The following is a 57,671-nucleotide window of genomic DNA, read 5'->3' as shown; positions in this document are numbered from 1 at the left end:
GCTCGGAATGACCATGAATGCACATCCTATTTCATATAGGGTGTGCATGTTTGTTATACGCGAACGCTGATCAGGGGGGCTTATTGATGCGTTTTCAAGCGAAAGGAAGTAAACGATTCCATTTAATGTGTTATACTAATTAATTAGTTGTGACACACGAATGAGTGTGCTAAAATATGACGGGTAGAAACTTTGTAACAACAGAGAGGATGAAATTAGTGGAAACAACTACTAAAGAACTATTAGCGATTAACTCGATTCGGACGCTCTCAATCGATGCGGTCCAAAAAGCGAACTCTGGTCACCCGGGGATGCCGATGGGTGCGGCTCCGATGGCGTTCACACTTTGGACGGATAAGATGCGTCACAACCCGAAAAATCCGAACTGGTTCAACCGTGACCGGTTCGTGCTTTCAGCGGGACACGGTTCGATGCTCTTGTACTCGCTTCTTCACTTATCTGGTTACGACCTTTCAATGGACGATCTCAAATCGTTCCGTCAAATGGATTCGAAGACGCCTGGGCATCCAGAGTATCGTCACACAGCTGGTGTCGACGCGACGACTGGACCGCTCGGACAAGGGATTGCCATGGCTGTCGGGATGGCAATGGCTGAAAAGCATTTGGAAGCGACATACAACCGCGATGAGTTTAAAGTGGTTGACCACTTCACATACGGGATTTGTGGAGACGGTGACTTGATGGAAGGCGTGTCGGCAGAAGCTGCCTCACTCGCTGGTCACTTGAAACTCGGAAAGCTCGTCGTCCTTTATGATTCAAACGACATCTCACTTGATGGTGATCTTCACAAGTCGTTCTCGGAAAGTGTCGAAGATCGTTTCAACGCCTATGGCTGGCAAGTCATTCGTGTCGAGGACGGTACGGATATCGATACAATCGCGAAAGCAATCGACGAAGCGAAAGCGGAAACGTCGAAACCAACACTTATCGAAGTTAAAACGGTGATTGGTTTCGGTTCACCGAACAAATCAGGAAAATCGGCATCGCACGGTGCACCACTCGGTGAAGCGGAAATCGAACTCACGAAGCAGTTCTACAAATGGGAAGGCGAGAACTTCTACGTACCGACCGAAGTGTACGACTTGTTCAATGATAAAGTCGTTGAGCCGGGTGCGAAACATGAAGCGGACTGGAATGAACTCGTCGAAGCATACAAGTCAGCACATCCTGAACTTGGTGCCCAATTCGAACGTGCGATGAACAATGAGCTCCCAGAAGGTTGGGACAGCGAGTTGCCAACGTTCGAAATCGGTTCGAAAAAAGCGACTCGTCAAACGAGCGGTGAAGTATTGAACGCGATTGCCAAAACGGTCCCGACGCTCTTCGGTGGATCGGCTGACCTCGCTGGTTCGAACAACACAATGATTAAAGGTGCTGCGGACTTCGATGAAGATCCAGCCGGCCGCAACATCTGGTTCGGGGTCCGTGAATTCGCGATGGCAGCAGCCGTCAACGGGATGGCGCTCCACGGTGGGGTCCTCCCATATGGCGCGACGTTCTTCGTATTCTCGGATTACCTTCGCCCAGCGGTTCGACTTGCTGCGCTCATGGGTATCCCGTCAACGTTCGTCTTGACGCACGATTCAATCGCGGTCGGCGAAGACGGCCCGACACACGAACCGGTCGAGCACTTGATGAGCTTCCGTGCAATGCCAAACTTGTCTGTTCTCCGTCCAGCTGACGGAAAAGAGACGATCGCGGCTTGGAAGCAAGCCATCACGACGAAATCGTCACCATCACTTCTCGTCTTGACTCGTCAAGCGTTGCCAGAACTCGTTGGTACGTCGATTGAAGACGCAGCTAAAGGTGGCTATGTCGTCGCGGGTAACTCGAGCGAGGCAGACGTCCTTCTTCTCGGTACAGGTTCTGAAGTCCACGTCCTCGTCGAAGCTCGCGAAGCACTCGCGGCTGAAGGCGTGAACGCGGCTGTCGTCTCGATGCCTTCGTGGGAATTGTTCGAAGCGCAATCGGCAGAGTATAAAGAATCAGTCCTTCCGTCGTCGATCACGAAACGTGTGTCGCTCGAAGCGGGCGCGACGCTCGGCTGGTACAAGTACGTCGGTTTCGGCGGAAAAGTACTCGGCATCGATAAGTTCGGCGCCTCTGCTCCTGGGGATCTCCTCATGAAAGAATACGGCATGTCGGTCGACAACGTCGTCGCAGCTGTCAAATCACTTTAATCGCATGTTGTCAGTGGTGGCCCGGAGGTTTTGGGTCACCACTTTTTTTTCAGACGACTAGCGAATTAGCGTAATATAGTGTATAGTAAAAAACGATGTTTCATATGGTAGAGGAGGTTAAGCCTTGAGTACATTATTCTGGATTCTTCTTATCGTGGCAGCACTAATCGGGGGTATCGCGATCGGTTTCTTTATCGCTCGTAAATACATGATGAACTACCTCGAAGAGAACCCACCGATCAACGAAGACATGATTCGTACATTGATGATGCAAATGGGTCAAAAGCCGTCACAGAAGAAAGTCAACCAAGTGATGCGTGCCATGAACGTTCAAATGAAGAACGAAAAGAAATAAACATGATCGACCGAAGCACTTTGCGCCCGCAAAGTGCTTTTTGTATCCAATTTTTGTTAGACAATCGAACAAACTTTCGCTACTCTAATAGAATAGTCTGAATTCAAGACAACATAGGGGGTGTTTCCAATTCGTGTATTCAAACAACTGGCTTGGTTCTTCAAGCTCGAGTGGAGGACGTATGCGCTCGGCATCGTCTTGCTCATGTTCGTTGCGGCGCTCGAACTCATACCGCCGCGCATCATCGGCCGAATCGTCGATGAGATCAACCGGGGAACGCTTGGAACCGATTTATTATGGATGTTGCTCGGCGGGCTCGCGGCCGTGGGGATCGGGAACTACGTGGCCCGTTTCTTCTGGCGATACTTCATCTTCGGGGCTTCGATTCGGCTCGGTCGGATGTTACGGAGTCAGCTTTATCGACATTTCACCGACTTAGACCAACGTTTTTATAAGAGGTCGCGCGTTGGAGATTTGATGGCACACGCGACGAATGATGTCCAGGCCGTCTCGACGACGGCAGGGGCTGGGATTTTGACACTCGTCGACAGCATCACCATGGGGACGTTCGTTATCATCACGATGGTGACGACAATCAGTTGGAAGTTGACGGTCGTCGCATTATTGCCCCTCCCGATCATGGTCGCGTTGACAACGCGATACGGAAAACTGTTACATAGTCGGTTCGGAGTCGCTCAGGCGGCGTTCTCCGAACTGAACGACAAAGTTCAAGAGAGCGTCAGCGGTGTTCGGGTATTGAAGTCGACCGGGGAAGTCGGCCGCGACGTCGACTCGTTCGAAAAGCTATCCGACGAAGTCATGGCGAAAAACGTCCGTGTCGCAAAAATCGACGCTTTGTACGACCCGACCATCTTCGGGATTGTCGGCCTCTCGTATATCTTGTCGATTGGCTACGGTGCGTATTTGATTGAACAAGGGGAGCTGACCATCGGACAAATCGTCAGTTTCACTGCCTATCTCGGTCTGCTCACATGGCCGATGCTCGCTTTCGGCTGGTTGTTCAATATCGTCGAACGGGGCCGGGCGTCTTATGACCGCATCGAGCGGATGCTCGCCGTCAAGCCCGAGATTCAAGATGACCCGATGGCAGCGACGAAGCTCGCACATTCAGAAATCGAAGCGGATATCCGTGCGTTCCGCTATGACGAGATGCCTGTCCTACAAGACGTCTCGTTCCGCCTTGAACGCGGCCGTACACTCGGTCTCGTCGGCCGTACCGGTTCCGGTAAAACGACGATTGTACGCTTGTTGACACGAGAGTATGACGTCCATGATGGCACAATCAAAATCGGCGGCGTCAACATTCGCCAAGTGAAAAAATCACTCTTGCTCGATAAGGTTGCCGTCGTCCCTCAAGATCACTTTTTGTTTAGCGATTCGATCGCGAACAATATCGCGTTCGGCAAACCAGAAGCTAAACTTGATGAGGTGATGGAAGCGGCGAAAATCGCCGAGGTTCATGATGACATCATGAGGCTACCGGAAGGGTATGCCACACTCGTCGGGGAACGAGGTGTGACGCTGTCAGGTGGTCAGAAGCAACGGATCTCGATTGCGCGTGCCCTCATGATTGAAGCGGATGTATTGATTCTAGACGACGCCCTCTCGGCCGTCGATGCGAAGACGGAGGAGGCGATCATCGAGCATTTCCGGACCGGTAATCCTGACCAGTCTCGCTTGATCGTGGCGCACCGGCTGTCCGCCGTCGAGCATGCCGATGAGATTCTCGTCCTTGAGGACGGTCGAATTATCCAACGCGGACGTCATCAGGACTTGATTCGCAAGCCCGGTTGGTACAAAGACACGTATGATCGCCAGCAGCTTGAGGCGATTGTAGAAGGAGGTGGCCACCATGAAGCATGATGTTCAGGAATGGGCGGTCATCAAACGCTTGTTGGCATACACGAATCGCTATGCACGTCCGCTCGGTGTCGCGTTCGTGTTCTTGTTGCTCGCCACCGGCGCAAAGCTCGCCGGACCATTTTTAATTAAAGTGTTCATCGATGAGTTCGTGACGCCTGGCGTCTATCCGACGAACTGGGTTGTCACGCTGCTCGTCGTTTATCTCGTTCTCCATGTCTCGGCGATCATCTTCGACTACTTGCAGTCGATCTCATTTCAAAAGATTGCCTTGAAAATCGTGCAAAACATCCGGATGGATATTTTCCGCCACGTCATGGGGATGCGGCTCGCCTACTTCGACCGGACTCCGGCGGGCGTGCTCGTCTCTCGGATCACGAACGATACCGAGGCCGTTAAGGAACTGTACGTCGGGGTGATGAGTACGTTCGTCCAGTCTGCCGTCCAACTGCTTGGCACGTATGTTTTCCTCTACATTCTCGAACCGACGCTCGCGACGATGGGACTCGTCCTCGTCCCACTGTTCTGGCTCATCATTTGGGCGTATCGCCGCTATTCGACGAAATATTTCGCTCAAGTGCGTGATCTGTTGTCACAATTGAACGGCCAATTGAACGAGTCGATTAACGGGATGGGAATCGTTCAACAGTTTCGACAAGAAGAACGGCTCGTTCGCCAGTTCGAGAAGATGAATGAGGCCCACCAAGAGGCCCGATATCGGAACTTGAAGCTTGACAGTATGTTGCTTCGGCCCATCATCGAGCTGTTACTCGCCTTCTCCATCATCGGGCTGCTCGGCTATTACGGTGTCCTGTCGACGACCGAGCAAGTGCAGGTCGGGGTCGTCTATGCCTTCATCAGCTACATCGAGCGCATCTTCCGTCCGGTACTCGACATCATGCAACGCTTGAGCGAGTTTCAACAGGCGGTCGTTTCTGCGGACCGTGTCTTCAAAATTTTGGACACGGACGAACCGGCCCCAGGGAAAAGTCTCGATGGAACGGCTAAGATTGGCTCCGGGGAAGTCCGGTTCGAGAACGTCACGTTCAGCTACGATGGGGAAGTCGATGTATTGAAACGGATCTCATTCGTCGCCAAACCAGGTGAGACGGTTGCCCTCGTCGGTCACACGGGTAGCGGAAAGAGTTCGATCATCAACCTGTTGACCCGGTTCTATCCGTATCAATCAGGCCAAATCACGATTGACGGGTATCCGATCGAACAGTTTGAAGAAGCCGAACTCCGAGCTAAAGTCGGGCTTGTGCTCCAAGATCCATTTTTGTTCACAGGGACGATCGAGGACAACCTGAAACTGTTCAACCCGACGATTGACTCGGACAAAGTCCGGGAAGCGGCTGAGTTCGTGCAGGCCCATACGTTCGTCGAGAAGCTTGAGGCAGGTTACGGACATACGGTCGGTGAGCGCGGCGCGACATTCTCGAGTGGAGAACGGCAACTTCTCGCCTTCGCCCGGACGGTCGCCCGTGATCCAAAGATTTTGATTTTGGATGAGGCGACGAGTTCGATTGATACCGAGACCGAGGAGCGCGTCCAGCTCGCCCTTGATCGGATGAGACGGGGACGGACGACGATTGCCATCGCGCACCGTCTGTCGACGATTCAAGATGCCGACTTGATTCTCGTCCTCCATCGGGGTGAAATCGTCGAACGAGGTAACCATCAGACGCTTTTAAAACAGGATGGGCTGTACAAAAAGATGTACGAACTTCAATCTGGTCAACGTCTGATGTCATAAATTACAAAAAAGACACCGTCAAGGTGTCTTTTTTCCATGGAAAAAGCCCGCCACTTCAAAGAAGGGCGAGCTGTTCGATGTCATTAATTTAAGTGGTCTGAAGCGTGGATAGCCAGGACGTGACATGTGATCAGCTTATCTAACTCTTGGCTGACATGAATCACTTCGGGAGACGTCCAACTGTGCTGTGAGGCGATTTCATACAGTTCATCGCGTTTTTGTTCAATGGCATAATGTAAGTTTTCAGCTGTGATGACCGCCACGGTGTTTCCCCCATCATTGTAAGATCAATACTGACTAATAAGAATATCCAAATCTTAGCATCTAGCACTACTGTTTACAAGTTTCATTTCCATTTCAAAGATTACAAATTCGATTACGGGAGAGACGAAGAAAAAGATGCGAGCATTTTGAAAAGGTTTTCGCTATAATGGGGCTGAAAGGTGGAAGATCGCATGGAAGTCACACTCTGGCTCGCATTTGGGGCGGGCGTCTTATCATTTTTATCCCCGTGCACGCTACCGTTATATCCTGTCTTTTTATCGTATATTACTGGAGTCTCAGTCTCTGATTTGAAGAGTGAGGGACTGCGGCAGCGCACGGCATGGTTTCACACGTTCTCATTCCTTTTTGGTTTCTCAATCGTCTTTCTTGTGCTTGGTCTGTCGACCTCGCTAATCGCCGATGTGTTCATTCAATACAAGGATAGTTTGCGCATGTTCGGCGCGATTCTCATCTTCGTGTTTGGTGTCTTTTTAGCGGGACTTTGGCAACCAAGTTTCATGATGCGTGAGAAGAAGCTCGCTTTAGGGGAGCGTAAAAGCGGCTACTTTGGAACGGTATTGATCGGAATTGGATTCGCGGCGGGTTGGACCCCGTGTACCGGACCGATTCTTGCCGGTGTCATCGCGCTCGCGGCATCAAACCCGAGTCAGGGAATGGGCTATATGTTGGCGTACGTCATCGGCTTCGCCATCCCGTTCCTCATCATGGCGAGCTTTGTCGGGAAGATTAAGTATTTGGCGCGCAACAGTGCCAAGGTGGCAAAATTCGGAGGTTATTTGATGATGGCCTTCGGCGTCGTATTATATTTTGATGGCATGAATCGTTTCGCTGCTTGGATGAGCGAATTAGTAGGATTCACCGGATTTTAAAAGGGGTTGACCACATGTCGATATTTTGGGGATCGACCCTCGTCGCACTGATGATGGGGCTGATTGCGAGCTTCGTTCGCGTCAAAGCGTCAGCACGACCGACGAATGCGAAAAAGATTTTGATTCCGCCTTTAGCGATGTCGACCGGAATGTTGCAATTTCTCGTCCCGGCGTTTCGACTGACTTGGCTCGAGGTCGGAGAGGCGCTCATCGTCGGATTGATTTTCAGCGTCTTTCTTATTAAGACATCGAATTTCGAGAAACGTGATGGTGAGGTATACTTATCCCGTTCGAAAGCGTTCTTTATCGTCGTCTTCGTCTTGTTGGCGATCCGGACGGTCATGAAGGCGTTTATCGGGGACGAGGTCAATATCTTTGCGACAGGCGGGTTGTTCTATTTGATTGCTTGGGGAATGATCGTCCCTTGGCGGATCGCCATGTACCAAAAGTATAAACAGATTGCTTCAACATGAACGGCGTCCCTCACGAGGGACGCCGTTTTATCGATTACGAAGTTTTTTTCGTCATCGCAGCTTCAGTCTTCGCATCGATTCCAGTGTTCGCTTTGACGAGGATCCGTTCGAAGTTTCCAGCGACCTCGTCCGACTTTGTCATATATGTCCCGACGATGGCAGCCAGGAAACCGAGCGGGATTGAGACGATACCCGGGTTCGTGAGCGGGAATAGCGCCTCGCCGATGAAGATGGCCGAACCGTCTGGTGCCCACACGTTCGGACTGATGGCGACGAGGAAGAGTGACGAGAACAAGCCGACAATCATGCCGAACACGGCTCCTCCGGTGTTGAACCGTCTCCAATAAATCGTGAACAAGATGACCGGCAAGTTGGCACTGGCGGCCACGGCGAAAGCGAGCGAGACGAGGAAAGCGACGTTCATCGATTGAGCGAAGAAGGCGAGTCCCATCGAAACGAGGGCGACAGCGATCGAAGCGATCCGGGCCGCCGTGACCTGTTCTGTCTCTGTCGCTTCTCCTTTACGGACGATGTGGCCATAAAAATCATGGGCGAACGCAGAGGCAGCCGATAGGACGAGCCCGGCGACGACGGCAAGGATCGTGGCGAACGCGATGGCCGCGACAAAGGCGAACAACAAGTCACCGCCGAGCACTTGGGCCAAGAGTGGTGCGGCCATGTTTCCGGCCGGGTTAGCCGCGATGATGGCGTCCGAGCCGACGAATGCGGCCGCTCCGAAACCAAGGAAAATCGTCAAGATGTAGAACGCACCGATGACCCATGTCGCATAGACGACGGATTGACGTGCCGTCGGCGCATCTTTGACGGTGAAGAAACGGATGAGGATGTGAGGCAGACCGGCTGTCCCGAGGACGAGCGCCAAATTGAGCGAGATCGTATCGAGCGGCAGCTTGAACTTGTTGCCCGGGTTCAAGAAGCTTTCCCCGAGCGGAGTCGCCTTGCTGACCTCGGAAAACATGGTGAAGACGGAGAAGTCAAAGCGGGCGAACACGAGGAATGAGATGATGGCAGTCCCGATCATCAATAAGACAGCTTTTGTGATTTGGACCCATGACGTCGCGGTCATCCCACCGAAAACGACGTACACGGTCATCAAGATGCCAACGACGATGACACTCGTCGTGTATGGGATACCTAGCAATAGCTCGATGAGCGCACCCGCACCGACGAGCTGGGCGATCATATAAAAGATTGAGATAACGATTGCGTTCATAGCCGCGACACCGCGGACACGTGGTTTATTAAAACGTGCCGCGATCATATCGGCCATCGTATACTTGCCGAGGTTTCGGAGCGGTTCAGCGACAAGGTAAAGCACGACGAGATAAGCTACGAGGAAACCGATCGAGTAGAAAAAACCATCGAATCCGGCGAGGGCGATCATTCCGGCGATTCCGAGAAATGAAGCGGCCGACATGTAATCTCCGGCGATGGCAAGACCATTTTGGAATCCGGTCAAGCCCCCATCAGCCGTATAAAAATCGCTTGCGGTTTTTGTCTTGCGGGCGGCGAAAAATGTGATGACGAGCGTCAGTCCGACAATTGCGAGAAATAGAAGGATGGCGGTCCAGTTCATCGTCCGTCCTCCTCTTGTTTGATTGCTGTGACAAGTTCATCGAACCGGCGTGCCCGGCGACTATACATGACACAAAACGTCCAAGTCATGAAGAATTGGGCGAAGGCGAGTACCCAAGCCCATGTGATATCCCCGGCGACTGGAATGTTCAAGAACGTGAAATAGCTCGTAGAAATCGGTAACGTAAAATAGAAAATGAGGGAGAAAATGATGGATGGAACAATGAACCGATTCTTTTCTTGCATCAACTTGTGGAACGATGGGCTCTCAACGATTGTTTCGGCGGAGCGAGTGCTGTCAGTGCGCGTGACGTGCGTGACATCATGCATCGGAAAACCTCCTTGGGAATCAAGATAGGTATATTATAGAAATGTAAATTAAGGAAAAGCTATCCATTTTTATTACGGAAATACAAAAGCATTATACTAATATTGGTCATACCAATTTATTGTAAGCGTTTTCAATATTGTCTATATTGTGAACTGTATTTCAAGATAGTAAAAGAGTGAAAAAAAGGTTCTTTAGACCTATTAGTCATATGTCACAATTTCCGATTCGTATGACTTAATTGGTTTGTTTGAAATCGAAAAAAGATGCCTAGCCCTAGGCCGACATCTCGCTTCATCATTGTTGAAAATAATGTTGATACACTTTCCAGTCAATCTGTTCTTCTTCAAGCGCCTTTTTTAAAAACTTATGGTCTCGCTTCGGTGTCGCGGCGATATAGCCTTTGACGACGAGCTCGGTCGTCATTTCACGGGCCCGCGTTTCGAGGGCGAACTGTCCGATTTTGCCCGCAATCTTTCGAATGGCGACGTCGCGGAACAGCTCCGGTACCGGTGTGACGAGACGATCGAGCAACGTACGCGTCTCCGGTGTCCATAAGTGGCGTGTCTTGTCGATGTAATCATCCTCGATATCAAGGAGTGAGCGCCCGTCTTCTTTCGGCATTCGTTTTAGAAATTTGCGGAACATGAAGTAGCCGCCGATCGACATCAACCCGATCATTACGAATCCCCAGAAGACAATGAAATACATCACCAAGTTTTCTGGCATCGTCTTTCCCCCGTTCTGTCATTTCACGATCATTCAAGCTAAGTATACAAAAAAGATGAGCGATACAAAAGCTACAGCTATTCATCCCTTACTATAAAGATGGACGAAACGGGCTGGCTTCGTTAGAATAGATAGCGTTGCAATGAGCAAGAGCCAGTGTAAATCGTAATGTTCAGAAAGGAAAGAGCCATACATGAATCAATTAAAACAAGAAGTTGAGAAGCGTCGGATATTCGGCATCATCTCGCACCCGGATGCCGGTAAGACGACGCTGACGGAGAAGTTGCTCCTTCACGGGGGCGCCATCCGTGAGGCGGGGACGGTCAAAGCCCGCAAAAATTCCAAGCATGCCAAGTCAGACTGGATGGAGATCGAGAAACAGCGTGGAATCTCGGTCACCTCGTCGGTCATGCAATTCGTCTATCAAGACAAAGTCGTCTCAATCATGGATACACCAGGACACAACGATTTCGGGGAAGACACGTACCGCGTCTTGACGTCGGTCGATAGTGCCGTCATGGTCATCGATGCGGCCAAAGGGATTGAGACGCAGACGAAGAAATTGTTCCAAGTCTGTCGGATGCGGGGGATTCCAATCTTCACGTTCATGAACAAACTGGACCGCCAAGCGAGAGACCCGCTCGAACTCATGGAAGAGCTCGAAGAAGTGCTCGGTATGCCTTCGGTCGCCGTCACATGGCCGATCGGGAGCGGGATGCAGTTCGAAGGGGTGTACGACCGCCTGAAGAACGAAGTTCACTTGTTCCGCGGCGAGAAATCGACGCTCACGTTGAACGAGGACGGCGTCAATGACCCGATTCTCGCCGACTATTTGACGGAAGAGAACTTGACGAACCTTCGAGATGAAATCGATTTGCTCGATGGTGCCGGCAATGAAATCGAAGTCGATGCGATTCAGCACGGGAAATTGACACCGGTCTTTTTCGGGACAGCCCTCGTCGACTTCGGTGTGACATCGTTCTTGAATCACTATCTCGCCATGTCACCGGCCCCTGAGGCCCGTAAGTCGAACGTCGGTCCGATCGACCCGACGTCAGAAGAGTTCAGCGGTTTCGTCTTCAAGATTCAAGCGAACATGAACCCGGCCCACCGTGACCGTATCGCCTTCGTCCGCATCTGTTCGGGCGTGTTCGAGCGCGGTATGGATGTCACGCTCACGCGGACAGGGAAAAAAATCAAGTTGAGTCAATCGACGCAACTCATGGCCAACGACCGGGAGACGGTCGATCAGGCGTTCGCTGGGGACGTGATCGGAATTTACGATTCGGGGACGTACCAAATCGGCGACACGATCACAACTTCGAAACAGAAAATCGCGTTCGAGGCGTTGCCGACGTTCCCGCCGGAGCTGTTCATGCGCGTCTCGCCGATCAACTCGCTCAAGTCGAAGCATTTCCACAAAGGTGTGGAGCAGCTCGCCCAAGAGGGAGCGATTCAAGTATATCGCAACGAATACAACGAGATTTATCTCGGTGCGGTCGGTCAACTCCAATTCGAAGTGTTCGAGTATCGCTTGAACAACGAATACGGCGTTGACATCCGCATGGAGCCGGTCTCGTACAGCGTCGCACGCTGGGTGAAGGACAAAGAACTGAAGGCGCTCAAACCGTTCCAGGACTCACGCAACATGCTCGTGACGGATCGTTGGGAGCGCCCCGTGTTCTTGTTCGCCAACGAGTTCACGTTCGACCGCTTCAAAGAACGGTATGAAGATGAGCTCACACTCGTCGACGCCCTCGACGTCAACGTCGAGATTGGCGCAGAATAATAAATGGACGGCTCTTTCATAGAGTCGTCTTTTTTAATTTCGGTGACTTGGTTGTATTTGATAAGTTTTACTTATGACTAATTTGTGACGGAATGTATTTTACGTCACGCTATAGTTGTATTATGATAAACATGTGATAAGTAAGCGATTACGGCACGTGCTGAAGTCGCCGCTTTCAAAAAGGGGGATATCGTATGGAACAGACGAACGTATTAGACGCTTTCAAATCTCGGACGCAGTTCGAGGTCAATGGACAAGCGTACGATTATTACCGGCTTAAAAAGCTTGAAGAAGAAGGGGTGACGGAACTTAGTCGACTTCCGTACTCGATTCGCGTATTGCTCGAATCGGTGCTTCGCCAACAGGATGGCCGCGCCATCACGAAAGAACACGTCGAGAACTTGGCTAAATGGGGTACTGCCGAAGTCTCGAAAGACATCGATGTTCCGTTCAAACCGGCTCGTGTCGTCCTTCAGGACTTTACGGGTGTGCCGACGGTCGTTGACCTCGCCTCACTTCGCAAGGCGATGGCTGACCTTGGTGGAGACCCGAACAAGATCAACCCGGAAATCCCGGTTGACCTCGTCGTCGACCACTCGGTCCAAGTCGATGCATACGGTTTTGCCGGCGCACTCATGAAAAACATGGACATCGAGTTCGAGCGCAACGAAGAGCGTTACAAGTTCTTACGCTGGGCGCAGACGGCGTTCGATAACTATCGTGCCGTACCGCCAGCGACAGGGATCGTCCACCAAGTCAACTTGGAGTACTTGGCGTCAGTCGTACTCGAAAAAAATGATGGAACGGGCAACATTGTGTATCCGGATTCACTCGTCGGAACGGACTCGCACACGACGATGATCAACGGTCTCGGCGTCCTCGGATGGGGTGTCGGTGGAATCGAAGCCGAGGCGAGCATGCTCGGACAACCGTCTTACTTCCCGGTACCAGACGTCGTCGGCGTCAAAATCATCGGTGAAGTCAATCCGGGTGTCACGGCGACAGACGTCGCGCTCGTCGTCACAGAGATGCTTCGTAACGAGAAAGTCGTCGGCAAGTTCGTCGAGTTCTTCGGTCCATCGCTTCACACGATGCCGCTCTCGGACCGGGCAACGATTGCCAACATGGCGCCGGAATATGGCGCGACGTGCGGTTTCTTCCCAGTCGATACGGAAACGCTCAACTACATGCGCACGACAGGTCGCCCAGAAGAATTGATCGACCTCGTCGAAGCGTATTCGAAAGCGAACGACTTGTTCTATACACCGGATCAAGCGGACCCGTCGTTCACGAAGACGCTCACGCTCGACTTGTCGAAAGTACAACCGTCGCTTGCTGGACCGAAACGTCCACAAGACCGAATCAACTTATCAGATCTTCAGTCAGCTTTCGTCGATAGCGTGACGGCACCAGCCGGACACAGCGGCTTCGGTCTCGATCGTGCCGAGTTTGAGAAGAAGGCAGCTATCAACTACACAGACGGCGCTGTCGACATGCGCACGGGTGACGTGGCGATTGCAGCCATCACAAGCTGTACGAACACATCGAACCCGTACGTCATGGTCGGAGCAGGTCTCGTAGCGAAGAAAGCCGTCGAGCGCGGTCTCACGGTTCCAAAATTCGTGAAGACGTCGCTCGCACCGGGCTCGAAAGTCGTAACCGACTACCTCGACAAAGCCGGTCTCACGCCGTACCTCGACCAACTCGGTTTCAACACCGTCGGTTACGGATGTACGACATGTATCGGAAACTCGGGTCCACTCGACCGCGAAGTCGAAGAAGCGATCACATCGAACGATTTGCTCGTCTCATCGGTCCTCTCGGGGAACCGTAACTTCGAAGGTCGCGTTCACCCGCTCGTCAAAGCGAACTTCTTGGCTTCACCGCCACTCGTCGTCGCGTACGCGCTCGCCGGATCGGTCAACTTCGACATCATGAACGAGTCGTTCGGAACTGACAAAGATGGCAACGAAGTCTTCTTCAAAGACATCTGGCCATCAAACGATGAGATCAAGATGGTCGTTCAAGACGTCGTCTCACCGGAAGCATTCCGCAAAGAGTACGATACGGTGTTCACGGGCAATGAACGTTGGAACGCGCTTGACGTCCCAGAAGGCAACTTGTATGACTTCTCGGACGACTCGACGTATATCCAAAACCCGCCGTTCTTCGAAAACCTCGAGCCGGAAGCAGGAGAAGTGCATGCGTTGAACGGACTCCGCGTCATCGGGAAATTTGCTGATTCGGTCACGACCGATCACATCTCACCAGCCGGAGCGTTCTCGAAAACGACACCAGCCGGCCAATATCTTCAATCGAAAGGTGTCGCACCGCTCGACTTCAACTCGTATGGCTCACGCCGTGGGAACCACGAAGTCATGATGCGTGGTACGTTCGCGAACATCCGGATCCGTAACCAAGTCGCGCCAGGTACTGAAGGCGGCTTCACGACGTACTGGCCGACGGGCGAGATCATGCCGATGTACGATGCGGCCATGAAGTACAAAGAGCAAGGCACAGGCCTCGTCGTCTTCGCTGGAAACGACTACGGCATGGGCTCGTCACGTGACTGGGCAGCCAAAGGAACGAACTTGCTCGGCATCCGTGCCGTCATCGCACAGAGCTTCGAACGGATTCACCGCTCGAACCTCGTCATGATGGGCGTCTTGCCACTCCAGTTCATGGACGGGGAGTCAGCCGACTCACTCGGGCTCACAGGCGAAGAAGCAATCGATATCCAAGTCGACGAGTCAGTCCGCCCACGTGATATCCTGAACGTCAAAGCGACTCATGAGAACGGTACGGTGACCGAGTTCAAGGTCGTCGCTCGCTTCGATTCAGAAGTCGAGATCGATTACTACCGTCATGGTGGAATCTTGCAGATGGTCCTCCGTAACAAATTGAAGTAAACCGACTGACCTTCCTTTGAAAAAAGGAAGGTTTTTTTGTGAATGTGCGAATATAAGGTGAGACGGTGCATAATATCGGGAAGAGAATGGGGAGAGGGGGGAGTGTATGGAGCGACAAACGAAATCAGGCAAGAATTGGTGGCAACGGTTGACGCAAAAAGAGGAAGTGCCGGAAGAAGACATCGATCTCACGCTTCCTCAGTTACGGGAAGCGATTCATGAGTATGAACAGACGTTACCGAAAGGGGTCAATCGGACGGTACTCCTCGATGAGGCCCAGGAAATCGACCTTGTTCGATTGAAGAAGCATTTACCCGGTAAGCCGAGGCAACGATTTTATATGTCGAAAGAGACGTTTCATATCGTCCCTGAGGCTGAACGGGAAGTCGTCTATGAGATGGATCAAGTCCAACGGGCGCTCGATTTATATTTTGAGCAAGAAAAAAAATTACCGCTCCGTAAATTCCAACAGACGCTACAGCTTGATTTGACACGATTACGCGAGGGCGGCTATTTAAAAGTATTGCCGAAACGGCCGTATTACGTCGTGGACGAGACGTTGATCGTCTCGTTAGAACCGAAGCCGCAAGAGTGACGAAACCGGACCGTCACTCTTTTTGTCATCGCCTAGTTTGCACGCCAAGGGGTTGAGTCGGGTTTATAAACTATGTTACGGTGGAAAACGTATATGAAAATAGAAAATTAAATAGGAGTGAGATTATGGAAAGAAAAAGCCAAGTGACGACCGTTTTCCTCGTTTCAGCCATTATCACGGTCTTGTTCACAATTTGGGGTGTCTTCCCTGAGAGCCTCCTTGGCAATGCGAGCCTCTTGAACGTGACGACGAAGTTACAAGGGTGGCTCTCGAACGGGATGGGTTGGTTCTATTTGCTCAGTGCGACCGGAATATTACTCGTCGCCGTCTTTTTAATTTTTTCAAGATTCGGCTCGATTCGACTCGGGAAAGATACGGACCGACCAGAATTCAGCTATTTGACATGGTTCGCCATGTTGTTCAGTGCCGGAATGGGCATCGGCCTCATCTTCTGGGGGGCAGCAGAACCATTGTCGCACTTCCATGCGCCGCCATTCGAATCGCCGACGGCAGAAGGCGATGCGCGCACCGCGATGCGTTACTCATTCTTCCATTGGGGCTTCCACCCGTGGGCGATTTATGCGATGATCGCGCTCGCCATTGCCTATTCGACGTTCCGAAAAGGTCGTCCGGCGACAATCGGTGAGACGATCGGGTCGATTGTCAATGACCGCTACGAACGCCCTGTCAAACAGACGGTCGATATTTTAGCAGTCATCGCGACCGCTTTCGGTGTTGCGACCTCGCTCGGCTTCGGGGCCCAACAAATCGCGGGCGGATTGCATTATTTAATTCCAGGCGTTCCGAACGCGTTCTCGACGCAATTTATCATTATCGCCGTCGTGACGGTGCTCTATATGATTAGCGCCTCGACGGGTCTCGAGAAAGGGATTCGGATCTTGAGCAACACGAACATCTTCCTCGCTATCGTGCTGCTCGTGGCGACGCTCATTGCTGGGCCGAGCGCGTTCATTCTCGATTTGTTCACACAGACGATCGGAACATACTTGCAACAGTTGCCTTCGATGAGTTTCCGTACCGCTGCCCTTGAGCCGGTCGAACGGGAATGGATCAACGGTTGGACGATCTTCTATTGGGCATGGTGGATCTCATGGTCACCATTCGTCGGGACGTTCATCGCCCGCGTCTCAAAAGGACGTACGATTCGTGAGTTCATCATCGGGATCCTGCTCGTACCGACGTCATTCGGTCTGCTTTGGTTCTCTGTCTTCGGCGGATCGGCCATCTGGGCTGACTTGTTCGGAGGTGCATCATTGATTGACCAGGTCAACGAGATTGGGACAGAAGTCGGATTGTTCGCCTTGTTCGAGACGTTCGGTGGATTCGGGACGGTGCTCAGTATCGTCGCCATCTTCTTGATCTCGACGTTCTTCATCACGTCGGCAGATTCGGCCACTTACGTGCTCGGCATGCTGACGACGAACGGGAAGCTAATCCCGCCAATGCGCATCAAGTTGATTTGGGGCTTCATCCAATCTTCAATCGCAGCCGTCTTGTTGTATGCAGGAGGACTTGGGGCACTGCAAGCGGTCGCCATCCTCGTTGCCTTCCCATTCATCTTTGTCTTGATTCTGATGATCGTCGCCTTGTTCAAGGATTTGGCCGACGAACCGGACGAGCGGGACAAATGGATTGAAGCATATAAAGACGAAGAAGATAAACTCGGATAAGTCGAAGGGGTCTCCATACGGAGGCCTCTTTTTAGTGGTTAATGTTTTGCAGGACCCTCTCGCTAGTGTAGGATAGTAAGTGAAGAAGATTGGGAGGGCATTCTATGAAACAACAAGTGAAAAAGCGATTGAGTTGGGTGATTTTTGCCGGGATCCTCATTGTCGGCGCCCTGCTCGCCTATAACTTTTATTTGGTCACCAATTTGAATGACGACGAGGGCCGCACCAATCGGGCCGAGCCGTTCTATACGTCTGTGGTCATCGGCTATGAAGAGAAAAAGTTGCCGGAAGATGGAGAGACGTTAGAAGTTCGTGAATATAAAGTGACATATGACGAAGACGGACATTTCGTGTCCGAGGTCGTGGCCGGGCCGAACGTCGGCGCCCGGGCCGAGTGGGACGGGACCGTCTATCGCGAGTTCAATCCCGAAGGTGAGGAGACGAACAGTCAAGAGACGAGCTCAGGCGCGGTCGCCCCGCACCCGTTCTTGTCGCGTGCGACGAACGAACAGATCCGCAAATGGCTAGACGACGGAACGCTCGGCTCGAGCGAAGGTGATGTCGATGTCATCGGGCGGACAGCACAAGCGTTCGTCAAGAAAGAATCACCGGAAGCCGTCCCAGCGGAGTGGGTCGAGAAGTATCCAACGATTTTCAGCGAAGACGAAAATGAAGAAGCGGTGACGTACTACGTCGATGCGAACGAGCGCATTTTGCTCGCCGCCGAGTCGCGTAACAACGGCAAGTTGTTCCATTCGATTCGCATGACTTCTTTTGAATCACGATAATCCGGCGAGGAGCAGACTGAGACGTCGGCTCCTTTGTCGTCTAAAAAGGAGAATTTTATGAAACAGATCACCTTGGAGCAAGTTCAAACCGACTTGACGGCTTGGGAAGAAGGCGGACGCGTCGACGAAGCGGCTCTTTTGTCTTACGCCCACTGGTCACGTGCGACCGGGCATCGTCAAGAATTAATACGCACATTGACGCTGTTAGCGACGAGACGGTTACAACACCGTCAGTCGATCGATCCGCTGTTAAATCGTTGGGTGAAAGAATTAGAGTCGCTAGGTGCTTTACCGCCAGCCCTCCGTGTCAGCCAATTATATGATCTTTTGCGGCGCCACAAGCAACAGCTACATGTCGAATGGCCGAAGTTGCGTGAGACGGATTACGCATCGATGAAAGTTCAAATTTTGACCGAATATGAGGCGAAGACATCCGAATTGCTCGAACATCTCGAACAACTCCATGATGAAATCGACCGCGCTAAATCCGATTTACGTGACTCGGAGTTCAAAGGCCAACTCGAACGCCTGTTCATCGTCGTCATCGAGGCGATGCAAGAAGTGGCCGCGCTCGAAGACGACACCGCCTCGCTCTTGGCATCGATGCAAGGAAACTATTTTAGCCGCGAGGCGTTTCATCGCTTCGGCGAACGGGTCGGTCTCGTCAAGGAACGACTCGACGGAATCATCGAGTTGTTGCCGGAACAAACCGAAACGACGCGGTCGAGTGCGATCGAATCGCTGGAGTCGATGATTGGTTTGTCTGACGTGAAACAACGTGTCAAAGCGTGGTATCGGTTCCTGCTGTTCCAGAAAGAGCGTGAGAAGGCTGGGTTCTCTTCCAAACACCAACCATCACTCCATCTCGTGTTCACCGGCAATCCCGGAACCGGCAAGACGACGCTCGCCCGTCTCATGGCCGAGATTTATTTCGAGCTCGGTCTGCTCGCCCGTCCCGACGTCGTCGAGGCGGATCGGTCGAGTCTCGTCGGTGCGTTCGTCGGTCAAACGGAAGAACAGGTCATGAACAAGGTGAAGGAAGCCGAGGGCGGTGTCTTATTCATCGATGAGGCGTATGCCTTGAAACGACAAGATGCGAGTGGGAGTGACTATGGACAAGCGGCCATCGACACGCTCGTCGCCGCGATGACGAGCGGCGAATATGCCGGCAAGTTCGTCGTGATTCTCGCTGGTTATCCGGAAGAGATGCGACATTTTCTGCTCGCGAACCCGGGACTTCGTTCCCGCTTCCCGGAATCGAACCATTACGAACTCCCGAACTATAGTGACGACGAACTCGTCGCAATCGGTGAAAAAGTGGCCGCGGAGAACAACTATGTCCTGACGGTAGAAGCGAAGCGCGCCTTAATTGCGCGCATCGACCGGGAACGGGTCGACGCGACGTTCGGAAACGCGCGGACGGTTCATAACATTTTGCTCGACGCCATGTTCAAGAAAGGGTCGCGATTTGGTGCCGACGCCCCGCTTGACGAGATGGCGCTCCTGACAGAAGTCGATTTTGATATGGATGCCACCGAGGATGCGTCCGGTCCGACACTCGACGATTTGGTCGGGATGGAGGAGGCGAAACGTCAACTGCGCGAAATCGAGGCGCTCGTCACGATTCAAAAGCGGCGACGTGAGCTCGGGTTGAAGACGGCCCCGGTCCAACTCCATGCCGCTCTCGTTGGCAACAGTGGGACCGGCAAGACGACGTTCGCACACCTATACGCCCAGCTCTTGAAGAAAACGGGATATTTGAAACGGGGGCACTTGAAAGTCGTCAGTCGGGCCGATCTCGTCAGCGGATATGTCGGTCAGACGGCACAAAAGACGAAGGCGGCGATCCGCGATGCACTCGGCGGCGTGCTGTTGATTGACGAGGCATACAGCCTGAACGGAGGTCCGAACGATTACGGACGAGAGGCAATCGATACACTCGTCGACGAGATGCCGAAGCACGGGGACAACCTCGTCGTCGTCATGGCGGGCTATGAGGCACCGATGCGTCGCTTGATCGACTCAAACCCGGGGCTCAATAGCCGAATCAAACGGACAATCCACTTTGAGGACTACTCGAATGAGCAGCTTGTCGATATCGCCAAGAAGTACGCCGCAAAATTCGGCTATACGTGTGATGAAGCTGTCGGTCAAGCGCTCCTCGATCGCCTGAAGGAAATCGACCGTCCGAATGCACGGACGGCCCTATCATTGATCGATGAAGCAATCGCGAGACAATCATATCGCTTAATCGAAGCGTCGTCACAAGACGATGATTTGAATCATATTTTAGTAGTAGATATTAAGACTAAGTTATAATATAATCGGGTTGAAAGTGAGGACGATTCAATGCATACAATTCAGATTCCGGTCCGCTATCAGGAGACCGACATGATGGGCATCGTCTATCATGCAAACTATTTAGTATATCTTGAGATGGCGCGTACCGAGTTGTTGCGACAGCTCGGGGTTGAATATAAGGACATGGAGGAAGCAGGATTCGTCTCTCCGGTGACGAACGTCTCGGTCGACTATAAGAGGAGCGTCACGTTCGGCGACACGGTTCACGTTCGGGTTTGGGTCGACAGTTATTCAAAGATCCGGACCGTCTATGGCTATGAGTTGACCGACCAACATGGTCACCTCGTCGGTTCGGCGAAAACGACACACGTCGTCGTCAAGCGAGGCGACTTTAAACCGGTCCGACTCGACCGCGAGTTTCCTGAGTGGCATGACATGTACATGCGCGTCATGAGTCCCGTCTTATAACAGTGGTTCTTTTGTACCGTCAGTATGGTATCATATCTTGACGGTATTTTTTGTACAAAGAAAGGGGAAGATCGCATGCGAAAACCATCTCTGTTGATGGTATGCTGCGCCTTGACGCTCACGTTGGTGGGCTGTACCACAAGCAACCAAAACGAAACGGAAGAAGCTGAGAATAAACCGGCTGAGACCGAACAACGAACAGAAGCTCCGGCCGAAACGCCGAAGGATACAGAAGACGAAGTGGTTGAAGACGCTCCGACGTCTGAAGCCGAGCCACCGAAAGAAGATGAGCCTGCAGAAGAACCGGCAGCAGACGAACCTGAGACCGAAGAAGCACCTGTTGCTGAAGCGCCACCTGTAGAAGAACCGGCCCAAACGCCGAGCGAGCCGCTTGAACAAAACGGGACCGCGAACGTGAAACTCGATACACTCATCCTCGTCAACAAACAAATCGCTTTGCCTGCCGGTTATAAACCGAAAGATCTCGTGACGGCGAACATCGACTTTGTCGACACCGCGACGGGGGAACGAAAGATGCTCCGCCAAGAAGCGGCACGGGCCATCGAGAAACTCATGACGGGAGCGAAAGCGGCCAATATCGAGTTGAAAGGGACGAGTGCGTTCCGTTCTTACGATTATCAAGTGCAACTGTTCAATAATTATGTCGCCCGGGATGGAAAAGCACAAGCGATGAAATATTCAGCACCGCCCGGTCATTCGGAACATCAGACCGGTCTCGCCATCGATGTCTCAAGCGCTTCCGTCGGCTATCAGTTGACACAAAGCCTCGAGCAGACGAAAGAAGGCAAGTGGTTGGCCGACAATGCCCATACGTACGGTTTCATCGTCCGCTATCAACGCGCCTATGAGGCCGAAACCGGGTATATGTTTGAACCGTGGCATTTACGTTATATCGGGGTAGAGCACGCGACGAACGTTCACAAGACGAACGTCCCGCTTGAGCGTTATCTCGAGCAATTAATGGATTAAGGGGAATTGCGATGCCTTACATGACAGAAATCTTCATCATTTTAATCAGCTATTTACTCGGTTCGATTCCATTCGCACTCCTTGTCGGAAAGCTCGGCTACAAGGTCGATGTCCGCGAGCATGGGAGTGGGAACTTGGGTACGACGAACACGTTTCGTGTGCTCGGGAAGAAGGCAGGTACAATCGTCCTGCTAGGCGATATGGGGAAAGGCTTGGTCGCGGCGTTATTGCCGCTCCTATTCGGGAGTGAGATGAGCCTGCTCCTCGCCGGGATCCCGGCTATTATCGGTCATTCGTATCCGGTGTTCGCCAAGTTCAAAGGCGGGAAATCGGTAGCGACAAGCGCGGGCGTGTTGCTCGCGGCATTTCCATGGTTTTTCGCTGTCGTCGTCGGAACGTTCATCGTGACGCTGCTCGTCTCGAGGATGGTATCACTCTCATCGATGGCTGCCGCAGCCGTAGGGCTCGTGACCGTCGTCGCCTATGGCGTCATCGCGAAGGACTGGTTACCGCTCATCGTCATCGTCCCGCTCGCCTTGTTCATCATCATCAAGCACCGTACGAACTGGCAACGAATCCGTGCGGGCACAGAACCGAAAGTACCGCTGTTTCAAAAGCGGAAATAAAAAAATGATGACCGACAGGCGCTCTGTTTACACAGAATGCAGGAAGGTCATTTTTTGATGAGGTAAATTGCATACAGAAAAAAATCTAGGATCTGCTGACTGTCTTTTTGTGGATTTCCGTTGATTTTTGCCGAAAAGTTCGAAAAAACTGTTGGATTTGCCCGTTCTTTACTTTCTGTTTACGTTAAATTTACATCCGTTCGCTACACTGAGAAAGGAAGCGATATTTGCGGAGGAGGCAGGGAAGTGTCTTTAATTGGAGAAGAACGTAAACAGAAGATTGTGGAGTGGATTGAACGGGAAGGCAAAGTGAAGACGAGCGAATTGATTGAACGGTTGAACGTCTCGGGGGAGTCGATTCGCCGCTACTTAGAAGAACTTGAAAAAGAACATCGTATTAAACGGGTGTATGGAGGGGCGGTGCTCCATCAGAGCGTCTCGTTTCAACCGATGATGATCTCGAACATGGATGGGATTCGTCGTATCGCCTATACGGCGTTTCAGCTCGTCGAAGATGACATGTTGCTCTATATCGGACACGGCGTCGCCTCGGAACAAGTTGCAGCAAGGCTCCGTGGCCGTAACTTGACGGTCGTCACGCCGTCGCTCATGGTTGCCAAGGCACTATTCGAGCAACGGGCCAAAGGCGTGTTCACAGGAGACATTCAACTGCTCGGCGGGACGATCGACCCGAAGCATCTTGTCACTGTCGGTGAGCATGTTTTGCAACAACTAAAGGCGTACGTGTTCGATATGGCGATTCTTTCCGTTGAAGGTGTCGACGCCTCGCTCGGTTTGACGTGTGAGGCTCACGGTCTCTCGACCGTGACACAGGCGGTTCTCGATCAAACACGTCAATGTTACTTATTGGCCGACCACACCCAGTTCAATCAACAGAAGCGATATCGCGTCTCTGATTTTTCTAAAGTAACGACCATCATTTCGGATTTTCCGGAACCGACCGATTGGAAACGGGCCTTAGCAGAGCACGAGGTCGAATGGCGTTTCGCACCATGATGAGGAGGAAAAAACATGATTGAAGTAATTGTGACGACATTGACCGAAGCAAAAACAGCCGAACGGTTCGGAGCTAATCGCCTCGAGTTGATTGCCGATTTGCCGGCAGGCGGGACGACACCGAGTTTCGGGACGATTCGTAACGTCCTCGAACAGGCGACCATTCCCGTCCACGTCATGATTCGGCCCCATGCGAACTCGTTTGTCTATAACGAGGAAGATGTGGAGACGATATTGGCAGACGTCGGTCTTTGCCGTGAGCTCGGGGCCGAGGGCATCGTCTTCGGGGCTTTGACGAATGACGGTCGTATCGACGAGGCGCTACTCGGGGAAGTGATCAAACATAAAGGTGAAATGGCATTGACGTTTCACCGGGCAATCGATGATGCGGTCGATTTGATGGATGCAATCACGATCTTGAACGATTTCCCTGAAGTCGACAATGTGCTGACGTCCGGCGGAAAAGCAACGGCGCTAGACGGAATTGAACGTTTGAGCGCGATGCAAGAAGTGGCAGAGATGAATGTTCTACCGGGTGCCGGCATCACGGCCGACAATGTGGCACAGCTCATCGAACGACTAGGTGTTGATTTCGTTCATGTCGGTAGCGGGGTGCGGACCGACGGACAGCTCGACGAGCAAAAGTTCAACGCGATCAAGCGACAGATGACACGCTAAAAACAGTCGGATGACTGTTTTTTTGCTATAATGAAGAAAATGATACTGTAGGTGAAGTCATGCAAACATCAGTCTATAAACAATTTGCACTCCGGATGCTGTCAGGAAACTGGGGCATCTCACTCCTCGCGGTCGTCGCGACGATGCTCGTCCAAGCGGTTATCACGACCCAGCTTGATTTGGAGTCGACCGACCCGAGCATCCTCTTCGTCTCGATTGGATTGTTGTACGGTGCGACCGTCTTGCTTGCTCCGCTCGAACTCGGTCGCAACTGGGTGTTCCTCGATATCGCAAAAGCTGAGAAACCGTCGTTCGGTCTCTTGTTCGATGCGTTCGGATCACTCAAAGATTACATGCGCGCTGTCACGTACTACGCCGTGTTCTATCTCGGCTTGAACGTGCTCATGCTGTTCTTGATTGTGCCGGGCGTCTGGTTTTACTTGACGTATCGAATCGTCCCGTTCGTCCTTCGGGACCGTCCAGAATTGTCAGCGTTTCAGGCGATGCGCGAAAGCCGCCGTCTCATGTTTGGACACAAGCGCACGATGCTTCGTCTATATGCGAGTTTCATCGGTTGGTATGTCCTCGTCTTGTTCACCGGAGGATTGGCCTATATCTTTGTGCAGCCGTATATCAATACGGCGCTCGCAGGACTGTATGTGGAAATCAAGGCAGAAACAGAAGCAAACGAACAACCGGTCAGCTGATTAGCCGACCGGTTGTTTTTTTATGTCCCGTGCCGATCCGACTTTTTTGGGTCGGGTGCGTCACGGAACTCCGTTTTCTCTTCTTGTGAGGCATGTTCATGCCACTTTTTTGCCTGCTCCGTCGCGATTGGGATTGCCTTTTGATCGGAGTAGCCTTGAGCGAGCAAGGCGTTGGCGATATCGATGGCTTTCTTTTTAACGAGCGGGTCGAAGTTTTTCAGTGATTCCGGATAATCTTTCATATTCCATGGCATCTCACATCGCTCCCTTCTGTACTACTAATTCCACAAGCGAGCCGATTCAAACGTCTTGGTGCATATAGTACTCGATGAGCGCTTGGGTCCCGTTCTCCCCATATCCGTTCTCTTCGAGGATGGTGTACAGTTTATGGGCCAACTCGAGGCTCGGCAGTTTAATGTTTAACTGTTCAGCGCTCTCGAGGGCGAGGTTCATGTCTTTCAAGAAGTGCTTGATGAAGAAACCAGGCGAATAGTCTTCGATGATCATCCGTGGGACTAGGTTCTCGAGCGTCCAGCTGCCGGCAGCCCCACCGCGGATTGTCTGGCGGAGTTGGTCCGGGTTTAGCCCGGCCCGCTTGGCGAACGCGAGCATCTCGGCGTTGCCCATCATGATGCCGGCGATGGCGATTTGATTGGCGAGCTTCCCGTATTGACCGCTGCCGGCATAGCCCATTCGTTCAATCGATTGGCCCATCGCCTCGAATAGCGGTAGAGCCTTCGTGAAGGCATATTCGCCGCCACCGACGAGAATCGACAACGTCCCGTTCTTCGCGCCGACATCTCCGCCCGTGACCGGTGCATCAAGCGGCAGCAAACTCTGGTCGATTGCGGCCTCTGCGATCCGTTCGGCAAGGAAAGGTGAAGACGTCGTCATATCGATGACGAGCGTTCCCGGCTCGGCCGATTGCAAAATCATCCCGTCCCCGAAATAAAGGCTCTCGACGTCTGACGGGTAGCCGACGATGGTGATGACCGCATCGGCGTTTTGACAGACGGCTTCGACCGAATCGCACCAACGGACACCTTCGGCCAATAAATCAGTCGCTTTCTCTTTCGTCCGCGTATACGCTTGGACTTCGAATCCCGCCTTCATTAAGTTTCTGACCATCGATTGACCCATCACACCGAGTCCGATAAATCCGACTGTCTTCATAGTTGATTGCCTCCTAAAAGTTGTTGTTTCACGAGTCGTTCATAGAGCACGTTATCACGAAGCAATTCTCGATGCGTCCCGAGCCCGCTGATTCCACCGTCCTCGAGTACGACGATTTGGTCAGCATGTTGGACGGTCGAGAGCCGGTGGGCGATGACGAGCGTCGTCCGTCCTCTCATGAGCCGGTCGAGTGCTTCCTGAACGACGCGTTCGGATTCCGAGTCAAGACTTGACGTCGCCTCGTCGAGTAATAAAATTTGCGGGTCACGTAACAGCGCCCGGGCGATGGCAAGCCGTTGCCGCTGTCCGCCTGATAAGCGGACGCCGCGCTCGCCGATTTCCGTGTCGAGTCCGTCCGGCATCGCTTCGATGAACGACCAGGCGTTAGCCATGTCACAAGCGTGACGAATCTCGTCCTCGGTCGCGGTCCGAATCAAGCCATACAAGATATTTTGCCTCACCGTCCCGGATAAGACTGGCGAATCTTGGGCGACATAGCCGATGACTTGACGCCACTCATTTCGTCCATATGTCGTGATATCGCGGTCCCCATAACGGATGTGACCACTCGACGGGAGGTAGAACTGCTCGACGAGGGCGAACAGTGTTGTCTTGCCGGCACCGCTGCGTCCTACGATGGCGGTCGTGGCACCGAACGGGATGGTGAGGGACACGTCGTCGATCACGGGTTGGTCGCCATACCGGAACGTCAGACCCTCGAATGAGAGCGATGACTGTTGGATCGTCGATGCCTCACCCGTGTACGGTTCTGGCTCGATGGCGAGCAGTTCTGAAATCCGCTCGGTCGCCCCGCGTGCTTTTTGGAGCCGGGTGATAAATTCCGTCATCGTGATGAGTGGCGTGATGATTTGGAACAAATACAGCATGAACGCGAGCAACGACCCGGTCGACAAAGCACCGGTCGAGACGCGATAAGCCCCGAATCCGAGAATGGCAATCAACATCGCCGTCAACGTGACGTTCAGAAGCGGAATCAAAATCGCTTGAATCCGACCCTCTCGGACGCCAAGACCGAACAAACGCTCGATGCGTCGTTTTCCTTCTTCAACCTCGACGGATTCGGTCGCCTGTGATTTGACGAGCCGAATTTCACCAAGTAGTTCGGCGAAAAAACCTGACAAATCGCCGAGTTCATGTTGGGTCGCCTTGGCGATTTTCCGAAGTTTGCGGCCGAGCGGGATTACGATGAGAAGCGTCGTCGGCACGGAGAACAAGATGACGAGTGTCATCTGCCAATCGAGCGTGAACAAGATGCCGACGGCGCCGATGACCGAGACGAACGACGTCAATAGACGGACGCTCTGTTCGGACAAAAGTTGTTGCAACGTCGTCGTGTCGTTATTTAATCGCGAGACGAGATCCCCTGATTTGACGCCGTCATAGAACGGGATCGGTAGTGCGACAAGATGTTCCCATAGCGTTGTCCGCAAATTGGCGACGACCCGTTGTCCGACGATATGTAGCCAATAAATCGAAATCGCGCTCGAGACGACTTGAATGAGAAACGCGATGACGAAGATGGTGACGAGACGGGCGTCGAGCGCGGCTTCGCTCCAATTGTCGACGACGCGCTGCAAGATGAGCGGGATGGCGAGTGATGCCATCGCTTGAATTAAAGAAATCAATACGGCACCGACAAACAGACCTTTCGGTGGTCGAGCGACACGAAACAAACGTAAAAACGCTTGCCATGTGGATGTGGACTCCATCGTACGTCCCCCTTTCCTTATAACTTTCGCTGTTTCGAAAACAAGTGTCAAGACGTCGAATCGTAGCATGGAATAATGATAGAATGGAATCAGAGGTGAAGTCGCATGAAATGGATACATACGGCCGACTGGCATTTAGGAAAAATCGTCCACGGCCGCCACATGACAGAAGAACAACAACATATATTATTTGAGTCATTCTTACACATCGTCGACGAGGAGAAGCCTGATGCCATCGTCGTCGCCGGTGATTTATATGACCGGGCCGTGCCACCCGTCGAGGCCGTCGATCTGCTCGATGAGATGTGGCGCGCGCTCGTGCTCGAGCGGGGCATCCCCGTGCTCGCCATCGCTGGCAATCATGATTCGGCCGAACGTCTCCAATATAGCTCCAAACTGTTGACGAAAGTCGGTCTCCATATCGTCGGGAAGGTTGACCCGGGCACAGGGCCGATTATCGTAAACGACACCCCATTTTATTTGATGCCGTTCCTTGAGCCGGCGCGTATCCGTTATGCGTTCGGCGACGAGTCGATTCGTACTCATCATGACGCGCTCGCCGCGGTCGTCGAGTCGTACGGGGCGATTGACCCAAAATCCGTTGCCGTCGGGCACAGCTTCGTCGCCGGCGGACTCGAGACCGACTCCGAACGGCAACTGTCCGTCGGGACGGCCGGGCAAGTCGCCAAAGGATTGTATGACCCGTTCGGCTATACGGCGCTCGGACACCTACATAACCGCGACGCCATCCGCGACGACCGCATCGCGTACAGCGGGTCGCTCATGAAATATTCGTTCTCCGAGGCGACCCATGTGAAATCGGTCGACGTCATCGAATGGGACGGGATATGGATACGCCGTCGGCGCCCGCTAAAAGCGCGACGAGACTTGCGCATCTTGACGGGGACGCTGAACGAGCTACTCGACCCATTGTTTTATCAAGATGAGGCCGTAGACGACTATTTGAAAATCATCTTGACCGATGAACGTGCGTTGTTCGATCCGATGGCGAAATTACGGACTGTCTACCCGAATATCTTGCATCTCGAACTTGAGTTGTTGCGTCGTCAAGACGAGACGTCCCGGTTCGAACGGGAGAAACTCGAGCGGCAATCGGTCGAAGATGTATATATGGACTTTTTTAAAGCCGTCCACGGGCGTGAAGCCGATGCGACGGTTCAACGTTTCTTAGAAGGGGAGGAGTCGATTTGAGACCGGAACAATTGACCATTACCGCCTTCGGTCCTTACGCCGAGACGGAACAAATCGATTTTACGCAGCTCGAGGGACGTTCGATGTTCGTGATCAGCGGCCGGACCGGCGCCGGCAAGACGACGATTTTTGACGCGATGACGTTCGCGCTCTATGGTCGGGCGAGCGGGACACTCCGGAACGCCAGCGATTTCAGAAGTCAGTACGCAGACCCGAATCGAAAGACCGAGATCGATTTCTCGTTCACGATTCGCGACGAACGATATCGAGTCGTCCGCCAGCCGCAACAACCGCACCCGAAAAACAAGACGCCGATTCCGCATGAGGCGGTGCTCTATGAATGGAAAGACGCATGGAAACCGATGGCGACGAAAGTGAACGACGTCGAGCAGACGATTGAATCGTTGCTCCAGCTGAGCTATGAACAGTTCAGTCAAATCTTGTTGCTGCCGCAAAACCAGTTCCGCCAGCTTCTCGATTCCGATTCGACGAAGAAGCAGCAGATTTTGCAATCGATTTTCAAGACGGAGGCGTACCGCACCTTTCAAGAAGACTGGATCGAACGCTACGGCAAATATCGCAAACAAGTCGAATGGGCGGTCGAGACGACGCGCTTAAAACTGTTGGAACTTGAAGATGATGCCGTTGAGGACATATCCACCCGTAACTTGCCTGAAATCGTGACGTGGCTCGATGCCCGCGAGGAGAGGCTCTTAGCGTCAAGGGACTCGCTACAAGAACAGCGTCGGGCTGGAGAGGAACGACTCGAGACGTTGCGCCGAGACGTGAATCAGGCGACCACGCTCGCCGAGTTGATTGAGGAGCGGGACATGCGCGCCAGAGCACTCGAGACGTTCCGAGAAGCGGCAACAGCCCGCAAAGAACGACAGGCACTCATCCAACGACTCGAACAAGTGTCGAGCGTCAATCCGCTCTTTCAACGTACCGAAACGGTGCGTCATGACATCGAACGGTTGACCCGTGAACGCGATGCCTCACAGCAACGGGACGAAGGTTACTTGAAACAGTTGGAGGGGTTAAAGGCCGAGGCCGAGACGATCACGGCCATGCGCCAAGAGGCAGATCAAGCCACAAGTCGTGTCAACGCGATTGACGAAATGTTGCCATACGTCGATGAATGGCACCGTGCCACGAGACGTCGGGACGACTTGAAGCGACAGGTAGAACCGCTCAGCCAGTTTTTAGAAGAAGCGCGTCTGAAGCAACTCCAAGCGACCGAGATTGAACTCGCGGCTAAGCTCGAGCAAGCACCGGCACCAGAACAACTCGTTGAAGCCGAACGACTCTATAGTCAGCTCCAGCATCAGGCTCGCCTCGAGGCGAAAGTGGAAGAGGTCACGGAACGGCTCGGTGATTGTGAACGCAACGGGAAGGAAGTCCAACGACAATTCACCGCCCAGACGGAACGGGTCGAACAATTCGTCGAGGCTGAGCATGCGCGCATGGCCGACACGCTACGCGAGCAGCTTGAGACAGGGGAGCCTTGTCCGGTTTGCGGTTCGTTGACCCATGGACACGTCGAGCGAACGGAGACGTCCGTCGACCAAGCCGGTCACCGCTCGGCCGTCGAGACGTTGAAACGGATTGAGGCTGAACTACATGAAGCACGGGCGGATTATCGGTCGCTCAAACGTCAACTCGATGAGTTGACCCGCGAACGCGATCTCGCGCGGCTCGAGTTAAAGCTCGACGGTCAGGCCATCACTGCGCTGCAACACCAAGACGCCCGTGTCCGACAGTTGCGTCAAGAGGCCGATGCGCGACAACGGAACGAGCGTCTCCTACGCGCGACCACGAGCGAATTGAAAAAACTTGAGACGGCGAAGCGTACGCAAGCAGATGAGCGGCAGAAACTGTTTGAACAACTCCAACACGTTCAAGAGCAGCTTCAGTCGATGCGTCAACCGGATGGGACGACGCTAGAGACGTTGCAGACCGAACGGAGCCAACTTACGACGCGACTCGCCCACATCGAACAGAAGGTGGCCGTGTATGAACGCCGGCTCGAAGAATTGAACCGATTGAAGTGGGGGGAAGCGGAACGGCTCCGTCTCCTCGGTGAACAACTCGAGTTCGAGCAGACTCGTCTATCCGAAGCGACGACCGAACTGGATGCGGCTCTCGAGAAGCTTGAATTGACTGAAACTGTGTTCAAGGAGTATCGTGCGCGCGTCGAGCAACTTCCCGAACTGCGTGAGCGCCAAGCGTCAGAGCTTGAGGAAGGTGTCCGTCTCGAACACGCCGTCAAGGCGTTGAACGAGAAAATCGGGGATCGTCCGCGACCAGACCTCGAACGGCTCCAGGAGCGGTTGCACGAGGAGGGCCGTTCGTTCGAAGCGCTGTCCGAACAACTCATGACGGCGGATGGGCAGTTGAAGCGTCATCGTCACATCGTCGCCGAATGGAACGCGCTCCGGGAGAGAACGGATAAGGATCAACGGAATTTAGAGACGGTCAAATTGATTGCCGACACCGGACGGGGGATCAACCCACAAAAATTGACGTTCGAGACGTACGTGCAGACGGCGTTTTTCGATCAAATTTTACATGCGGCCAATATACACCTCGATCAAATGACGAGCGGGCAGTTCCAGTTGGAACGAAAAATAGAGACAGCGAAAGGAAATGCCAAGTCTGGTCTCGAATTGTTAGTCTTTGACGCCTATACGGGTCAATCGCGTCGGGTCCAAAACTTGTCGGGTGGAGAAGGATTCAAGGCCTCCCTGTCACTCGCCCTCGGACTCGCAGAAGTCGTTCAACAACTAAGTGGCGGTGTCAGCCTCGAGACGATGCTGATCGACGAAGGGTTCGGGACGTTAGACGCCGAATCGCTCGATCAAGCGATCGAATTGCTCATGTCGCTCCAATCGAGCGGACGGCTCGTCGGGGTCATCAGTCACGTCCAAGAATTGAAAGACCGGGTCGATGCCCGGATTGAAGTCAAGAAATCAAGGAGCGGGTCAACGATCCAGCTCATCGTGGAGTGAGACCGATGAAACATATGGAAACGAAAACAACGTTAATGGCCCACCTGAAAGAGGCGGGCATTCGACGAGGGGACGGACTGTTCGTCCACACGTCACTTTCAAAACTTGGTTGGGTGTGCGGTGGTGCCCAGACGGTCATTGAAGCACTCCAAGAAGCGGTCGGAGCGGACGGGCTCATCATGATGGCGACCCAGAGCGGAGATAATTCAAATCCCGCTGAATGGGAAGCTCCGCCGGTCCCGAGTGAATGGTGGCAGACGATCCGTGACGAGATGCCAGCGTATGACAAGACGAAGACAGCGACTCGAGGAATGGGACGGGTGCCAGAACTGTTCCGCACGTATCCGGACGTGTTCCGGAGCGATCACCCGATGTGGTCGGTCGCCGCTTGGGGTCGGAACGCCGAGCAGATCGTGGCCGGGCACACAATCGACACCGGTTTCGGGCCAGGGTCACCGATTGAGCGCATGATCGAGCGCGATGCAAAAATTGTACACCTCGGTTCCCCGCTCGATGCGACGACGTTATGGCATTATGCGGAATACGGGATCGACGGACCGATGAAGCCGTTCGAATGTGCGTTGGTGGAGAATGGTCGACGAGTGTGGAAGACGTTCGAGCATATCGACGTCAACAGTGACCCGTTCGGTCCAATCGGTGAGAATATCGTCAGGCGTGCTGATGTGACGACGTTCCACATTGCGGATGCGACGTGTTATGTCATTCCGTCTAAGACGTGGGAACCTGTGCAACACGCGTTGATTGCATTACGGAGTTGGCTCCGATGAATCAACCGAAAGCAAGTGAACAATGGAGAGGGGCAGTTCGATGAATCGTTGGGTCAAATATGTAGGGATGGCGGTCGGAGTAGTGCTGCTCGTCGCGTTTCTCGCCGTCGTGGGCATCTCAGCCCACATCGGTGATCAATTGACGTCGCCCGAACGCGAGACGTTGACGTATACACCGAAGTCGTTAGGCGTCAAATATGAGAATGTCACAATCGAAGCCGAAGATGGACAGGATTTATACGGTTGGTGGATTCCGCATCCGACACCGCGCGCGACGGTCGTGTTCGCACATGGGTACGGGAAGAACAGAGAGCAGTCTGATTTGCCGCTGAAAGAATTGATCCCGGAGTTCCATGAGCAAGGGTATCAGTTTCTGACGTTCGATTTTCGTGGATCGGGTATCTCGGAAGGGGACCGTGTGACGGTCGGGGCGAAAGAACAAACTGACCTCGCTGCCGCGATTGCGTACGCGAAAGAGCGTACGGACGGTCCGATTGTCTTGTATGGTGTGTCGATGGGGGCGGCAACGGCATTGTCCGCGGCGGATGAGACCGACGTGGCCGCTGTGATCGCCGATAGTCCGTTCAGTGACCTCCGGGGCTACCTCGAGACAAACTTGCCTGTATGGAGCGATTTACCGAACTTTCCGTTCACACCGGTCATCCTAACGGTGACGCCGTGGTTCACGGGTCTCGATGCCGATGTGGTCAAGCCGATTGACGATATCGCTCAAATCGAGGCTCCAATGTTGTTGATTCATAGTGAAGGCGATGATGCTATCCCGGTGAGCGAGAGTGAACAATTGGCCGAGGCCGGGGAGGAAGTCGAACTGTGGGTGACGGAGAATGATGGGCACGTGCAGTCGCATCGCTCGTTCCAAACCGAGTATCGTCAAAAAGTATTCGAGTTTTTAGAGCGTGTGTTGTAAGTGAGGAGTCTGGGGAAACCTGGACTCTTGTCGTGAGAAGGGTCATCGGCTCGGCGACGATCAGTAAAGTGCAACCGATTGGAGTAGGCATATGGCGCAGATTAAACATGAGGACGTAACGATTGAACTGTTCCCAAGAAAGTATTCAGAAACAGGGGAAGACGTGTTTATCGCTTTCTTGTTCACGATCGAGGTAGAACAGCTATTCATCTTCAAATTTTATGGTTCGTTGCTCCTCAAATCGGAGTTCGAAGATCTTTTGTTTCATATGAGAAAATTGTTAGATGGTACCACGGACAAGTATTTACTCGATCCGATTGAACCTTATTTCGTCTTGAGGATTGAACGGAAGGCGGACGAATTGTATAAATGGACATTTTGGGCGAGAACTGGACCGAAGCGGGTGGACGCATTCTTCTTCTTGAAAGAGGAGATGGAACAGTTCTATAGACAGTTGGAGCAAGAGATGACTGAAATATTGCCGCCGCCGTTTTTGCCATAATTGAACGGATGGCGAGATGATTGAGGAATTGGGTTTTACTGTACAAGCTCATGGAGAATGGAATCGATAAAGCGCACTTGTTTGAAGAACCAACTTAATCATCCATATTCAATATTAATGAGACAGTTCAGTTGATTGATTCCAAGGTGTTGAATTTCCAGCTATGTGAACAGGAGTAATCGATATGGAGACCATTAGTTCAAAGTTCGTTTTTGAGACTGATATTGCTGAAAGACATTATGCGACAGACTCTTTAGATTGTTTGAAACGGTTTGATGTTTCGGTTTCGAAACTCAGTTTTTTAACCAATCAATCAACTTTTCTCAGAAGATTTGTTTTGTAAGATGTGGCTTGAAAGATTGGGCGATGATTACAGCTTCATGGACAGATTGACAAAGAAAAAAAGTCAATCTATAAGGCGGTATTTTGCCAGGCAGCGCACGGTTCGATATTGTCTTGAGTAAACGGCAGTTTCTTAAAGAGCGAGAGAAATGGATACAGCTCTTTCGGTTTGTCTGTGAGACATGGAATCCTCATGGTACATTGATGGAGCTTGATTTGAATCTTGAATTTTTTTTGATAAAACTGATTCCGACAAGATTCACTGTACATACGAGAGTTAGGAAGTGATCAGAATGACAAGAATAAAAATCGGTGATGTGTTCAAGATTAACACACCTAACGGAGAGGCTTATCTTCAATATGTTCATGAAGATAAAACGATAGGCGAGTTGGTAAGAATATTACCCGGCGTATATGGAAAACCTCCAGAAAACCTTAAAGAAATAGTCGCGGGGAAAGAAGCGTATTTATTACATTGCCCACTCAAACCGGCTATAAGACACAAAATCATTGAAGCCATTTCGAACTATGACATACCTCCAGATTTTAAAATCCCTCAAAAATTTAGAACAGAGATAACAGATGACGAGGGGAATCTTATTGGTTGGCACCTCGTAGATTATGTCACTTGGTATAACGATGTAGTCTATGAGTTAACAGAAGAACAAATTCAGTTATCTCCTTGGGGTATATGGAGTTATCCGCTATTAGTCGAGCGAGTCTCAGAAGGCTGGACGTTAGAGAACTGGAAGTGAATAAGTTTAGAAGGATACTAAACTTGCGGTGAAATAATCTCGATACATTGGAAACCTAACTGCTTTTTAAGGTTGTTTTAGGATATTAAACTCTTTAAAGAATTTGTTCAACTCACGTTCGATTTGTGGCGACGTTTCTGGGATGTCGAGTAACAGCAGTGTCTGTTCGAAATTGACGGTAAGCAGGACGAAGGGGTTTTGTTAAAAAAGTGATTACTGAAGCATGATGGACTTGTGAAAGGACTACGTGCCTCGATATTCAAGATGGAACAAAGGGGATTTTATAGATGAGTGAAAAGGCGGATCAATTCGTGAAGGCTGTGTACGAGACTGTCGTACAGGAAGGTCTTCACATGTATAAGGAAATGTACGAAGAAGAAATCTCATCTTCAGAGGTTGACTTGTACAGTCAAGCGATTCACATGTATCAACAGATGAATGCAGAGCAACAAAAGTTGATGATGCATATCATTGAAGTCGTGATGGTAGATACGGTCTCTCACGTCTTCGGGGTGATTGACGGTAGTTCGTCGCTGATTGATTCGGACATTGAAGCGACATTACTGCTCGATGATGTGGACTCAGAAGGGGAATTGCAAGATTCCTTCATTGGTTACTTGCAGGAGGAAGACTTGTACCCGTGACGGATACAAAATTGATTTTAAGGGGCGCAACATGCGCTCCTTTTTTGTTATGATAAGTGATGAAAAGGAAAGAAAGAAGGTTTGTCCATGGACGTCACAGCATTACTATCGTTTCTGTTGCTTGGAACGCTGATCGGGATTTTGAGCGGGTTCTTCGGCATTGGGGGCGGGATTTTACTCACGCCGCTCCTGCTCGTCTTCGGGTACGAGGCAAGTGCGGCCATCGCGCTCAGTCTGATGCTCACACTCGGGTCGACGACGGCCGGTACGATCTCCCATCTTAAATTAAAGAACGTCAATCCGAAACATGCCCTCTTGATCGGCGCCTTCGGGGTCGTCGGGACGTGGGTGGCGACGCCGCTCGTGTTCTACCTTGAGACGCTCGACGGTGCGAAGCCGGTTATCTCGCTCGCCTACATCGGGCTACTGACGTACTTTGCCGTCTCGTTCTTCCGGTCGAAGCAACATGAAGAAGGAAGTGTCGGCTCGGAGTCGGTCCCACGCCTCGGTTTTATCGGGTTGTTCGGCGGGTTCATCTCGTCACTCATGGGTGTCAGCGGCGGATTCGTGTTGACACCGCTTCAAGTCAAACTGCTCAACACCGAGATGAAACGAGCCGTCGGGACGAGTATCGCCGCGGCGTTCCTTATCGTCGTCTCAGGCGTGATCAACTATGCCGTCGCCGGGGCCGATGCGAACTATTGGCATGGTCTCGCGCTCATCGCAGGGGCGATGATTGGCTCGCCGATCGGGGCGAAGCAGTTGCAACGGTTCAGTTCGCAACTCGTCAAAAAGGCGCTCGGTGGCTTCTATGTTGCGGTCGCCATCAGCGTAGGACTTAACTTGCTCGGCTTCAACGATATCTCGCTCGGACTGCTCGTCGTCCTCGCGCTTTCGTTTATCGTCGCGCTATTTATCCGACCGCGTTCGAAGTGATCATCGACCCTCGTCTACAGACGGGGGTCTTTCTTATAGGGGGAGTATATCCTTCATATAAACATCACCATTGGTATAACGCATGCTGAAACGCGCAAAAAAAACCTGTCCGAGGACAGGGTCTTAACGTCTGGCGATATGGTCAATGTTCTCTTGAATCTCTCCGACTTTGCTCTTCGCTTCACGAAGCCGTTGTTCAAACGCCTCAGTGTCACGTTTTTCACGTTGCGGCTCGTCTTTCCCGCGACGCTGTCCTTTCGGGGAGCGATGGATATGGGTCGCTTTCATCAAGCGCTTTTTAAACGTTGAATCGCTCATCAGGACACCCCCTTCCATACTATACACGTTCCACCTCTCCATTCCGATGAAACGTTTGAACGTTCATGAGGCGAGGGTTCTGCGCATTTGCGGGTTCGTCGAGACTTTATAGGCGATGGCCGCGGCTAGGACCGCTTTAATCAGGTCGCCGAGGATGAATGGGATATTCACTTTTAATGCATCAATGAACGACATAGCGAACACGGCTTGGAGGCCGAGACTGCCGACCACATAGACGAAGCCGAGGCCGATCAGGATGTTATAAGCGACGAGAGCGGGGAACGAACGATGGCGTTCCGACAACCAACCGATCAAAAAGGCAGCGATCGGGAAGGCGATCAAGTAACCAACCGTCGGACCGACGAACGGGGCGAGCCCGCCCGAACCACTTAAGACGGGTAGACCGATCAAACCGAGCAGTAAGTAAACGACGACGGCGAGCCCACCTTTTTTGGCTCCGAGGACGGAAGCGACCGTCATGATGCCGAGCATTTGCAGGGTGATCGGAACGGGACCGATCGGGATGGCGATGGAGCCGATGCTTGCGAGTAGGGCGGCACCGATGGCGATTTGTGTTAAATCGTGAATTTTCATTATGTAAACCCCTTTTCTGTTAACGTTAACTGATAATAGGTTAACATCATTAATTCTATATGACAAGCAAAAATGAGGACCTGGTCGTAAAAAGACCGGGTCCTCATCGTTTATGCATGCGTCGGCAGGTTCTTTTTTGCTTCCTTCAGTTGGGTACGGACCGCATCAAAGCCTGTCCCACCATAACTGTTGCGACGTTTGACCGCCGTCATCGGCGAGAGTGCTTCGTACACATCCGCTTCAATCAACTCAGAGTGGGTTTGGTACATCTCGATCGGTAATTCTAATAAATACAGACGTTGGTCGATACAATACCGGACGAGCGTCCCTGTCACTTCATGTGCCTCACGGAACGGCATCCCTTTCGCTGTCAAATAGTCGGCGAGTTCGGTGGCGTTCGAGAAATCACGCTCGGTTGCTTGCTTCATCGTATCCGTATGGAACGTTATGTCTTGAATCATACCGGCCATGATGCTGAGGCTACCCTGTACCGTTTTGACGGTATCGAACATCCCTTCCTTGTCTTCTTGCAAATCTTTGTTATAAGCGAGTGGGAGTCCTTTCATAATCGTCAAAAGCCCCATCAGATTGCCGACGACGCGTCCGGACTTTCCGCGGACGAGTTCGGCCATGTCTGGGTTTTTCTTCTGTGGCATCATGCTCGAACCGGTCGAGAACACGTCGGAAATCGTGATAAAACGATACTCTTCGCTACTCCACAGAATTAACTCCTCACAGAAACGAGACAAATGCATCATGAGCAGCGATGCGTTCGACAAAAACTCTAGGATGAAATCACGGTCGCTGACGGCGTCCAAGCTGTTCGGATAGACTTGGTCGAAGCCGAGCAGCTCGGCCGAACGGTGGCGGTCGATCGGGAACGTCGTCCCGGCGAGGGCACCCGCTCCGAGTGGGCTCATATCGATGCGCTTCAAGCTGTCACTGAAGCGCTCTTTGTCACGCTCGAGCATCCAGAAGTACGCGAGCAAGTGATGGGCGAGTGAGACCGGCTGGGCCCGTTGCAAGTGGGTATAGCCCGGCATGACCGACTCGACGTTTTGAGCGGCGTGGTCATAGAGTGCTTTCTGTACGGATTCGATTCCGTCAATCGTCTCGAGGACGCGGCGTTTCAAATACAGATGCATATCCGTCGCGACTTGGTCGTTCCGGCTGCGGGCCGTATGCATCTTGCCAGCGACCGGTCCGATTTCTTCATGCAGGAGCGCCTCGAGGTTCATATGGATGTCTTCATGGAAGACGTTGAACGTCAAGTCGTCCGCTTTCGCCTTATTGGCTAGCGTGTTCAAGCCGGCAACGATTTGCGTGACTTCGTCAGCCGTCAAAATGTGTTGCTCCCCGAGCATCGTCACGTGGGCGATGCTCCCTTCGATATCTTCTAACACGAGCTGGGCGTCGAAATGAATCGAGGCGCCGAACTCGTCGACCCATTCACTTGCCGTCTGTTCGAACCGGCCGCCCCATAGTTTACTCATGCACCATCGTTCCTTTCTCCGCGAGCACTTCCGCTTGAACTTTTGTCGGTAGACCCCAAAGTTTGATGAAACCGACGGCTGCTTGTTGGTCGAACGTGTCAGCTGACGTGTACGTCGCGAGGTGTTCGTCATAGAGCGAGATCGGCGATTTCCGTCCGTCGACGATGGCTTGCCCTTTGAACAGTTTCATCCGGACCGTACCGGTCACCGTCTGTTGCGTCTCATCGATGAAGGCGAGGAGTGCTTTCGTCAATGGTGAGTACCAGAGGCCGTTATAGATCGTCTCTGTCAACTTCTGTTCGACGATCGGTTTGAAATGGGCGACTTCACGGACGAGGGTGAGCGCCTCGAGCGCTTGGTGTGCCGTGATAAGTGTCATCGCGCCAGGTGCTTCATATACTTCCCGTGATTTGATGCCGACGACCCGGTTCTCGATATGGTCGATTTTCCCGATGCCATGGGCACCGGCGACGATGTTAAGTTGCTCGAGGATTGCTGTGAATGTCGCTGCTTGTCCGTTGATGGCGACCGGGATCCCGGCGTTGAATTCAATTTCGACATACGTCGGTTCATTCGGTGTGTCTTCGAGCTGTGCCGTCAATTCATAGGCGCTCGCTGGTGGAGCGGCCCAAGGATCCTCAAGGATGCCGCATTCGACGGCACGCCCCCAAATGTTTTGGTCGATCGAGAACGGCTCTTCTTGCACGATCGGGATTGGGATGCCATGTTCGGCCGCATAGGCGATTTCTTCTTCCCGTGACCATTTCCATTCCCGGACCGGTGCGATGATTTCAAGCGACGGGTCGAGCGCGTGAATTGACACTTCGAACCGGACTTGGTCATTCCCTTTCCCTGTGCATCCGTGGGCGACGGCGACAGCGCCTTCTGCTTGTGCGACCTCGACTAGCTTCTTCGAGATGAGCGGGCGCGATAAAGCAGAGACGAGTGGATATACGCCTTCATACATCGTATGCGCCTGCATCGAATACCGGGCAAAATCGTTGACGAACTCATCGACCGCATCGATAACGACCGATTTGACGGCCCCGACTTTGAGCGCTTTCTGTTGAATGCGCTCTAGGTCTTTCCCTTCACCGACGTTTAAACAGCAGGCGATGACATCATATCCTTGTTCATCCAACCATTTAATTGCGACCGATGTGTCAAGACCACCTGAATAAGCTAATACGAGTTTTTGTTTCATTTCCTTACACCCCTTATACATAATTATTCATCTGTATTTATAAATATACGACTTACTTTAACGTATGATTCGCAGTAAAGCAACCTTTTTAACGAAAAAAAAGAATCACTTGTGAAAGTGATCCTTCATTGGACGATTTCGAGCTCGGGCATCCACTGTGTCATATGTTGGCTCGTGGCCTCGAACAGCTCCGGCTTGGCGGTTTGTAACGGGACGACCTCAAACGGACCGTTGGCACTCGATCGGCGAGTGAACGTCGGATAGAACATCGGGTTGGCGAGTTCGAACGTCGTCTCATCCGCATCGACCGTCTTGACGACATCGATGCCGACGATGCCGCCCGTATTCCGGTCGTCCCCTTGTTGACCGGATAGGAAGTTGCCGAGCGAGTACGCGACGAACGTCCGGTTGCCCTCGGCGCCATCTATCCAAGCGAGCGGTTGGAGGACGTGAGGATGGTGGCCGATGATCAGGTCGACTCCGAGGTCAGACAATTGTTGGACGAGCGTCTGTTGCGCTTCGTTCGGAACCGTCTCGTACTCGTTCCCGAAATGAAGCGATACGACCGTGATATCGGCCGCTTGCTCAGCCGCTTCGATGTCAGGGGTCATCGCTTCGAGGTCAATATAATTGACGTGATACGGTTGTTTCGGAACGACACCGTTCGTCCCATACGTATAGGCGAGAAACGCGAATGAGATATCGTTCTTCGTTAACGTCCGAATTTCAGCCTTGTCCGCTTCGGATAGGAACGAACCCGTGTACGGCATGCCAATCTCGTTCCAGTGGGCAATCGAATTCTCGATGGCCGTGATGCCCCGGTCGAGCGTATGGTTGTTTGCCGTCGTCACCAAGTCGACGCCTGCAGCTTGGAGCGCATCACCGACCTCATATGGACTGTTGAAGGCCGGGTAACTCGACAACCCGATCTCACTTCCGCCGATCATGCTTTCTTGATTGGCGATAGCGATATCGGCCTCGGTCAAAATCGGAGCGATTGGTTCGAAGGCGGTGGTGAAATCATAGCCCTCTCCGCGCTTGGCGGCATTATACACGCTGTCGTGTAACAAGATATCGCCAATCGCATAGAGCGACGTCGTCGTCACGACTGGTTCTGGCTCTTCTGGAACAGGTGCCGGCTCCTCCGCCTCGGTCTCTGGTGCCGGGGTTTCGGTTTGCTTCGTAGACGACGTCTCGACGTCAGGGGTCGTACAGCCGAACAAGAAGAGGAGGGGCAAGGTCAACATGACTTGTTTATATGGGATTACTCGTTTCAATGGACGAGTCACTTCCTTTCATGTGGTTCAAACTGGCTCAAGCGGTCCTACACAATCCATTCGCCATGAAAGTAGAATCTCCTTGTCAGGGCACAAGAAAAAAGTGCCAGGCTATAGTAGCATGGCACTCTGATTGTTAAATGCGTTCTGTCTTCAAGATGTGTTCCATTTCTTCGAACTCGTTCGTGATCCTCGAGCTCGGTGGTGGTGTCATCAAACTGACGACATAAATGGCGAGGCTCGACAAGAAGAACGCTGGAATCATCTCGTATAGCTCACCGACGGTCCCGAACCAGTCGGCGGCAAAGTTTTTCCAGACGATGACGATAAATGCCCCGACAAGCATACCAGCGAGCGCCCCTTGACGCGTCGTCCGTTTCCAGAACAGGCTGAACAAGATGAGTGGCCCGAACGACGAGCCGAAGCCGGCCCAGGCGTAACCGACCAAGTTCAAGATGGTATCGTCCGCCCCGAACGCGAGCCAGATCGAGATTAACGAGACGAGGATGACGGTAATCCGGCCGACCATGACGAGCTCACGGTCGCCGGCATCTTTCCGGAAAAACTTCTGATAGAAGTCTGTCGTCGCGGCACTCGATGAGACGAGGAGCTGTGACGAGATGGTCGACATGATCGCCGCGAGCAACGCCGCGAGCAAGACGCCGGTGATGAGGTCGACGAATAATAAATCCGAGAGATTGATAAAAATGTTTTCAGGATTATCAATCTCAAGACCGCGTTGCGTATAATAGGCGAGACCGAACAGGCCTGTCGTCATCGCGCCGACGACGGTGAACAGCATCCATGAGATGCCGATGCGTCGTGCTTTCTTGATATCCTGTAACTTTTCGATGGCCATAAAGCGGACGATGATGTGCGGTTGCCCGAAATAACCGAGACCCCAAGCGAACAAGGACACGATGCCGATAAGCGACTGTCCTGTCAATGGATCAAGGAGCGCCTCATCGATATCACCAATCGTTTGGAACGCAGCGCTCACCCCGTCGGTTGCCGTGATGGCGATAGCCGGGACGAGGATGAGGGCGAACAACATGATGAGTCCTTGGACGAAGTCGGTCCAACTGACGGCCAAGAAGCCGCCGATGAACGTATAAATAATAATGATAGAAGCCAAAATCAAGACGCCCGTCCCGAACTCGATCCCGAAGACGGCGTTGAATAACCGACCGCCGGCCACGAACCCGCTCGTGGCATAGAGTGTGAAGAATACGAGCGTCACGGCTGCGGAGAACGTCCGCAACGTACCGCGTGAATCTTTAAAACGTTTCTCAAAAAAGTCTGGTATCGTGATAGCATCTTCGGATAAATACGAGTACGTCCGAAGCCGCGGTGCGACGAGCAACCAGTTCAAGTACGCACCGATCGTCAACCCGATGACGATCCAACCACTCGACAGACCGGTTGCGAACATCGCACCCGGTAGACCCATCAACAGCCATCCACTCATGTCGGAAGCACCTGCCGACAAGGCGGCGACGGCCGGACCAAGACCTCGTCCTCCAAGCATATAGTCGCCGATGCTCTCCGTCCGCCGATAGGCGATGACGCCGAGTAATACCATGAGCGCCATGTAAACGGTGATGGATATCAATATCCCGTTCATAAAAATCCCCCTCATTCATAATGAAAACGCTCTCTTTGTTTATGGAATACACCATGACGAAATTTTGCCACAAAACTGAAACAAGTGCACGATTTTTATTGAACGATTGACCAAATAATCAAATTATTTAGCGAAGCACGAAGCAAGATGATCATTGACAAGGCCCGTCGCCTGTAGATGAGCATAAACGGTCGTCGGCCCTAAAAATTTGAATCCACGTCGTTTCAACTCCTTGCTGATCTGATGCGACAGTTCGGTCGCTGCCGGAACTTCATCAACCGAGGTCCAGCTAGAATTGATTGTCTCACCGTCGACGAACGACCAAATATAGGCATCGAACGTCCCGAATTCTTGTTGTATCTCGATGAAACGCTTGGCATTATTGATTGACGCTTCAATTTTGCGGCGGTTCCGGACGATACCGGGATTGTTCAGCAACCGTTCCATATCCGTTTCGTCGAACAAGGCGACCGCTGCGACGTCGAAGTCGGCATAGGCGTCCCGGTAATTGTCGCGCTTTCGTAAAATAGTGATCCAACTGAGGCCAGCCTGGGCACTTTCAAGGGTCAAACATTCAAAGTGCTTTTGATCGTCATGGACGGCTTTGCCCCATTCCTCATCGTGATAACGAACGTACAACGGGTCGGTGCCGCACCACGGGCAACGTGTCGGTTCTGTCATGATTGTTCCCTCGCTTTCATTCAAGTACTTCAGTTTAGCATGTCAGGACGGTTTTTGATGGGAGGTGACGGGTATAATAGGAGATATTGGAGGGTGAACGTTATGAGAGATTGGATGATCCAGGTCATTGAACAGTTCGGTTATTTCGGTATCGCGTTCATGATTTTTATTGAAAACGTGTTTCCGCCGATTCCATCAGAGGTCGTGCTCTTGTTCGGTGGATTCTTCGCCGTGCAGACCGATTTAAATGTTCCGCTCGTCATTTTCTCTGCGACTGCGGGCGCCATTTTAGGAGCCGTATTGTTATATGGAATCGGGTTATATGTAGATGTCGAACAAATCGAGAAATGGACAAAAAAATATGGGAAATGGATTCGACTCGATATTGCGGACGTGCGACGGGCGGATGCCTGGTTTGACAAATATGGGAGCTGGATGGTGTTCTTTGGCCGATTGATGCCGGTCGTCCGAAGCTTGATCTCGCTACCGGCCGGCATGTCGAACATGCCGTTCGTGAAGTTTTTACTGCTTAGTACGGCCGGGACGGTCATATGGAACACGATCCTGATTTATATCGGCATCCGTGTCGGCGAGAACTGGGAATCCATTTTAAGTTATTTAAATGTGTACTCGTATGTGATTTATGGATTACTGGCCGTCAGCCTTATCGTATTTCTTATTTGGCGCAAGAAACGGAAGAAAAAGCAGTCGGAACAAGCATCATCGTTTTGATGAACAAAGGAGGACCTTCGCGTGAAGGTCCTCCTTTGTGTTCTATCATTGATCCTCTTTATTTTTTGTCTCATCGGGAAGTACTTTCTCAAGTTTTTCCTCCGTCTTGTTAGCAAGAATCTCAGAGAAGCGGAACAAGACGATGCCGATGATGGCCGATACGAAAATATAGAGACCGACAAATAAATTGATTGCGCCGTTCGATAGGGCGGTGAACAAAATCGAGAACTCGCCGCGAGGGGCGAGTGAAAACCCGGCCTCGTTCGCTTGCACACGAGACAATCCATAAAGTCGCCCTCCGACACGCCCGACAATCCACTTCGATAATACACCCCAGACAATCAAGACGAAGAAGAGCGTATTGACGATGACACCTTGATCAAGATTGATTGAAATGCCGAATGAGATGAAAAAGATTGGTAAGAACAAGTCACGAACAGGTACCGTCAATCGCTTCAACGGCCGCACGTCATGGATACCTGCAAGCATGATTCCTGCGATAAACGCCCCGAGAATCTCGGACAGGCCGAACACCATGCCGATTCCCGCAAAGAATAAAATCAATCCAATCAAACCGATGCTCGCATCATCTTGTCGCAACAAATGTTTGACGAACCGCTGTCGGTTCAAAACGAAACGAGACCCGATAAAGAGGAGCACTCCGAAGACGAGGAACCCAGCAAACACTTTACCAATGTCAGAAAATGCGATTGGCTCGTCCTGGATGATGAACGGGGCGATGGTCAAGATGAGCGGGGCGAAAATGTCTTCGAAGATGAGGAGCGCCAGTACAAACTCTTTCACATCTTCATGTTTTTCCGAATGTCGCTCGAGAAGTTTCGCCGAAATAGACGAACTCGTCGCGTAAAGGACGGCACCGATCAAAAATGCTTGTGAGAAGTCGAGGCCAAACAACAGAGCGATCCCGATCGTGACTCCGAACGCGAGAAGGATATCTAAGACACCTGCTTTCCACACTTGCTTCATTCGCTTGGCGAGTTCGCTCAGTGGAAATTTTAAACCGAGTAGGAAAAATAACAAGATGATGCCGATTTCCCCGGCGATTTTGAAGACCTCATTTCCGTCCCAAAAGAAGCCGACCGCGACACCGACTGCAATGAAGGCAAGGATACTTGGAAAGAATAGCCGCTCGATGATCAAACTGAGCACCGAGATCACGGTGAGCGCCAACCCGAGCAGTACGATTACATTGAATATGTCCATATGTCACCCCCAAAAGAAGCAAAGCAATGCTTCAGCATCAGTTTTCACTCCATTGGTATTCCATTCCGACCGATTCGGGACGAGAATAGTCAAATCCGAACTGGCGGTACAGACCGTCTGCCGGAATGTCGGCGATTAAACTAATGATTGAAGTTTCATCTGCTTCTTGCAAAATCCAATCCATCAACTGCTCCATGATCAATTTACCAAGTCCGAGACCTTGACATTCAGGGTCGACGACGATGTCGACGAGATGAAACACCATGCCGCCGTCTCCTACGACGCGTCCCATGCCGACCATCGTCTCGTCTTTATATAAGCAAACACCATACAGCGTGTTCGCAAGTCCTTTTACCGTTCCAGAATCAGAACGCTTCGGCATACCTGCTTTGACACGTAAACGTTGATGCTCCTCCGGTGTCGGTGTTTCAACCCGTACATCTACTTCATTCACCATATCGCTACTCCCTCTCTGTCCATAAGTTAAAATTATTTTCCCGCTATATTGAATCAGTAAACCTTGATTTCCACTTCGGGTTATTCAGATAATGAAGACATGATATGCAGAAAAGGACGTGTCCCTATGATAGAAGGTCAGACGATTTTACCCGCTCTTCGTGACATGCGAGACCTCGAAACGTTTGTGAAAGGACCGTTCGACGTCGGTGTGCTACTCGAAGTACATGTCGCCCGGCTCGATGCCGTGTTTCAGTTGCTGGCGACCCATGACAAAAAAGTATTCGTCCATCTTGATTTGATTCAAGGACTTAAGGCTGATGAATATGCGACCGAATATATTTGTCAGACGTATCGTCCGTATGGAATCATCTCGACGAAAGGCAGTGTCATCTTAAAGGCGAAACAAAAGCAAGTCAAAACGGTCCAACGTTTGTTTTTGATCGATTCGAGCTCGCTCGATAAAAGTTATCGCCTGATTAAACGTACGCAGCCGGATTACATCGAAGTGTTGCCTGGCCTTGTTCCGAAATATATCCGATCGGTTAAGGATGCGACGGATATTCCCGTTTTTGCGGGTGGGTTGATCTCGTCGCCTGAAGAAGTCGAGGCTGCCCTTGAGGCCGGGGCGACGGTCGTGACGACGTCGGATCAATCTCTGTGGACGAACAACTAGGACTTGTTTCCACGCAATCAGGGTATTTTATTTTCCAGGAGGGATGAACATGACAAAAACGATGATTATCACCGGGGTCAGCCAAGGAATCGGGCTGGAACTGGCGCGTCATTTTAGCACGACATACCGTGTCGTCGGACTCGATATCGGGCAAGACCCGCAACTTGAAGGAGTGACGTTCCACCGGATGGACCTAGGGGATCATCAAGATGTGACCCGTGTGTTCAAACAGATTCAGCAAGAAGTCGGTACCGCCCATGTGCTCATCAATAACGGCGGTGTATCATCGCTCGTCAAACCGATGGCAGAGCTCGACATCGAGACGTTTAAACAAGTGATCGATGTCAACCTCGTCGGGACGTTCGCTTGCTCGAAATCTTTCTTGACGTTGAACGAAGGGGCAGACTTTGGTCGCATCATCAATATGGCCTCAACGCGTGCTCTCCAGAACGAGGCCGATTGGGAAGCGTATGGCGCATCAAAAGGAGGCATCGTTTCGCTGACCCAGTCGATGGCGGTTTCCTTGGCCAACCGACCGATCACGGTAAATGCGGTCAGTCCTGGCTGGATCCACACCTCAGATGAACCGCTCCGTGACATTGACCACGCGCAGCATCCATCAGGGCGGGTCGGCACGCCGGACGACATTATTCGGGCCGTCGATTATTTGATCGATGAACGAAACGATTTCGTCAACGGACAAAACCTCGTCGTCGACGGAGGGATGACGAAAAAAATGATTTACGAACCTTAACTCACAAAACTAGGACCATTACCCTATATTTTAATGAGGGATATGCGTGTAAAGACCTAGTGGCGGGTATAGAATGGGGAGTACATTGAAACTTGTGAAGGAGGAAGCGTCGTGCAGCAAATCATCGAACAGGCTCTCCGTTTCGCAGCCGTTCGTCATGACGGACAGTTTCGAAAAGGAACGAACATTCCTTATGTGACCCATCCTGTCGGCGTCTCGATGTTGCTCGTCGAAGATCGTCAACCCGTCCCGGTCATCGTGGCCGGTCTACTCCATGACTTGCTTGAGGATACGTTGACCACGTCAGAGGAATTGACGGAGCGTTTCGGAAGCGAAGTGACTCGTTTAGTCCTGGCCGTTTCCGAGCCGGAGAAACATCATTCTTGGGAAGAACGCAAACGGATGACGATTCAACGTGTGTCGACACTCCAATATGATGAAGTGGCCCTCCTTGTCGCAGACAAGCTACATAATCTGCGCTCGATTCGATTCGACGTCGAGTCTGCCGGCAAACAAGTATGGGATCGGTTCAATCGACCGCTCCGTGACCAGTCCTGGTATTATCACGAATTGCTCCATGCGTTTCAGCCGTTCGCTCAGACGACGACACTCATTGAAGCGTTCGAGACAGAATTGAACCTGCTGTTTTATGGTGTCGAAGAAGAACGGAGCGAAAAGTTAGAAAAACTGTTCGGGGTGATCAAATACGGATTTCACGAAGAGGAGTGGTTTCAAGAGACATCAACGCTTTGTCAAACTGCCTATGAACTGAACGAGACGATGCGCGAAGGATATCGTCACGGGTTCATGGTCAATCAACCGGAGCTAGACGCCTTGTCGGCTCAGTTGAGAGAAGCAGGTATGTGGGAACGCTTGCCGCTTCCGACACTTCAAGCGATCGATGAATTATCGTATCGCATGGCATTGAAATCGGACGAACTTGTCGCGTGGCTCGAGTGAAATGATTGTCATGTGACCTTAAACGTGATATATTCGTCGTGAACATAAGAGGGGGAGTAGCGACCACGACCGTGGTCGGTGGGTCGTCATTACGGTGCAATGCACTCGGTCCACCGAGCTTCTTACCAAGTCCGCAAGACCTTTTTATGGATGCTTTTTTCGCGTCCATAAAAAGGTCTTTTTGAATTCACGAAAAGGGGAGATCTATTAAAATGGTATTTATTTATTTTATCTTGGCTGCCGCCATCACTGTGTATGCTGCCATCAAACTCTCGACGTATGCCGACGTCATCAGTGAGAAGTCGACGATGAGCGGCATGCTCGTCGGTACCGTGTTGCTGGCCGGAGCAACGTCACTTCCAGAAGTGACGACGAGCGTCTCGGCCGTCATGATCAACAACCCGGATATCGCCATCGGGAACATGCTCGGATCGAACTTGTTCAATATCTTCATTTTGGCGATGTTCGACTTGTATTACCGTCAGAAACGCCTGTTTAATGAAGCGAGTCGCGATCACCTCTATACGGCGAGTCTCGGTTTGATGTTGACGCTCGTGACGATGCTCGCACTCGTCATCCGTATCGACTTCACGATTCTTGGGATCGGGATTGATGCCTTATTGATTGCAGGGTTGTACGCGATTGGGATTTACTATATCGGACAACGTCCAAAAGAACTTTCGACAGAACGGGAAGTCGAGCAAGAGGTCGGTGTCAGCGTCACCGACTCAATTCCAATTAAGCGCGCGGTCATAGGCTTCATCATCGCCGCGCTCGTCATCATGGCTGCCGGAACGGCGCTTTCAGTGTTAGGTGACCAAATCGCCGTCGTGACCGGACTCGGTTCGAGCTTTGTCGGCAGCTTTTTGATCGCGGCCTCGACGTCGCTCCCAGAAGCGGTCGCCGTTTTCGTCGCCTTGAAGCTTGGTAACGTCAACTTGGCGTTCGGTTCGATTTTAGGGAGTAACATCTTCAATATGCTCATCATCGCGCTGTCGGATGTCTTCTACCGAGGCGGCTCGATTCTAGCAGATGTGTCAACGTCCCACTTGGTGACGGCGATTGGAATCACGATTTTGTCGATCTTGGTCATGTACAGCGTCCTGCGCAAAGATGTCACGTCGAAGTTCCGCTACGTCTTACCGTCCGTGCTCGTCATCCTTGTCTATTTCGCATCGTCTTATTTCATTTTCATCGGTTAATCACTCACACGGTGTCCTCGGACATCGTGTTTTTTGTTTGAAGCGGTTCGAGGAATCACTTTTCATCGTCTTGGGTATAGAAGGAGGGAAGGAGGGGTGGCGATGCAAATGCATTCTCTGAAACGGCTAGATGAGTACATTGTGTTAATTCCAGCATATAACCCGGATCAAGCGCTCGTCACACTTGTCCGTGAGCTAAAAGAGACGGGATTTGTCTATGTCATCGTCGTGAACGATGGAAGTGTCGAGACGTCCCGGCACGTGTTCGATGAGGTCGGGAAGTGGGTGACGACTGTCCTCGTCCATGAACGGAATCAAGGCAAGGGAGCGGCGTTGAAAACTGGGATTCGACATGTCGTTCAGCATTTTCCGAAATCGACCGGTGTCATCACGGTCGACGCGGATGGGCAACATCTCCCGGCAGACGTATTAAAACTTTATGAAGAAGGCGTACGTTGGCCCCATCATTTAATTATGGGCTGCCGTGACTTTTCCGGGTCTGATATCCCGTTCCGGAGCCGATTCGGGAATCAGATGACGCGTGGTGTTATGCTGCTCGGAAGCGGTCTCCGTCTAAAGGACACGCAGACCGGTCTTCGGGCGATTCCCCTTCGCTATGCGGAACAATTGCTCGATGTGCCAGGGAACCGTTACGAGTTCGAAATGAACATGTTGACGTTCACGAAACGACTGCAAGTCCCAATCCATCAGACTCCGATTCAAACCGTCTATGTGGCAGAAAACGCCTCGTCCCATTTCCGCCCGGTGATTGACTCGATTCTAATCTATCGCATGTTTTTGGCCTATTCCTTATCTTCGATCGCGTCATTCGTGTTGGACGTCGGCGTATATGCCTTGTTCGTCTACTTGTTGAATCCATGGTTCGAGACGACGCACGTCTTGATCGCGACGGTCGTGGCACGTATCCTGTCATCGTTGTTCAATTATTTCGTCAACCGAAAAATCGTATTCCATTCGAAGGCGAAGCGGGCGATGCCCAAATATTTCGGGCTCGTCGGATTGCAGATGGCGCTGTCGGCTGGTCTCGTCTATGCGTTGTTCTATGTCATCCGCGACGGGGAGGTATGGATCAAAGTGGTGGTCGACAGCTTCTTGTTCGTCGTCAGCTATTATGTCCAAAAAAAATGGGTTTTTAAACGGTAACAGGCCAAGACGTGTGTCTTGGCCTGTCTGGCATGCATATCGTTCAATAAGCGAGTTTTCCGAGCTTGACCGATGTGTACCGGTGCAGTTCACGCGGATCATGAATCCCGGTCTTCTGCATCATGTCGCGCATGAGCAGGGCACAGACACGGGCATCTTCAGCCGCATCATGATGGATGAACGGGACGTTCAAATATTCCGCCATCGTGTTCAGCTTGTGATTCGGCAGACCTGGATACAGTTTTCTCGACAATTTGACAGTACAGCCGTACTCGATTGTCGGAAACGTATATAAATCATATTTGGCGATCGCTTTCTTGAAAGCGCCCATATCAAATGAGGCGTTGTGTGCCATGACGAGGTCGACATCCCGTAGCGTCGGATAGAGCTGTTCAAGCACCTCAGGTAACGCTGGGGCGTCCCAGACATCGCTCGGCCGGATGCCGTGGACCCGGATATTGCCGGTATCGAAGTCTTCCTCAGGATTGACGAACAGTTGGTTCGTTTCGATGATTTCACCGTCGACGAGCAAGCTCCAGCCGACAGAGCAAATGCTCCGGCTATCGCGGTTCGCTGTCTCGACGTCGATGGCAAGAATTGAATGTGACATAATCGTTCCCTTTCTTCATAAAACAAGTATAAAAAAAGTCTAACATATCGTTAGACTAAAAAGCGATTATGCGGCCACGAGGTTGCGACACGCCTCGGCACAGCGGAGACACGCTTCGGCACAACGTTGGCAATGGTCATGCAAGTGACGGCCGCATTCGACGGCGCACGTGTCGCACACTTGGGCGCAGAGGGCCGCAATCGGTTTGGTAAACGCCGAATCGGTCTCGAGTGCGTTCAAGGTGAGGGAGCAGATGTCGGAGCATTCTCGCGTCAGACGAATGCACTCTTTTACCATCAGCACATCTTCTTCTTGTAAACTTTTTGAAAAACAATGATTGCTCGTCCGCATACAGTCGATAATCGCTGAAATCGTCTCTTCAATTGAGTCCCGGTTCATGATAAGTCCCCCTTGATAAAATAATGTATCTTCAAATCATTACCCGATACCATATCGCTTAAACCGCGCCAAAACGACAAAAAAGTCACTTCACAAAAGTGAAGTGACCAAGTAATGGAGCATAGCGGGCTCGAACCGCTGACCTCCACGCTGCCAGCGTGGCGCTCTCCCAGCTGAGCTAATGCCCCGTTCGAAAATTATTATATCATTCTAGTAAAACATTTGGCAATGGGTATTTTTAAATTTGTTGAACAAAGTTTAATCAGCGCTGAACGTGGGAAAATCACAGATGATGTTATATTACGAAAGCAGGTGTCATCCATGGAAATGATTTTACTCGCACTCTTGCCTGCCTTGATGTGGGGGAGTATCCCGCTCATCGTATCGAAGGTCGGTGGAAAGCCGATTCAACAGTTGATCGGGACGACGATGGGAGCGATGGTGATGGCGGTCATCATCGCGCTCGTGTTCAATCCGGAGTTCACGACGCTCGCAATCGTGACCGGCTTCATCTCCGGGGCGTTCTGGGCGCTCGGTCAGTATTTACAATTCCAATCGTTCCAAATTTTAAGCGTATCGAAGGCGATGCCGATCAGCACCGGGATGCAGCTAGTCGGTACGTCGTTGTTCGGTGTCATCGTGCTCGGGGATTGGCAGACTTCGACCGAGTTATGGCTAGGGTTTTCTGCGCTCGTGTTGATTATCATCGGGGCGGCGCTGACGTCGTATCAGCAGAACAAAGACGGCGACAGCAGCGGTGCCTTGAAAAAAGGTTTGCTCGTCCTGCTCGTCTCGAGTATCGGGTATGTAACGTATGCCGTCCTGACGAACTATTTCGAAGTCGACGGCATCACGGCCATCTTGCCGCAATCGGTCGGGATGTTTATCGCGGCGCTCTTGTTCAGCCTGCGAGAGAAAGATGTGAAGAAGTTCGATCCGAAGACGTTCAAAAACATCTTGGCCGGTCTCGCCTGGGGGATTGGGAACTTCGGTTTGTTCGTGTCGAGCGGTGAGGTCGGAATCGCGACGTCGTTCGCCTTGTCCCAATTGAACGTCGTCGTGGCGACGCTCGGCGGAATCTATCTGTTGAAAGAAGAAAAGACGACGAAAGAACGGGTGCTCGTCTTCATGGGTATCGGGCTCATCGTCGTGGCCGGGTTTATGCTCGGGATTGCGAAGAGCTGAATGAATTCGTTAAAGATGGACCAGGTCGCTTGATGCGACTTGGTTCTTTTTTAGTCGAACCGGACTACGGCCTTTTATATATAATGATTGGAAAAGTGAGAAGTAAGGGGGGAGAGTTGGAGTATATTTATGCTATAAGTCATGGAGGAGATTAATTAATGGAAAAGAAACAGTATTTATTATTTCAAATACCAAATTAAGATAAAAAACACTTTTTCCAAAGATAATTATTCTTCTTCATTGTTATAATTAAGTCCTAGCTAATTTGTTGCATGACGGATACACTAGCATCTCGTTCCTCCTCTCGTTTCAAGCAACAAAAAAAGCCTTCCGATTGGAATGCTGCGTAAGTGTGCATTAGAATTTGATGTTCTGGTCGACCATCTCGGCGAGCGTAAACGCGCCCATGACGATGATCAGGCCGACGGCGCCCCCGACGAGCCAACCGACCGCCTTCGAGCGGCCACGATCCCCACCGAAGATGAAGTAAAAGCCCCCGATGGCGAAGGCGATGGCTGCGGCGATGACGGCGAGCCCCTGGAAGAACTGAAGCAAACTGAGCCCTGTCTCATTGAGTCCCATGTCGTTTCCTCCTTAGTCCTGGTGCGCCGGTGACTTGAAGCTGAGCTTCGCCTCGAGCGCCTCCATGATGAGTTCCTGGTTGTCTTGGATGACCTGTTGATGTTGCTCGTCGAGCCACTCCTCGTAATCCTTCCCACGGATGCGTAAGAGTTTCTCGGCGAAGCTTCGGTTCTGTTTCTGTTCCTTTGATGCCACAGTACACACTTCCTTCCCTTGATCTCGTGATGTGCAGCAGCACATCATTAAGGACAGTCGGGTTCGGTGCGGTGGGTTTCTAGCCGTTCCCCCACGAACTCTACTCCTCATGAATCTAAGGAGCTGTACAGGGTTTTTCGATGACCCGGAACGATGCGGTGACCTTGTGGCGAGTTTTAGGCGACTCTCGCCGAACCATCTGTGCGTAGATCCCGCCCACCCGGTCACTGGTGAGGGACACGCCGGTATGTGATTGGAGAAGACCATCCTTAAGGATGTGCTGCTGCGTCGATGTCGACTACTGGCGGACTCTTTTCCGCTTCTTGACATGGATGAGCTCGTCATCCGGGTTCTTGCGCTTGGCGAGCACGTGGGCGTCATAGACGACCGTTCGGATTCGATAGTAGAGTTGCGTCAGCTGGACCGCCTCGCCGCTCGCCTTTTCGATCCCGATGAAGCCGTGCAGTTCATAGGTCTTCCCATCGAACGTGCGGACCGAATCGGCCTGCGGCAGCTCCTTGAGGTCGAAACGGCGTCGCTCGAGCTTGGTGACGGAACGCTTCGCTCCGTATCCGAAGTCGATGGCGTCCCATGGGACCGTCGCGAGCGTATGTCCGAACGCGCGGGCCAGGTGATCAATATCGGCAATCGACGGCACCGAGCGATTCTGTTCGTACTGGCTAATAGCGGGTTGCGAGATCTCTCCGAATGTCTTCTCTGATAGTTCGACCTGTGACCAGCCCGAGAGCTGGCGGTTCTCCTTCAACCACTCCCCGAATCGATACATAAGCCTTCCCCTTTCTGTAAACCAGAGCGGCGACCAAACAGATGTTTCCTTTTGTTGGTTCCAATATAGCAGGTATAGGTAGAAAAATCATCAGTTTTCTGATATGTCAGATATTTTACAATTGACGATTTCTGTCGAGTCCGCTCTGTATAAGGGTTCATAGGCAACAGTAACTCAATATTTTTGGTTTTGTCGCACAACTGTAAAAAAATAACGCTTTAAGTATAGAAAATAATGACAAGTATTTTGATTTTAAGAGATTGTGGTAGGGTAGAGGAATAGAAGGTTTCGTAAAGAATAAGGATGAAGAGAGTACTACGATCGTGGGGTGAGCAAGTGGAATTGAACGAGGCAATCATCGAGCGGATGAAGGAGCTCGCGACGGAGCGAAACATGACGATTCATCAAGTCATTCAAAAAGGCGGCTTGAATCAGGCGACGATTTCAGAGTTAATGAATGGACGTACAAAGCATCCGAAGGTGAGTACGATTCAAAAGTTTTGTAAAGGTCTTGGAATTTCTCTAAATGATTTTTTTTCTTCATCGTATTTTAATTAGAGTATCTAAACTAAGGAGGACAAAAAATATGAAAGTACTAGAGGCTAATACTAAAGAATTAAAACACCTGCTATCTTTATCGTTTGGAACATTAAACATCCCCTATAATCAACGTCCATATGAATGGAAAGAAGAACAAGTATTAAGACTTTTTAATGATTTTTATTCAGTTTATTTGAATCAAAACGAGCAACATATCTTAAATTTTATCACACTGAAAATTGAAGAAGACGACGACGAAAAAAAAATATTCATATATGACGGTCAGCAACGAGTAGTTACGTCGTTACTCATAATAAGTGCTTTGATAAACAAATTAAACAAATTAGGTGGCGCTGCAATTTCATCTGCTGAAGGACTGACGCAAGAGTTTTTATACAAAAATGATTTATTTAATGGAGATAAAGTTGAGTATAAGGTTGTATTTGAAAAGGACACTGCAAATTATATGTTGCATAATTATATTTTTAAAAATTGTCCTATACCAGATTCTTTCGAGCTCAATGATTATGACAAAGCTTTAAAAGAAAATTTTGAATTTATTAATTCTTTGATTTCTGAAAAATTTAGTGAAAACCCTTCAAAAGAAGAGATTTTAGGATTTGTAAAAACAATAGTTAATAAAGTTCTAATTGTTATTATTGAAACATCATATGATACTATCGCAAAAGAAATGTTTGAGACATTAAATAGTACTGGTTTACAATTAGAAGATTTTTATGTCCTAAAGAATGCTCTAATTAGAAATCTTGATGAGAATAAAGTAAAACCTATTTGGGATTCAATTGAGTTAAACACAGATCGTCTTAATAAGAATAAGTTTTTACACTTGTATATAAATGCTGTAAATGGAAAAACCCCAGCAAAAGACTTATATTATAGGATTAAAAATGTGAAAAAATTTGATCAAAGTAAAGATAATGGTGATCTTTTTCTTCATGAACTTCGAGTAGCTTCTAGATTGTATTTAGAGATTGAACATCCTAATCAAAAATCTAACGGTACAAAGGAAGAGCTTAGTAATTACGTTAAGTATGTTAACTTTCTGTCTACACTTAACGCTAATCAGTATAAGCCAGTCATTATATCTCTAGGCCTCAAAAACTTTTCATTACATAATATCAATGAAGTATTAAAAAAAATCATCAGCTTACAATTAAGAAATATTTATGTCTGTGGGCATAATGCAAACACAATTGAACAGTTTTATCCACGCTTAGCAAGAGATATTTATAACGGGATGATAAATACAACGGATAGAATTTTACAACAAATTAGTGGGGAAACTGTAGATGATCGCGAATTGCATGATAATTTTACAGCAAAATTAATTTCAACAAGATCAGAAGAGTCTATTATTCGAGCTATCTTAAAAGCAATTTATAATGAAGATCATCCTGAAATCCAAATAAACAGCGTTTCAAAGGAAGTAAATTTAGAACATATTTTGCCTAAAAACCCTAGCGCTAATAGTCAATGGATAAAAGATTTCCCCGATCAAGATTCAAGAATCTCTTACGCAAAAAAAATTGGAAACTTGACGGTTTTATTTCATACATTAAACTCTTCATTAAAAAATAGCGATTTCACAAAAAAGAAAATTGAATATGAAAAGAGCACAATTCCAGAAAATCAATTAATTGCTACACGTACCACGTGGGATTCTAGAGCAATTGAACATAGGACAAAAGAATTGTATAAAAAGTTCATTTTAATATGGCCAAAATAAAAAACGTTTCCTTAAATGTCTATACAGATATTTAAGGAAACGTTTTGTTTTTAGATTAATATGTTACTAATTTATAGATTAATTAGTAACTGATTACGGCCATTGAAATGTACCAGTCTTGCAATCTTATTTACCAAAGAGTGACAAACAATTTACCGGGCGATGCCAAAGTCCCGGCCATCCTTCACATTTCCTCCCTATGATTAAGGTGCACACC

Annotated in this window: 57 protein-coding genes and 1 tRNA gene (1 of these 58 running past the window's edge); 36 read left to right on the top strand and 22 right to left on the bottom strand. The window is 51.1% G+C overall.

Annotated features, from left to right (window positions below):
- The 5 genes from EVJ34_RS04755 to EVJ34_RS04735 all read left to right on the top strand — a co-directional run.
- Positions 1-11 carry the final stretch of a DUF896 domain-containing protein gene (locus EVJ34_RS04755; RefSeq protein ID WP_131435257.1) on the top strand. 223 nt of this gene lie to the left of the window's left edge, so only the last 11 of its 234 coding nucleotides appear in the window; its start codon lies beyond the left edge, outside the window; it ends in the stop codon at positions 9-11.
- Between the two features lie 198 nt (positions 12-209).
- Complete coding sequence (gene tkt, locus EVJ34_RS04750; RefSeq protein ID WP_131484852.1) at positions 210-2,201, top strand: transketolase; 1,992 nt, start codon at positions 210-212, stop codon at positions 2,199-2,201.
- Positions 2,202-2,325: 124 nt separating this feature from the next.
- Positions 2,326-2,556, top strand: a complete 231-nt coding sequence (locus EVJ34_RS04745) for a YneF family protein (protein ID WP_131435254.1) — start codon at positions 2,326-2,328, stop codon at positions 2,554-2,556.
- 129 nt (positions 2,557-2,685) lie between these two features.
- Positions 2,686-4,440, top strand: a complete 1,755-nt coding sequence (locus EVJ34_RS04740; RefSeq protein WP_131485282.1) for an ABC transporter transmembrane domain-containing protein — start codon at positions 2,686-2,688, stop codon at positions 4,438-4,440.
- A complete protein-coding gene (locus tag EVJ34_RS04735) occupies positions 4,430-6,193 on the top strand; it encodes an ABC transporter ATP-binding protein (RefSeq protein WP_131484851.1) in 1,764 nt (587 codons plus the stop codon). The genes EVJ34_RS04740 and EVJ34_RS04735 overlap by 11 nt, the downstream gene beginning before the upstream one ends.
- A gap of 83 nt (positions 6,194-6,276) precedes the next feature.
- Here EVJ34_RS04735 and EVJ34_RS04730 read toward each other — a convergent pair whose 3' ends face one another.
- Complete coding sequence (locus EVJ34_RS04730) at positions 6,277-6,456, bottom strand: aspartyl-phosphate phosphatase Spo0E family protein (protein ID WP_131484850.1); 180 nt, start codon at positions 6,454-6,456, stop codon at positions 6,277-6,279.
- A gap of 192 nt (positions 6,457-6,648) precedes the next feature.
- Here EVJ34_RS04730 and EVJ34_RS04725 point away from each other — a divergent pair, with 192 nt between their 5' ends.
- Positions 6,649-7,347: a cytochrome c biogenesis CcdA family protein gene (locus EVJ34_RS04725; RefSeq protein ID WP_131435248.1), complete on the top strand. Its 699-nt coding sequence runs from the start codon at positions 6,649-6,651 to the stop codon at positions 7,345-7,347.
- 20 nt (positions 7,348-7,367) lie between these two features.
- Positions 7,368-7,820, top strand: coding sequence for a CcdC family protein (locus EVJ34_RS04720; RefSeq protein ID WP_131435318.1), 453 nt, complete (start codon positions 7,368-7,370; stop codon positions 7,818-7,820).
- A 34-nt stretch (positions 7,821-7,854) separates the two neighbouring features.
- Here EVJ34_RS04720 and EVJ34_RS04715 read toward each other — a convergent pair whose 3' ends face one another.
- The 3 genes from EVJ34_RS04715 to EVJ34_RS04705 form a co-directional block, all read right to left on the bottom strand.
- Positions 7,855-9,417: a solute symporter family protein gene (locus EVJ34_RS04715; RefSeq protein ID WP_131484849.1), complete on the bottom strand. Its 1,563-nt coding sequence runs from the start codon at positions 9,415-9,417 to the stop codon at positions 7,855-7,857.
- Positions 9,414-9,746 (bottom strand): DUF485 domain-containing protein, encoded by a 333-nt coding sequence (locus EVJ34_RS04710; RefSeq protein ID WP_131484848.1) that lies wholly within the window; start codon positions 9,744-9,746, stop codon positions 9,414-9,416. The genes EVJ34_RS04715 and EVJ34_RS04710 overlap by 4 nt, the downstream gene beginning before the upstream one ends.
- A 295-nt stretch (positions 9,747-10,041) precedes the next feature.
- Positions 10,042-10,473, bottom strand: a complete 432-nt coding sequence (locus EVJ34_RS04705) for a DUF2621 domain-containing protein (RefSeq protein ID WP_131435242.1) — start codon at positions 10,471-10,473, stop codon at positions 10,042-10,044.
- Between the two features lie 193 nt (positions 10,474-10,666).
- Here EVJ34_RS04705 and EVJ34_RS04700 point away from each other — a divergent pair, with 193 nt between their 5' ends.
- The 12 genes from EVJ34_RS04700 (at position 10,667) to EVJ34_RS04640 (ending at position 25,032) form a co-directional block, all read left to right on the top strand.
- A complete protein-coding gene (locus tag EVJ34_RS04700) occupies positions 10,667-12,262 on the top strand; it encodes a peptide chain release factor 3 (RefSeq protein WP_021067575.1) in 1,596 nt (531 codons plus the stop codon).
- 194 nt (positions 12,263-12,456) lie between these two features.
- Positions 12,457-15,171, top strand: coding sequence for an aconitate hydratase AcnA (gene acnA, locus EVJ34_RS04695; protein ID WP_131484847.1), 2,715 nt, complete (start codon positions 12,457-12,459; stop codon positions 15,169-15,171).
- 106 nt (positions 15,172-15,277) lie between these two features.
- Positions 15,278-15,766 (top strand): DUF3939 domain-containing protein, encoded by a 489-nt coding sequence (locus EVJ34_RS04690; protein WP_131484846.1) that lies wholly within the window; start codon positions 15,278-15,280, stop codon positions 15,764-15,766.
- A 125-nt stretch (positions 15,767-15,891) separates the two neighbouring features.
- The gene (locus EVJ34_RS04685; protein ID WP_131484845.1) at positions 15,892-17,457 is read left to right on the top strand and encodes a BCCT family transporter; all 1,566 of its coding nucleotides are present in this window, start codon (positions 15,892-15,894) and stop codon (positions 17,455-17,457) included.
- A 104-nt stretch (positions 17,458-17,561) separates the two neighbouring features.
- The gene (locus EVJ34_RS04680) at positions 17,562-18,245 is read left to right on the top strand and encodes a hypothetical protein (protein WP_131484844.1); all 684 of its coding nucleotides are present in this window, start codon (positions 17,562-17,564) and stop codon (positions 18,243-18,245) included.
- Positions 18,246-18,302: 57 nt separating this feature from the next.
- Positions 18,303-20,564, top strand: a complete 2,262-nt coding sequence (locus EVJ34_RS04675) for an AAA family ATPase (RefSeq protein WP_131484843.1) — start codon at positions 18,303-18,305, stop codon at positions 20,562-20,564.
- A gap of 30 nt (positions 20,565-20,594) precedes the next feature.
- Positions 20,595-21,014: an acyl-CoA thioesterase gene (locus EVJ34_RS04670; protein ID WP_131484842.1), complete on the top strand. Its 420-nt coding sequence runs from the start codon at positions 20,595-20,597 to the stop codon at positions 21,012-21,014.
- 75 nt (positions 21,015-21,089) lie between these two features.
- Entirely contained in the window at positions 21,090-22,004 is a 915-nt protein-coding gene (locus EVJ34_RS04665; protein ID WP_131484841.1) for a M15 family metallopeptidase, read from the top strand.
- A 20-nt stretch (positions 22,005-22,024) separates the two neighbouring features.
- On the top strand, positions 22,025-22,630 hold the full coding sequence (gene plsY, locus EVJ34_RS04660; RefSeq protein ID WP_131435316.1) for a glycerol-3-phosphate 1-O-acyltransferase PlsY: 606 nt from the start codon (positions 22,025-22,027) through the stop codon (positions 22,628-22,630).
- 246 nt (positions 22,631-22,876) lie between these two features.
- Positions 22,877-23,647, top strand: a complete 771-nt coding sequence (locus EVJ34_RS04650; RefSeq protein WP_131435225.1) for a DeoR/GlpR family DNA-binding transcription regulator — start codon at positions 22,877-22,879, stop codon at positions 23,645-23,647.
- Between the two features lie 15 nt (positions 23,648-23,662).
- A complete protein-coding gene (locus EVJ34_RS04645; protein ID WP_131484840.1) occupies positions 23,663-24,325 on the top strand; it encodes a copper homeostasis protein CutC in 663 nt (220 codons plus the stop codon).
- Between the two features lie 59 nt (positions 24,326-24,384).
- A complete protein-coding gene (locus EVJ34_RS04640) occupies positions 24,385-25,032 on the top strand; it encodes a DUF975 family protein (RefSeq protein ID WP_131484839.1) in 648 nt (215 codons plus the stop codon).
- Positions 25,033-25,052: 20 nt separating this feature from the next.
- Here the strand turns inward: EVJ34_RS04640 and EVJ34_RS04635 are convergent, their stop codons facing one another.
- Genes EVJ34_RS04635 through EVJ34_RS04625 form a run of 3 tightly spaced genes read right to left on the bottom strand, consistent with a single transcriptional unit; the run spans position 25,053 to position 27,935 of the window.
- The gene (locus EVJ34_RS04635) at positions 25,053-25,286 is read right to left on the bottom strand and encodes a DUF2188 domain-containing protein (protein WP_131435219.1); all 234 of its coding nucleotides are present in this window, start codon (positions 25,284-25,286) and stop codon (positions 25,053-25,055) included.
- A gap of 46 nt (positions 25,287-25,332) precedes the next feature.
- Entirely contained in the window at positions 25,333-26,205 is an 873-nt protein-coding gene (locus EVJ34_RS04630; protein WP_131435217.1) for an NAD(P)-dependent oxidoreductase, read from the bottom strand.
- The gene (locus tag EVJ34_RS04625; RefSeq protein WP_131484838.1) at positions 26,202-27,935 is read right to left on the bottom strand and encodes an ABC transporter ATP-binding protein; all 1,734 of its coding nucleotides are present in this window, start codon (positions 27,933-27,935) and stop codon (positions 26,202-26,204) included. The genes EVJ34_RS04630 and EVJ34_RS04625 overlap by 4 nt, the downstream gene beginning before the upstream one ends.
- 105 nt (positions 27,936-28,040) lie before the next feature.
- Here EVJ34_RS04625 and EVJ34_RS04620 point away from each other — a divergent pair, with 105 nt between their 5' ends.
- The 8 genes from EVJ34_RS04620 (at position 28,041) to EVJ34_RS04585 (ending at position 37,050) form a co-directional block, all read left to right on the top strand.
- Positions 28,041-29,147: an exonuclease SbcCD subunit D gene (locus EVJ34_RS04620; RefSeq protein WP_131484837.1), complete on the top strand. Its 1,107-nt coding sequence runs from the start codon at positions 28,041-28,043 to the stop codon at positions 29,145-29,147.
- Positions 29,144-32,155, top strand: a complete 3,012-nt coding sequence (locus EVJ34_RS04615) for an AAA family ATPase (protein WP_131484836.1) — start codon at positions 29,144-29,146, stop codon at positions 32,153-32,155. Before EVJ34_RS04620 ends, EVJ34_RS04615 begins: the two co-directional genes overlap by 4 nt.
- 5 nt (positions 32,156-32,160) lie before the next feature.
- A complete protein-coding gene (locus tag EVJ34_RS04610) occupies positions 32,161-32,943 on the top strand; it encodes an AAC(3) family N-acetyltransferase (protein WP_131484835.1) in 783 nt (260 codons plus the stop codon).
- 40 nt (positions 32,944-32,983) lie between these two features.
- Positions 32,984-33,871 (top strand): alpha/beta hydrolase, encoded by an 888-nt coding sequence (locus EVJ34_RS04605; protein ID WP_131484834.1) that lies wholly within the window; start codon positions 32,984-32,986, stop codon positions 33,869-33,871.
- Positions 33,872-33,962: 91 nt separating this feature from the next.
- Complete coding sequence (locus EVJ34_RS04600; protein WP_131484833.1) at positions 33,963-34,373, top strand: hypothetical protein; 411 nt, start codon at positions 33,963-33,965, stop codon at positions 34,371-34,373.
- A gap of 635 nt (positions 34,374-35,008) precedes the next feature.
- Positions 35,009-35,470: a hypothetical protein gene (locus EVJ34_RS04595; protein ID WP_131435203.1), complete on the top strand. Its 462-nt coding sequence runs from the start codon at positions 35,009-35,011 to the stop codon at positions 35,468-35,470.
- Positions 35,471-35,757: 287 nt separating this feature from the next.
- On the top strand, positions 35,758-36,114 hold the full coding sequence (locus tag EVJ34_RS04590; protein WP_131484832.1) for a transposase: 357 nt from the start codon (positions 35,758-35,760) through the stop codon (positions 36,112-36,114).
- A gap of 87 nt (positions 36,115-36,201) precedes the next feature.
- Positions 36,202-37,050, top strand: coding sequence for a sulfite exporter TauE/SafE family protein (locus EVJ34_RS04585; protein ID WP_131484831.1), 849 nt, complete (start codon positions 36,202-36,204; stop codon positions 37,048-37,050).
- A gap of 123 nt (positions 37,051-37,173) precedes the next feature.
- On the opposite strand, the gene EVJ34_RS04580 is transcribed toward EVJ34_RS04585, so the two are convergent.
- The 7 genes from EVJ34_RS04580 to EVJ34_RS04550 form a co-directional block, all read right to left on the bottom strand.
- A complete protein-coding gene (locus EVJ34_RS04580; RefSeq protein WP_131435197.1) occupies positions 37,174-37,368 on the bottom strand; it encodes a hypothetical protein in 195 nt (64 codons plus the stop codon).
- A 63-nt stretch (positions 37,369-37,431) separates the two neighbouring features.
- Positions 37,432-37,962: a biotin transporter BioY gene (locus tag EVJ34_RS04575; protein ID WP_131484830.1), complete on the bottom strand. Its 531-nt coding sequence runs from the start codon at positions 37,960-37,962 to the stop codon at positions 37,432-37,434.
- 110 nt (positions 37,963-38,072) lie between these two features.
- A complete protein-coding gene (gene argH / locus EVJ34_RS04570) occupies positions 38,073-39,455 on the bottom strand; it encodes an argininosuccinate lyase (RefSeq protein WP_131484829.1) in 1,383 nt (460 codons plus the stop codon).
- Positions 39,448-40,659, bottom strand: coding sequence for an argininosuccinate synthase (locus EVJ34_RS04565; RefSeq protein WP_131435191.1), 1,212 nt, complete (start codon positions 40,657-40,659; stop codon positions 39,448-39,450). The genes argH and EVJ34_RS04565 overlap by 8 nt, the downstream gene beginning before the upstream one ends.
- 125 nt (positions 40,660-40,784) lie before the next feature.
- Positions 40,785-41,936, bottom strand: a complete 1,152-nt coding sequence (locus EVJ34_RS04560) for a CapA family protein (RefSeq protein ID WP_236636644.1) — start codon at positions 41,934-41,936, stop codon at positions 40,785-40,787.
- A 136-nt stretch (positions 41,937-42,072) separates the two neighbouring features.
- On the bottom strand, positions 42,073-43,560 hold the full coding sequence (gene putP, locus EVJ34_RS04555; protein WP_131484828.1) for a sodium/proline symporter PutP: 1,488 nt from the start codon (positions 43,558-43,560) through the stop codon (positions 42,073-42,075).
- 123 nt (positions 43,561-43,683) lie between these two features.
- Entirely contained in the window at positions 43,684-44,241 is a 558-nt protein-coding gene (locus tag EVJ34_RS04550; RefSeq protein ID WP_131484827.1) for a DNA-3-methyladenine glycosylase I, read from the bottom strand.
- 102 nt (positions 44,242-44,343) lie between these two features.
- Between EVJ34_RS04550 and EVJ34_RS04545 the strand changes: the two genes are divergently transcribed.
- Complete coding sequence (locus EVJ34_RS04545) at positions 44,344-44,973, top strand: DedA family protein (protein ID WP_131484826.1); 630 nt, start codon at positions 44,344-44,346, stop codon at positions 44,971-44,973.
- Between the two features lie 45 nt (positions 44,974-45,018).
- On the opposite strand, the gene EVJ34_RS04540 is transcribed toward EVJ34_RS04545, so the two are convergent.
- Positions 45,019-46,197, bottom strand: coding sequence for a cation:proton antiporter (locus EVJ34_RS04540; protein WP_131435183.1), 1,179 nt, complete (start codon positions 46,195-46,197; stop codon positions 45,019-45,021).
- 37 nt (positions 46,198-46,234) lie between these two features.
- On the bottom strand, positions 46,235-46,654 hold the full coding sequence (locus EVJ34_RS04535; RefSeq protein WP_131484825.1) for a GNAT family N-acetyltransferase: 420 nt from the start codon (positions 46,652-46,654) through the stop codon (positions 46,235-46,237).
- A gap of 126 nt (positions 46,655-46,780) precedes the next feature.
- Between EVJ34_RS04535 and EVJ34_RS04530 the strand changes: the two genes are divergently transcribed.
- The 5 genes from EVJ34_RS04530 to EVJ34_RS04510 all read left to right on the top strand — a co-directional run bounded on the left by EVJ34_RS04530 (position 46,781) and on the right by EVJ34_RS04510 (position 51,409).
- Positions 46,781-47,329 carry a glycerol-3-phosphate responsive antiterminator gene (locus EVJ34_RS04530; protein ID WP_131484824.1) on the top strand — a complete coding sequence of 183 codons (549 nt, stop codon included), beginning with the start codon at positions 46,781-46,783 and terminating at the stop codon, positions 47,327-47,329.
- Positions 47,330-47,378: 49 nt separating this feature from the next.
- Entirely contained in the window at positions 47,379-48,083 is a 705-nt protein-coding gene (locus tag EVJ34_RS04525) for an SDR family NAD(P)-dependent oxidoreductase (protein WP_201739665.1), read from the top strand.
- Positions 48,084-48,194: 111 nt separating this feature from the next.
- Positions 48,195-49,043, top strand: coding sequence for an HD domain-containing protein (locus EVJ34_RS04520; RefSeq protein ID WP_236634544.1), 849 nt, complete (start codon positions 48,195-48,197; stop codon positions 49,041-49,043).
- A 212-nt stretch (positions 49,044-49,255) separates the two neighbouring features.
- The gene (locus tag EVJ34_RS04515) at positions 49,256-50,245 is read left to right on the top strand and encodes a sodium:calcium antiporter (RefSeq protein ID WP_131484823.1); all 990 of its coding nucleotides are present in this window, start codon (positions 49,256-49,258) and stop codon (positions 50,243-50,245) included.
- 102 nt (positions 50,246-50,347) lie between these two features.
- A complete protein-coding gene (locus tag EVJ34_RS04510; protein ID WP_131435172.1) occupies positions 50,348-51,409 on the top strand; it encodes a bifunctional glycosyltransferase family 2/GtrA family protein in 1,062 nt (353 codons plus the stop codon).
- A 43-nt stretch (positions 51,410-51,452) separates the two neighbouring features.
- Here the strand turns inward: EVJ34_RS04510 and EVJ34_RS04505 are convergent, their stop codons facing one another.
- The 3 genes from EVJ34_RS04505 to EVJ34_RS04495 all read right to left on the bottom strand — a co-directional run bounded on the left by EVJ34_RS04505 (position 51,453) and on the right by EVJ34_RS04495 (position 52,606).
- On the bottom strand, positions 51,453-52,019 hold the full coding sequence (locus tag EVJ34_RS04505) for a 3'-5' exonuclease (RefSeq protein ID WP_131484822.1): 567 nt from the start codon (positions 52,017-52,019) through the stop codon (positions 51,453-51,455).
- Positions 52,020-52,085: 66 nt separating this feature from the next.
- Positions 52,086-52,418, bottom strand: a complete 333-nt coding sequence (locus EVJ34_RS04500) for a four-helix bundle copper-binding protein (protein WP_131435167.1) — start codon at positions 52,416-52,418, stop codon at positions 52,086-52,088.
- A gap of 115 nt (positions 52,419-52,533) precedes the next feature.
- A tRNA-Ala gene (locus tag EVJ34_RS04495) sits at positions 52,534-52,606 on the bottom strand.
- Between the two features lie 133 nt (positions 52,607-52,739).
- Here EVJ34_RS04495 and EVJ34_RS04490 point away from each other — a divergent pair.
- Positions 52,740-53,603 carry a GRP family sugar transporter gene (locus EVJ34_RS04490; RefSeq protein ID WP_131435165.1) on the top strand — a complete coding sequence of 288 codons (864 nt, stop codon included), beginning with the start codon at positions 52,740-52,742 and terminating at the stop codon, positions 53,601-53,603.
- A gap of 357 nt (positions 53,604-53,960) precedes the next feature.
- Here EVJ34_RS04490 and EVJ34_RS04485 read toward each other — a convergent pair whose 3' ends face one another.
- The 3 genes from EVJ34_RS04485 to EVJ34_RS04475 form a co-directional block, all read right to left on the bottom strand.
- The gene (locus EVJ34_RS04485; protein WP_012390467.1) at positions 53,961-54,185 is read right to left on the bottom strand and encodes a hypothetical protein; all 225 of its coding nucleotides are present in this window, start codon (positions 54,183-54,185) and stop codon (positions 53,961-53,963) included.
- 12 nt (positions 54,186-54,197) lie between these two features.
- The gene (locus EVJ34_RS04480) at positions 54,198-54,380 is read right to left on the bottom strand and encodes a hypothetical protein (RefSeq protein ID WP_051627825.1); all 183 of its coding nucleotides are present in this window, start codon (positions 54,378-54,380) and stop codon (positions 54,198-54,200) included.
- A gap of 298 nt (positions 54,381-54,678) precedes the next feature.
- The gene (locus tag EVJ34_RS04475; protein WP_131484821.1) at positions 54,679-55,167 is read right to left on the bottom strand and encodes a helix-turn-helix domain-containing protein; all 489 of its coding nucleotides are present in this window, start codon (positions 55,165-55,167) and stop codon (positions 54,679-54,681) included.
- Between the two features lie 303 nt (positions 55,168-55,470).
- On the opposite strand from EVJ34_RS04475, the gene EVJ34_RS04470 reads away from it, so the two are divergent.
- Positions 55,471-55,725: a helix-turn-helix domain-containing protein gene (locus tag EVJ34_RS04470; protein WP_131484820.1), complete on the top strand. Its 255-nt coding sequence runs from the start codon at positions 55,471-55,473 to the stop codon at positions 55,723-55,725.
- Positions 55,726-55,753: 28 nt separating this feature from the next.
- Entirely contained in the window at positions 55,754-57,454 is a 1,701-nt protein-coding gene (locus EVJ34_RS04465) for a DUF262 domain-containing protein (RefSeq protein ID WP_131484819.1), read from the top strand.
- Positions 57,455-57,671 lie beyond the last annotated feature (217 nt).

Source organism: Exiguobacterium sp. SL-9 (genome assembly GCF_004336985.1).
GTDB lineage: Bacteria > Bacillota > Bacilli > Exiguobacteriales > Exiguobacteriaceae > Exiguobacterium.
The sequence above is the reverse complement of the archived record's forward strand: the minus strand, read 5'-3'. Positions and strand labels throughout refer to the sequence as shown.

Excerpts from the sequence above, each read along its gene's own strand:
- tkt (WP_131484852.1), top strand. The coding sequence starts at position 210 with ATGAAATTAGTGGAAACAACTACTAAAGAACTATTAGCGATTAACTCG.
- EVJ34_RS04735 (WP_131484851.1), top strand. The coding sequence starts at position 4,430 with ATGAAGCATGATGTTCAGGAATGGGCGGTCATCAAACGCTTGTTGGCA.
- EVJ34_RS04725 (WP_131435248.1), top strand. The coding sequence starts at position 6,649 with ATGGAAGTCACACTCTGGCTCGCATTTGGGGCGGGCGTCTTATCATTT.
- EVJ34_RS04715 (WP_131484849.1), bottom strand. The coding sequence starts at position 9,417 with ATGAACTGGACCGCCATCCTTCTATTTCTCGCAATTGTCGGACTGACG.
- EVJ34_RS04710 (WP_131484848.1), bottom strand. The coding sequence starts at position 9,746 with ATGCATGATGTCACGCACGTCACGCGCACTGACAGCACTCGCTCCGCC.
- EVJ34_RS04705 (WP_131435242.1), bottom strand. The coding sequence starts at position 10,473 with ATGCCAGAAAACTTGGTGATGTATTTCATTGTCTTCTGGGGATTCGTA.
- EVJ34_RS04700 (WP_021067575.1), top strand. The coding sequence starts at position 10,667 with ATGAATCAATTAAAACAAGAAGTTGAGAAGCGTCGGATATTCGGCATC.
- acnA (WP_131484847.1), top strand. The coding sequence starts at position 12,457 with ATGGAACAGACGAACGTATTAGACGCTTTCAAATCTCGGACGCAGTTC.
- EVJ34_RS04690 (WP_131484846.1), top strand. The coding sequence starts at position 15,278 with ATGGAGCGACAAACGAAATCAGGCAAGAATTGGTGGCAACGGTTGACG.
- EVJ34_RS04685 (WP_131484845.1), top strand. The coding sequence starts at position 15,892 with ATGGAAAGAAAAAGCCAAGTGACGACCGTTTTCCTCGTTTCAGCCATT.
- EVJ34_RS04680 (WP_131484844.1), top strand. The coding sequence starts at position 17,562 with ATGAAACAACAAGTGAAAAAGCGATTGAGTTGGGTGATTTTTGCCGGG.
- EVJ34_RS04675 (WP_131484843.1), top strand. The coding sequence starts at position 18,303 with ATGAAACAGATCACCTTGGAGCAAGTTCAAACCGACTTGACGGCTTGG.
- EVJ34_RS04670 (WP_131484842.1), top strand. The coding sequence starts at position 20,595 with ATGCATACAATTCAGATTCCGGTCCGCTATCAGGAGACCGACATGATG.
- EVJ34_RS04665 (WP_131484841.1), top strand. The coding sequence starts at position 21,090 with ATGCGAAAACCATCTCTGTTGATGGTATGCTGCGCCTTGACGCTCACG.
- plsY (WP_131435316.1), top strand. The coding sequence starts at position 22,025 with ATGACAGAAATCTTCATCATTTTAATCAGCTATTTACTCGGTTCGATT.
- EVJ34_RS04645 (WP_131484840.1), top strand. The coding sequence starts at position 23,663 with ATGATTGAAGTAATTGTGACGACATTGACCGAAGCAAAAACAGCCGAA.
- EVJ34_RS04640 (WP_131484839.1), top strand. The coding sequence starts at position 24,385 with ATGCAAACATCAGTCTATAAACAATTTGCACTCCGGATGCTGTCAGGA.
- EVJ34_RS04635 (WP_131435219.1), bottom strand. The coding sequence starts at position 25,286 with ATGCCATGGAATATGAAAGATTATCCGGAATCACTGAAAAACTTCGAC.
- EVJ34_RS04630 (WP_131435217.1), bottom strand. The coding sequence starts at position 26,205 with ATGAAGACAGTCGGATTTATCGGACTCGGTGTGATGGGTCAATCGATG.
- EVJ34_RS04625 (WP_131484838.1), bottom strand. The coding sequence starts at position 27,935 with ATGGAGTCCACATCCACATGGCAAGCGTTTTTACGTTTGTTTCGTGTC.
- EVJ34_RS04620 (WP_131484837.1), top strand. The coding sequence starts at position 28,041 with ATGAAATGGATACATACGGCCGACTGGCATTTAGGAAAAATCGTCCAC.
- EVJ34_RS04610 (WP_131484835.1), top strand. The coding sequence starts at position 32,161 with ATGAAACATATGGAAACGAAAACAACGTTAATGGCCCACCTGAAAGAG.
- EVJ34_RS04605 (WP_131484834.1), top strand. The coding sequence starts at position 32,984 with ATGAATCGTTGGGTCAAATATGTAGGGATGGCGGTCGGAGTAGTGCTG.
- EVJ34_RS04600 (WP_131484833.1), top strand. The coding sequence starts at position 33,963 with ATGGCGCAGATTAAACATGAGGACGTAACGATTGAACTGTTCCCAAGA.
- EVJ34_RS04595 (WP_131435203.1), top strand. The coding sequence starts at position 35,009 with ATGACAAGAATAAAAATCGGTGATGTGTTCAAGATTAACACACCTAAC.
- EVJ34_RS04590 (WP_131484832.1), top strand. The coding sequence starts at position 35,758 with ATGAGTGAAAAGGCGGATCAATTCGTGAAGGCTGTGTACGAGACTGTC.
- EVJ34_RS04585 (WP_131484831.1), top strand. The coding sequence starts at position 36,202 with ATGGACGTCACAGCATTACTATCGTTTCTGTTGCTTGGAACGCTGATC.
- EVJ34_RS04580 (WP_131435197.1), bottom strand. The coding sequence starts at position 37,368 with ATGAGCGATTCAACGTTTAAAAAGCGCTTGATGAAAGCGACCCATATC.
- EVJ34_RS04575 (WP_131484830.1), bottom strand. The coding sequence starts at position 37,962 with ATGAAAATTCACGATTTAACACAAATCGCCATCGGTGCCGCCCTACTC.
- argH (WP_131484829.1), bottom strand. The coding sequence starts at position 39,455 with ATGAGTAAACTATGGGGCGGCCGGTTCGAACAGACGGCAAGTGAATGG.
- EVJ34_RS04565 (WP_131435191.1), bottom strand. The coding sequence starts at position 40,659 with ATGAAACAAAAACTCGTATTAGCTTATTCAGGTGGTCTTGACACATCG.
- putP (WP_131484828.1), bottom strand. The coding sequence starts at position 43,560 with ATGAACGGGATATTGATATCCATCACCGTTTACATGGCGCTCATGGTA.
- EVJ34_RS04550 (WP_131484827.1), bottom strand. The coding sequence starts at position 44,241 with ATGACAGAACCGACACGTTGCCCGTGGTGCGGCACCGACCCGTTGTAC.
- EVJ34_RS04545 (WP_131484826.1), top strand. The coding sequence starts at position 44,344 with ATGAGAGATTGGATGATCCAGGTCATTGAACAGTTCGGTTATTTCGGT.
- EVJ34_RS04540 (WP_131435183.1), bottom strand. The coding sequence starts at position 46,197 with ATGGACATATTCAATGTAATCGTACTGCTCGGGTTGGCGCTCACCGTG.
- EVJ34_RS04535 (WP_131484825.1), bottom strand. The coding sequence starts at position 46,654 with ATGGTGAATGAAGTAGATGTACGGGTTGAAACACCGACACCGGAGGAG.
- EVJ34_RS04530 (WP_131484824.1), top strand. The coding sequence starts at position 46,781 with ATGATAGAAGGTCAGACGATTTTACCCGCTCTTCGTGACATGCGAGAC.
- EVJ34_RS04525 (WP_201739665.1), top strand. The coding sequence starts at position 47,379 with ATGACAAAAACGATGATTATCACCGGGGTCAGCCAAGGAATCGGGCTG.
- EVJ34_RS04515 (WP_131484823.1), top strand. The coding sequence starts at position 49,256 with ATGGTATTTATTTATTTTATCTTGGCTGCCGCCATCACTGTGTATGCT.
- EVJ34_RS04510 (WP_131435172.1), top strand. The coding sequence starts at position 50,348 with ATGCAAATGCATTCTCTGAAACGGCTAGATGAGTACATTGTGTTAATT.
- EVJ34_RS04505 (WP_131484822.1), bottom strand. The coding sequence starts at position 52,019 with ATGTCACATTCAATTCTTGCCATCGACGTCGAGACAGCGAACCGCGAT.
- EVJ34_RS04500 (WP_131435167.1), bottom strand. The coding sequence starts at position 52,418 with ATGAACCGGGACTCAATTGAAGAGACGATTTCAGCGATTATCGACTGT.
- EVJ34_RS04490 (WP_131435165.1), top strand. The coding sequence starts at position 52,740 with ATGGAAATGATTTTACTCGCACTCTTGCCTGCCTTGATGTGGGGGAGT.
- EVJ34_RS04485 (WP_012390467.1), bottom strand. The coding sequence starts at position 54,185 with ATGGGACTCAATGAGACAGGGCTCAGTTTGCTTCAGTTCTTCCAGGGG.
- EVJ34_RS04475 (WP_131484821.1), bottom strand. The coding sequence starts at position 55,167 with ATGTATCGATTCGGGGAGTGGTTGAAGGAGAACCGCCAGCTCTCGGGC.
- EVJ34_RS04470 (WP_131484820.1), top strand. The coding sequence starts at position 55,471 with ATGAAGAGAGTACTACGATCGTGGGGTGAGCAAGTGGAATTGAACGAG.
- EVJ34_RS04465 (WP_131484819.1), top strand. The coding sequence starts at position 55,754 with ATGAAAGTACTAGAGGCTAATACTAAAGAATTAAAACACCTGCTATCT.